49 protein-coding genes are annotated in these 53,111 nt (G+C 71.1%); 45 read left to right on the top strand and 4 right to left on the bottom strand.

Annotated elements, in window-relative coordinates; genetic code table 11:
- Positions 1-101: 101 nt before the first annotated feature.
- The 14 genes from H9X80_RS07020 (at position 102) to H9X80_RS07085 (ending at position 13,978) form a co-directional block, all read left to right on the top strand.
- Positions 102-422 carry a PadR family transcriptional regulator gene (locus H9X80_RS07020; RefSeq protein ID WP_204793638.1) on the top strand — a complete coding sequence of 107 codons (321 nt, stop codon included), beginning with the start codon at positions 102-104 and terminating at the stop codon, positions 420-422.
- Positions 419-970 carry a DUF2812 domain-containing protein gene (locus tag H9X80_RS07025; RefSeq protein ID WP_204793639.1) on the top strand — a complete coding sequence of 184 codons (552 nt, stop codon included), beginning with the start codon at positions 419-421 and terminating at the stop codon, positions 968-970. Before H9X80_RS07020 ends, H9X80_RS07025 begins: the two co-directional genes overlap by 4 nt.
- 106 nt (positions 971-1,076) lie before the next feature.
- Positions 1,077-1,457: a desulfoferrodoxin gene (locus H9X80_RS07030; RefSeq protein WP_204793640.1), complete on the top strand. Its 381-nt coding sequence runs from the start codon at positions 1,077-1,079 to the stop codon at positions 1,455-1,457.
- Between the two features lie 217 nt (positions 1,458-1,674).
- Positions 1,675-3,495 (top strand): nitrilase-related carbon-nitrogen hydrolase, encoded by a 1,821-nt coding sequence (locus tag H9X80_RS07035; protein ID WP_204793641.1) that lies wholly within the window; start codon positions 1,675-1,677, stop codon positions 3,493-3,495.
- Between the two features lie 133 nt (positions 3,496-3,628).
- Positions 3,629-4,135, top strand: a complete 507-nt coding sequence (ruvC, locus tag H9X80_RS07040; protein WP_204793642.1) for a crossover junction endodeoxyribonuclease RuvC — start codon at positions 3,629-3,631, stop codon at positions 4,133-4,135.
- Positions 4,132-4,770, top strand: coding sequence for a Holliday junction branch migration protein RuvA (gene ruvA, locus H9X80_RS07045; RefSeq protein WP_204793643.1), 639 nt, complete (start codon positions 4,132-4,134; stop codon positions 4,768-4,770). The genes ruvC and ruvA overlap by 4 nt, the downstream gene beginning before the upstream one ends.
- Positions 4,770-5,825 (top strand): Holliday junction branch migration DNA helicase RuvB, encoded by a 1,056-nt coding sequence (ruvB, locus tag H9X80_RS07050; RefSeq protein WP_204793681.1) that lies wholly within the window; start codon positions 4,770-4,772, stop codon positions 5,823-5,825. Before ruvA ends, ruvB begins: the two co-directional genes overlap by 1 nt.
- A gap of 157 nt (positions 5,826-5,982) precedes the next feature.
- Positions 5,983-6,441, top strand: coding sequence for a fructose PTS transporter subunit IIA (locus H9X80_RS07055; RefSeq protein WP_204793644.1), 459 nt, complete (start codon positions 5,983-5,985; stop codon positions 6,439-6,441).
- A gap of 67 nt (positions 6,442-6,508) precedes the next feature.
- Positions 6,509-7,090: a DJ-1 family glyoxalase III gene (locus tag H9X80_RS07060; protein WP_204793645.1), complete on the top strand. Its 582-nt coding sequence runs from the start codon at positions 6,509-6,511 to the stop codon at positions 7,088-7,090.
- A gap of 288 nt (positions 7,091-7,378) precedes the next feature.
- On the top strand, positions 7,379-8,455 hold the full coding sequence (gene argC, locus H9X80_RS07065) for an N-acetyl-gamma-glutamyl-phosphate reductase (protein WP_204793646.1): 1,077 nt from the start codon (positions 7,379-7,381) through the stop codon (positions 8,453-8,455).
- 48 nt (positions 8,456-8,503) lie between these two features.
- Positions 8,504-9,790, top strand: coding sequence for a bifunctional glutamate N-acetyltransferase/amino-acid acetyltransferase ArgJ (gene argJ / locus H9X80_RS07070; RefSeq protein WP_204793647.1), 1,287 nt, complete (start codon positions 8,504-8,506; stop codon positions 9,788-9,790).
- A 68-nt stretch (positions 9,791-9,858) separates the two neighbouring features.
- Positions 9,859-10,734 carry an acetylglutamate kinase gene (gene argB, locus H9X80_RS07075; RefSeq protein WP_204793648.1) on the top strand — a complete coding sequence of 292 codons (876 nt, stop codon included), beginning with the start codon at positions 9,859-9,861 and terminating at the stop codon, positions 10,732-10,734.
- A gap of 56 nt (positions 10,735-10,790) precedes the next feature.
- The gene (locus H9X80_RS07080) at positions 10,791-12,068 is read left to right on the top strand and encodes an aspartate aminotransferase family protein (protein ID WP_239471776.1); all 1,278 of its coding nucleotides are present in this window, start codon (positions 10,791-10,793) and stop codon (positions 12,066-12,068) included.
- Between the two features lie 803 nt (positions 12,069-12,871).
- Positions 12,872-13,978: a type IV toxin-antitoxin system AbiEi family antitoxin domain-containing protein gene (locus H9X80_RS07085; RefSeq protein WP_204793649.1), complete on the top strand. Its 1,107-nt coding sequence runs from the start codon at positions 12,872-12,874 to the stop codon at positions 13,976-13,978.
- Between the two features lie 421 nt (positions 13,979-14,399).
- Here the strand turns inward: H9X80_RS07085 and H9X80_RS07090 are convergent, their stop codons facing one another.
- Positions 14,400-15,629, bottom strand: coding sequence for an MFS transporter (locus H9X80_RS07090; RefSeq protein ID WP_204793650.1), 1,230 nt, complete (start codon positions 15,627-15,629; stop codon positions 14,400-14,402).
- Between the two features lie 293 nt (positions 15,630-15,922).
- Here H9X80_RS07090 and H9X80_RS07095 point away from each other — a divergent pair, with 293 nt between their 5' ends.
- The 30 genes from H9X80_RS07095 to H9X80_RS07240 all read left to right on the top strand — a co-directional run bounded on the left by H9X80_RS07095 (position 15,923) and on the right by H9X80_RS07240 (position 48,362).
- Positions 15,923-16,891 (top strand): hypothetical protein, encoded by a 969-nt coding sequence (locus H9X80_RS07095; protein WP_204793651.1) that lies wholly within the window; start codon positions 15,923-15,925, stop codon positions 16,889-16,891.
- The gene (locus H9X80_RS07100; protein WP_342590889.1) at positions 16,885-17,574 is read left to right on the top strand and encodes a very short patch repair endonuclease; all 690 of its coding nucleotides are present in this window, start codon (positions 16,885-16,887) and stop codon (positions 17,572-17,574) included. The genes H9X80_RS07095 and H9X80_RS07100 overlap by 7 nt, the downstream gene beginning before the upstream one ends.
- A gap of 141 nt (positions 17,575-17,715) precedes the next feature.
- Complete coding sequence (locus H9X80_RS07105; protein ID WP_204793652.1) at positions 17,716-18,489, top strand: metallophosphoesterase family protein; 774 nt, start codon at positions 17,716-17,718, stop codon at positions 18,487-18,489.
- 143 nt (positions 18,490-18,632) lie between these two features.
- Positions 18,633-20,459, top strand: a complete 1,827-nt coding sequence (locus H9X80_RS07110; RefSeq protein ID WP_204793653.1) for a GNAT family N-acetyltransferase — start codon at positions 18,633-18,635, stop codon at positions 20,457-20,459.
- 515 nt (positions 20,460-20,974) lie between these two features.
- Complete coding sequence (locus tag H9X80_RS07115; RefSeq protein WP_204793654.1) at positions 20,975-22,357, top strand: hypothetical protein; 1,383 nt, start codon at positions 20,975-20,977, stop codon at positions 22,355-22,357.
- A gap of 15 nt (positions 22,358-22,372) precedes the next feature.
- A complete protein-coding gene (locus H9X80_RS07120; RefSeq protein WP_204793655.1) occupies positions 22,373-23,626 on the top strand; it encodes a deoxyguanosinetriphosphate triphosphohydrolase family protein in 1,254 nt (417 codons plus the stop codon).
- A gap of 291 nt (positions 23,627-23,917) precedes the next feature.
- The gene (locus H9X80_RS07125; RefSeq protein ID WP_239471778.1) at positions 23,918-25,453 is read left to right on the top strand and encodes a replication-associated recombination protein A; all 1,536 of its coding nucleotides are present in this window, start codon (positions 23,918-23,920) and stop codon (positions 25,451-25,453) included.
- 54 nt (positions 25,454-25,507) lie between these two features.
- Complete coding sequence (locus H9X80_RS07130) at positions 25,508-26,086, top strand: hypothetical protein (RefSeq protein WP_204793656.1); 579 nt, start codon at positions 25,508-25,510, stop codon at positions 26,084-26,086.
- Positions 26,087-26,094: 8 nt separating this feature from the next.
- Complete coding sequence (locus tag H9X80_RS07135; RefSeq protein WP_204793657.1) at positions 26,095-26,460, top strand: ATP-binding protein; 366 nt, start codon at positions 26,095-26,097, stop codon at positions 26,458-26,460.
- On the top strand, positions 26,450-27,286 hold the full coding sequence (locus H9X80_RS07140) for a SigB/SigF/SigG family RNA polymerase sigma factor (RefSeq protein ID WP_204793658.1): 837 nt from the start codon (positions 26,450-26,452) through the stop codon (positions 27,284-27,286). The genes H9X80_RS07135 and H9X80_RS07140 overlap by 11 nt, the downstream gene beginning before the upstream one ends.
- 200 nt (positions 27,287-27,486) lie before the next feature.
- Complete coding sequence (locus H9X80_RS07145; RefSeq protein ID WP_204793659.1) at positions 27,487-28,905, top strand: AI-2E family transporter; 1,419 nt, start codon at positions 27,487-27,489, stop codon at positions 28,903-28,905.
- Positions 28,906-29,452: 547 nt separating this feature from the next.
- Positions 29,453-32,116 (top strand): alanine--tRNA ligase, encoded by a 2,664-nt coding sequence (alaS, locus tag H9X80_RS07150; protein WP_204793660.1) that lies wholly within the window; start codon positions 29,453-29,455, stop codon positions 32,114-32,116.
- 1 nt (position 32,117) lies between these two features.
- A complete protein-coding gene (gene ruvX, locus H9X80_RS07155; protein ID WP_204793661.1) occupies positions 32,118-32,531 on the top strand; it encodes a Holliday junction resolvase RuvX in 414 nt (137 codons plus the stop codon).
- Between the two features lie 9 nt (positions 32,532-32,540).
- Positions 32,541-33,839: an endolytic transglycosylase MltG gene (mltG, locus tag H9X80_RS07160; RefSeq protein ID WP_204793662.1), complete on the top strand. Its 1,299-nt coding sequence runs from the start codon at positions 32,541-32,543 to the stop codon at positions 33,837-33,839.
- A gap of 7 nt (positions 33,840-33,846) precedes the next feature.
- Positions 33,847-34,347, top strand: a complete 501-nt coding sequence (locus H9X80_RS07165) for a YqeG family HAD IIIA-type phosphatase (RefSeq protein ID WP_204793663.1) — start codon at positions 33,847-33,849, stop codon at positions 34,345-34,347.
- 493 nt (positions 34,348-34,840) lie between these two features.
- Positions 34,841-35,386 (top strand): shikimate kinase, encoded by a 546-nt coding sequence (locus H9X80_RS07170; protein ID WP_342590890.1) that lies wholly within the window; start codon positions 34,841-34,843, stop codon positions 35,384-35,386.
- Positions 35,383-36,681, top strand: coding sequence for a 3-dehydroquinate synthase (locus H9X80_RS07175; protein WP_204793665.1), 1,299 nt, complete (start codon positions 35,383-35,385; stop codon positions 36,679-36,681). The genes H9X80_RS07170 and H9X80_RS07175 overlap by 4 nt, the downstream gene beginning before the upstream one ends.
- 84 nt (positions 36,682-36,765) lie before the next feature.
- Positions 36,766-37,890 carry a M24 family metallopeptidase gene (locus tag H9X80_RS07180; RefSeq protein ID WP_204793666.1) on the top strand — a complete coding sequence of 375 codons (1,125 nt, stop codon included), beginning with the start codon at positions 36,766-36,768 and terminating at the stop codon, positions 37,888-37,890.
- 320 nt (positions 37,891-38,210) lie between these two features.
- Positions 38,211-39,215, top strand: a complete 1,005-nt coding sequence (locus H9X80_RS07185; RefSeq protein ID WP_204793667.1) for a PTS sugar transporter subunit IIB — start codon at positions 38,211-38,213, stop codon at positions 39,213-39,215.
- Between the two features lie 13 nt (positions 39,216-39,228).
- On the top strand, positions 39,229-40,041 hold the full coding sequence (locus H9X80_RS07190; RefSeq protein ID WP_204793668.1) for a PTS mannose/fructose/sorbose transporter subunit IIC: 813 nt from the start codon (positions 39,229-39,231) through the stop codon (positions 40,039-40,041).
- Positions 40,042-40,059: 18 nt separating this feature from the next.
- Positions 40,060-40,989: a PTS system mannose/fructose/sorbose family transporter subunit IID gene (locus tag H9X80_RS07195; protein ID WP_204793669.1), complete on the top strand. Its 930-nt coding sequence runs from the start codon at positions 40,060-40,062 to the stop codon at positions 40,987-40,989.
- 126 nt (positions 40,990-41,115) lie between these two features.
- The gene (locus H9X80_RS07200; RefSeq protein ID WP_204793670.1) at positions 41,116-41,502 is read left to right on the top strand and encodes a DUF956 family protein; all 387 of its coding nucleotides are present in this window, start codon (positions 41,116-41,118) and stop codon (positions 41,500-41,502) included.
- 91 nt (positions 41,503-41,593) lie between these two features.
- Complete coding sequence (efp, locus tag H9X80_RS07205) at positions 41,594-42,160, top strand: elongation factor P (RefSeq protein WP_204793671.1); 567 nt, start codon at positions 41,594-41,596, stop codon at positions 42,158-42,160.
- Between the two features lie 229 nt (positions 42,161-42,389).
- Positions 42,390-42,752 (top strand): Asp23/Gls24 family envelope stress response protein, encoded by a 363-nt coding sequence (locus H9X80_RS07210; protein ID WP_204793672.1) that lies wholly within the window; start codon positions 42,390-42,392, stop codon positions 42,750-42,752.
- Positions 42,753-42,758: 6 nt separating this feature from the next.
- A complete protein-coding gene (nusB, locus tag H9X80_RS07215) occupies positions 42,759-43,355 on the top strand; it encodes a transcription antitermination factor NusB (RefSeq protein ID WP_204793673.1) in 597 nt (198 codons plus the stop codon).
- Between the two features lie 2 nt (positions 43,356-43,357).
- Positions 43,358-43,714, top strand: a complete 357-nt coding sequence (locus H9X80_RS09135) for an exodeoxyribonuclease VII small subunit (protein ID WP_342590891.1) — start codon at positions 43,358-43,360, stop codon at positions 43,712-43,714.
- A 1-nt stretch (position 43,715) separates the two neighbouring features.
- Positions 43,716-44,477: a TlyA family rRNA (cytidine-2'-O)-methyltransferase gene (locus tag H9X80_RS07225; RefSeq protein WP_204793674.1), complete on the top strand. Its 762-nt coding sequence runs from the start codon at positions 43,716-43,718 to the stop codon at positions 44,475-44,477.
- Positions 44,478-44,504: 27 nt separating this feature from the next.
- Positions 44,505-45,362, top strand: a complete 858-nt coding sequence (locus H9X80_RS07230; RefSeq protein WP_204793675.1) for an NAD(+)/NADH kinase — start codon at positions 44,505-44,507, stop codon at positions 45,360-45,362.
- Between the two features lie 97 nt (positions 45,363-45,459).
- Positions 45,460-47,097, top strand: coding sequence for a DNA repair protein RecN (recN, locus tag H9X80_RS07235; protein ID WP_204793676.1), 1,638 nt, complete (start codon positions 45,460-45,462; stop codon positions 47,095-47,097).
- Positions 47,098-47,423: 326 nt separating this feature from the next.
- Complete coding sequence (locus H9X80_RS07240; protein ID WP_204793677.1) at positions 47,424-48,362, top strand: TIGR02452 family protein; 939 nt, start codon at positions 47,424-47,426, stop codon at positions 48,360-48,362.
- Positions 48,363-48,541: 179 nt separating this feature from the next.
- On the opposite strand, the gene H9X80_RS07245 is transcribed toward H9X80_RS07240, so the two are convergent.
- From H9X80_RS07245 to H9X80_RS07255, 3 genes are read right to left on the bottom strand one after another with little or no spacing between them, the layout of a single operon-like run.
- Positions 48,542-49,729 (bottom strand): ABC transporter permease, encoded by a 1,188-nt coding sequence (locus tag H9X80_RS07245; RefSeq protein WP_204793678.1) that lies wholly within the window; start codon positions 49,727-49,729, stop codon positions 48,542-48,544.
- Positions 49,716-50,906 (bottom strand): ABC transporter permease, encoded by a 1,191-nt coding sequence (locus tag H9X80_RS07250; RefSeq protein ID WP_204793679.1) that lies wholly within the window; start codon positions 50,904-50,906, stop codon positions 49,716-49,718. Before H9X80_RS07250 ends, H9X80_RS07245 begins: the two co-directional genes overlap by 14 nt.
- 3 nt (positions 50,907-50,909) lie before the next feature.
- Entirely contained in the window at positions 50,910-51,848 is a 939-nt protein-coding gene (locus tag H9X80_RS07255) for an ABC transporter ATP-binding protein (RefSeq protein WP_204793680.1), read from the bottom strand.
- Between the two features lie 250 nt (positions 51,849-52,098).
- Here H9X80_RS07255 and H9X80_RS07260 point away from each other — a divergent pair.
- Positions 52,099-53,111 (top strand): sensor histidine kinase (locus tag H9X80_RS07260; RefSeq protein ID WP_239471780.1); only part of this gene is annotated, 1,013 nt, incomplete at its 3' end.

Genomic DNA, 53,111 nt, shown 5'->3' on the forward strand with positions numbered 1-53,111 from the left:
CACCCCCTTACCGCCCCCTTACACAGTCCCCACGTTCTTCTCGCTATACTCGAATCACGATATATCGAATCTCGATATATTCCTTGAGAGGGGGCGATCGCATGGACGCCCACATCCGCCGGGCCTACGTGCCCATGACCGAGACGGGCTTCTACATCCTGCTCTGCCTTCGCCACGAGGCGCACGGCTACGGCATCGTCCAGCAGGTCAGGGCGCTCACGGACGGCGAGGTCAGCATCGCGCCGGGAACGCTCTACGGCACGCTCTCCAAGATGGAGAAGGACGCCCTCATCCGCTTTGTGCGCGAGGAGGACAAGCGAAAGATCTATCTGATCACGGACCTGGGACAAGAGGTGCTGGGGCTGGAGATGCACCGCATCGAGCGGCTCTGGCGGACCATGAGGGAGGCGCAGCAGTCATGAGGAGCAGGGACAAAAAGACCACGTTCAAGTGCTTCACCATCGCCGCCTGGGACAGGGAGCAGGAGTACCTGCGCCGGGAGCACCGCGCGGGGTGGGAGCTCGAGCGCATCGACTTCGCCAACCTGTACCGGTTTCGTCGCTGCGAGCCGGCCGACGTGGTCTACCAGCTCGACTACAACCCCGAGGGCCTCGCGCACGCGGACGAGTACGTGCAGATGTTCGCCGACCTGGGCTGGGAGCACGTGCTGGACTACGCGGGCTACAGCTACTTCCGCAAGCCGGTGGCCCAGATGTGCGCGGCCGACGAGGAGATCTTCTGCGACGACGCCTCGCGCCTGGAGCTCTTGCGGCGGGTCTTCGTGGGCCGGATGGTGCCGGCGCTCGTGATCGTGGTCGCGCTGGAGGTGCCCCTCGTCGTGCAGGCGGCGGTCGAGCGCTCGACGGACCTGGTGGCCCTGGGCGTGGCGCTCGTGCTGATGCTCGTGGTCTATGCCGTGGTCTTTGTGCAGTTCGCGGTGCGCTACCTGCGGCTGCGGGGAGCGGCGTAGCGGCGCGCCCCGGCGCCCGCGTGCCGCGGTTTAGGAGGGGGCCCGTCGGGGTACGAGAAGGACAACGGGCGCGGAGGTGCCGTGCCGACGGGAGAGAGGAACGCCCATGGCCGAGGTCAAGTTCTATCGCTGCAACCACTGCGGCAACATCGTCGCCATTGTGAAGGACGGGGGCGTCACGCCGAGCTGCTGCGGGGAGCCGATGGAGCTGCTTGTGGCCGGCTCCACCGACGCCGCCACGGAGAAGCACGTGCCCGTGGTGACGCGCGACGGCAACCACCTGCGCGTCAGCGTGGGCTCGGTGGCCCACCCCATGACCGAGGAGCACTACATCGAGTGGATCGCGCTGGCCACGGACGGCAAGCTCTGCCTCAAGCACCTCAAGCCGGGTGACGAGCCGGCCACGACCTTCGGCGCGTGCTGCGCGGAGGGCGGCACCATCTACGCCTACTGCAACCTGCACGGTCTCTGGAAGGCCGACGTGTAGGGCTTGCCAGCACACGGGCGTGACGCGGGCCTCGGGCAGCCGGGGCCCGCCTTCGTTTTGCGCGTCAAAAGGGCGGCGAGAAGAACCCGGCGAGAAGGACGGGCGAGGGGCCGGCAGCAGGACGGGCGAAAGGGGCCGGCCGCGTGTCCGTCGCCGCCCCGTCCTTCTCGCCCTATGGCACAATTGAGCGAGCTGAGAGACTGTTGGGGAGGGACCCATGAGAATCGCGATCGCGCAGATGGAGACCCGTGCGGGGGACTTCGAGGAGACGGCGCGCCGGATGGTCGAGCGCTCCCGCCGCGCGGCCGAGCAGGGCGTGGATCTGCTCGTGTTCCCGGCGGCCACGCTCTGCGGCGTCACGCCGGTGTCGCGCTCTGACCGCGAGGGCTTCCTGCTTGACCTCGCGGGCTGCGTCATGGGGCTCGCCGAGGAGCTCGTGTGCCCGTGCCTGGTGCCCGTCCTCACCGAGACGGATGGCGCGGCGTTGCCGGATGCCCTGCTCGTCGACGGCGAGGACATCCGGCCCGTGGGCCTTGCCGCGCGCCTGGAGGCGCTGGCAGCCGGCGACAAGGACGACGACTCGCCCACGGGTCTGCCCGAGCTGGAGTTTGCCGGTGCGCGCCTGGGCGTGGCCTTCACCTACGAGGACCTCGACACCTATGACGAGTACGACTACGATGTCGACGTGATCGTGTTCCTCTCCGGCTACGGCTTTGCCGTGGACGACCCGTCGAGCGCCATGGGCTCCTCGCTCACCGAGGGCCGCTTTCCGGCGGACGCCGAGGCCACGGGCGCCTGGATCGTGGGCGCGGCGTCGCTCGGCTGCTACGACGGGCAGGTCTTCACGGGCTCGAGCTTCGTGCTGGCGCCGTGGGGGGAGCTCGCGGCGCAGGCGCCGGCCTTCGAGGAGGCGCTGCTTGTCTGCGACGTCGACCCGTCGGCGGAGGGCCCGCTTGCCGCGCCGCTCACCCCCGAGGTCTATGACGCCCCGCTCACGGCCTGGGGCGCGCTCACGACGGGCCTTGCCGCGGCCGTGCGCCGCGCGGGCGCCGAGGGGGCGTGCGTCGCGCTTGACGGGAGCCTGAACGCGCTGCTCGTGGCGACGCTCGCCGTGGACGCGCTCGGGCCGGCCCGGGTGCGCGCGCTCGTGCTTCTGACCGGCGACCCCACGCGTGACGCCGCCTCGGAGGTGCTCGTGCGCGCCCTGCGCCTGGCGGAGGGCAGCGTGGAGCGCCTCGACCTCTCCGGCGAGAAGGACCTCGTGCTGGCCCGCGGCCTCGCCGAGGCCCACCTCGCGGCGCTCGCCGCGCGTGAGGGCTGCCTGCCGCTCGGCTCGCTCGACAAGACCGGTCGCGCCCTCGAGCCCGCGCCTCCCGTGAGCGCCGCACGCCTGCAGCCGCTCGGCGACGTCTACCGCTCCGACGTGGCCGCCCTCGCGCGGCTGCGCAACACCATCTCCCCGGTCATGCCGACGCTGGCGTCCCTGGAGCTGCCCGTGCCGGAGGTCGTCGGGCTGGACGAGCTGTCCGGAGCGGAGGCGCGCGTGGAGTTCTGCGACCTCGTGCTCTCCGGCTACCTCGAGTGGGACCTGAGCGTCTCCGACATCGCGGCAGAGCGCGGGCACGACGGGCTCGTGGCTGCGGTCGTCTCCTCGCTGCGTGCGCACGAGCCCGCGCGCGCCGGGCAGACCGCGGGCTCGATCACGCTCTCGTCGCGCACCCTCGAGGAGGCGCGCGGGCCGCTGGGCCTGGCCTGGGACGACCGCGTGCGCCCCGCGTCCGAGCGGCTGTCCGGCCGGCTTGCGTCGCTGGCGAGCGAGGTCGCCGAGTCCTCCTCCGACGAGCCGGAGGAGGGGGCCGACCCCGCCGACTCTGGCGAGAACCGCGAGCGCGACGTACGTGACCTGCTCGGCTACCTGCGGGACTTCTCCCTGGGCGGCGGCTTTGCCCCGCTCGGCGGGACGGACCAGGGCGGCCGTGGCGGCGAGGGCCCGCTTTCGGGCGGGTCGTTCTGGGAGAGCCCGTTCTCCGAGAACTGAGAAAGGCCCGCGCCGCGGCCCTGCCTCGCCCCGTCGTCACGCGCCCTCCGCGAAACCCCCCCAACGCCACTTGCCCCCTCGTCCCCGTGTGCTATGATAGAACGAACGTTCGTATTCGCGTGGAGGGAGGCACATGGTCATCCTCGGCATAGACCCGGGGCTCGCTCATACGGGCTGGGGCGTCGTGGAGACGCGTGGGTCCGTGTGCCGCGCCCGCGCGTACGGCTGCGTGGCCACCTCCGCCCGCGAGCCCATCGACCTGCGGCTCGGCCGGATCTACCGCGAGCTGCGTGACGTCATAGAGCGCTACGGCCCCACGGAGCTCGCCATAGAGAGCATCTACTTCGGCGAGAACACCAAGTCCGCCATCGCCACCGCCCAGGCGCGCGGCGCGGCCATCGTGGCGTGCTCGACGGCGGGCCTCACGGTTGGGGAGTACACTCCCATGCAGATCAAGCAGGCGGTGGTGGGCACGGGCGCCGCGGACAAGCGCCAGGTGATCTACATGGTGCGCACCATCCTGGCGCTGGACCACGAGCCACGCCCGGACCACGCCGCGGACGCCCTGGCCGCCGCCGTCTGCCACGCCAACGTCACCAGAACCAAGAGCCTCGGGGAGGCAAGGAGGGTCCTCACGTGATAGTCCAGCTGACCGGCACGCTCGTGGAGGTGACGCCCTCCCGCGTGGTCCTTGACGTGGGGGGCGTCGGCTACGAGCTTGGCGTCTCCTCCACCACCGCGGCCTCGCTGCCGCACGCGGGGGAGGCCGGCGTCACCATCCTCACGCGCATGGTCGTGCGGGAGGACGCCATGGAGCTCTATGGCTTCTCCTCCCGCGAGGAGCGAGCCCTCTTCGACCAGCTGCGCGCCATCTCGGGCGTGGGCGCCCGCCTTGCCCTGGCCGTGCTCTCGACCTTCTCGCCGGCAGCGCTCGCCCAGGTGGTCATCGCCCAGGACGCCGCGCGCATGGCGCAGGTGCCCGGCATCGGCCGCAAGAAGGCGAGCCGCCTCATCGTGGAGCTCTCCGACGTCTTCTCCAAGAACGCGGAGCTGCGCGGGCTGGTGGGGCTCACCGAGCCGGGGGAGCCGTCGCTGCCGCTCTCCGCGCCCAGCGCGTCCGGCACCGCGGAGGCCGACGCCACCGAGGCGCTGCTCTCCATGGGCTTCACCTCGCAGGAGGCAGAGCTCGCGCTGGAGGGCCACGCGGAGGCCGGCGCCGTGAGCGTGGAGCAGGTGCTCGCCTACGCGCTGCGCCGCCTGGGGAGTGGTAGATGATGTGGGAGGCAGACGAGAAGGACCTCTTTGCGGACCGCGCGCCCGTGCGCAACGCGGGCCCGCGCAGCGTCTCCGGCGAGCTCACCGCAGACGACCTAGACCAGGACCGGACGCTGCGCCCGCGCACGCTCGACGACTACATCGGCCAGGAGCGCGTGCGCGAGAACCTGCGCGTGCTCATCCAGGCCGCGCGCGACCGCGGCGAGGCGCTCGACCACGTGATCTTCTCGGGCCCCCCGGGCCTGGGCAAGACCACGCTCGCCGGTATCGTCGCCAACGAGATGGGCGCCAAGATGCACACCACCTCCGGCCCCGCCATCGAGCGCGCCGGCGACCTCGCGGCCATCCTCACCAACCTCGAGGAGGGTGACGTCCTCTTTGTGGACGAGATTCACCGTCTCAACCACCAGATCGAGGAGATTCTCTACCCGGCGATGGAGGACTTCTTCCTGGACATCGTCATCGGCAAGGGGCCGGCGGCGCGCTCCATCCGGATCGACGTGCCGCACTTCACGCTCGTGGGCGCCACCACGCGCACGGGGCTGCTCACCGGCCCCCTGCGTGACCGCTTTGGCATCTCGTACCGCCTGGACTACTACACCACCGAGGAGCTCGCCGTCATCGTGACCCGCTCGGCGGGGATCCTGGGCGTCGACATTGACGCCCAGGGCGCCGCCGAGATCGCCTCGCGCTCGCGCGGCACGCCGCGCCTGGCCAACCGCCTGCTCAAGCGCGTGCGCGACTATGCCCAGGTCAAGCGCGAGGGCAAGATCACCTGGGAGGTGGCGGCCGAGGCGCTCGAGTTCTTCGAGATTGACGCGATGGGCCTCGACACCATGGACGTGCGCATCCTGACGGCGCTCTGCAAGACCTTCCGTGGCCGCCCGGTGGGGCTCACCACCATAGCGAGCGCGGTCTCGGAGGACCCCTCCACGCTGGAGGACGTCTACGAGCCGTACCTGCTGCAGCGCGGGCTCATCGTGCGCACGCCGCAGGGCCGCCAGGCCACGCTCGCGGCCTTCGACCACCTGGGGATCGAGCCGCCGTCGCGCTGAGGCACCCGGCGGCCGGTCCGCCCGCGCCGCCCGCGGCGCGCCGTCGTCGGCGGGGCCGCGGCCGCAAGGTTCTTCTCGCCAACGAGGGCACGGGCGGGGGCGCGATACCGCTATGATGGGGGCGTACGAGCTCGCCCAAGCAGCAAAGGAGACCCACGTGAGCGACTTCGTCAAGGTAGAGAACGTCTTCGTCAACCAGAGCATCCAGTCACGCGAGGAGGCCCTGCGCTTCATCTGCGAGAAGGGCGCCGAGCTCGGCGTCGTCACCGACGTCGAGGCCGCCTACGACGCCTTCGTCGCGCGCGAGGAGATGGGCGAGACCGGCATGACCGACGGCTTCGCCGTGCCGCACGCCAAGTCCGCCGCCATCAGCGAGGCGGCCGTCATCGTGATCAAGAACGACCATCCCCTCGAGTGGCCGAGCTTCGATGACAAGCCCGTCGACGTCATGATCGCGCTGCTCGTACCGGACAGCGAGGCGGGCACCACCCACATCCGCCTGCTCTCCAAGACCGCCGTGCTGCTTATGCGCGACGAGTTCAAAAACCTCGTGCGCGGCACGGACGACCCGCAGGCCATCGCCGACGCCGTCAACGCCGGCATCGCCGAGGAGTAGTCTCGGCACGCTGTCAGAGCGGCCCCGTCGGCCCAGGCCGGCGGGGCCTCGTCATAGGGGAGGCATCATGTTCAAGCAGACTACCGACAAGCGCGTCGCCGTCTTCGTGGCCTCCGGCCTCGAGGAGATCGAGGGGCTCACGGTGGTGGACGTGCTCTTTCGCGCGGGCGTGCCGTGTGACACCGTGGCCATCACGCCCGACCACATGGTCACCTCGTCCCATGAGGTGACCATCGTCTGCGACCGCTCGATCGCCGACGAGGACTTCTCCTTTGGGGACTACGACCTGCTCGTGCTGCCCGGCGGCATCCCCGGCACGCCGAACCTGCGCGCCTGCGAGCCGCTCTGTAACGCGCTCGTGGCGCAGGCCGAGAAGGGCGGCGCGCTTGCGGCCATCTGCGCGGCGCCGTCGATCCTGGCCGAGCTCGGGCTGCTCAAGGGGCGTCGCGCGACGTCCAACCCCGGCTTCCAGCACGTCCTTGCCGAGCACGGCGCCGAGCTTTTGCCCGACGAGCCGGTCGTGGTGGACGGCAACGTCATCACGAGCCAGGGCGCGGGCACGGCGATGCTCTTCGGCCTGGAGATCGTCCGCCTCATCCTGGGCGACGAGGCCGTCGAGCGCGTCCGCGAGGGCGTCGTCCTGCGCTAGCCTTTCTGTGGCAGGTCCTTCTCGACCTTTCGCTGCGCGGATGTGCGTAGTCGGGCGTGCGGGCGTGCGTGGTCTGGCCTGCGAACGTGCGCGGCCCGGGGCTGCCCGGCTCCGGGCCGCAGCCCCCATCTGGGCCGCTCCGGCGCGGGCAAGAAGTGTGTCCAGCGCGTGACCGAACGCGCCGCCTGGTTGACTTGCCGTACCCGGATGCTTATCTTCTCCGTATCAAAACACGGTATTTTTGCATATTTTGCTGTGAATATGCAATAAAAGAAAGGATTTGTACCAATGGAGCACATACGGGCGTGCGTGGTGGGAGCCACGGGCTACGCGGGGATCGAGGCGTGCCGTCTGGTGCTTGCCCACCCCACCCTCGAGCTCACGATGGTCACGGACCGCAAACAGGCCGGGGAGCGCCTCGACGCCGTCTACCCGCAGCTTGCCGGGGCCTGCGACCTCGAGTTCTCGCTGCCCGAGCCCGACGCCATCGCCGCCGCGGCCGACGTGGCGTTTCTCGCCGTGCCGCACACCGCGAGCCTTGCGCTCACGCCCGCCCTTCTGGAGCGCGGCGTCACTGTGCTCGACCTCTCGGCTGACTACCGCCTGCACGACCCGGCGGTCTACGAGGCCTGGTACAACACCCCGCACACGAGTCCCGAGCTCCTCTCCCGCACCGTCTACGGCCTGCCGGAGCTCTTCCGGGACGGTCTGGCGGCCCTCGCCAAGCGCCGCGCCGCCGGCGAGGCCGTGCTCGTGGCCGTGCCGGGCTGCTACCCCACGGCCACGGCACTTGCCGCGGCCCCCGCGCTCAGGGCGGGGCTTGCCACCGGCGACCTCGTGATCGCCGACGCCATCTCTGGCGTCTCCGGCGCCGGCCGCTCCTGCACCGCCCGCACCCACTTCTGCCACGCCAACGAGTCCGTTGAGGCCTACGGCGTGGGTCACCACCGCCACACACCGGAGATCGAGCAGACACTGACCGAGCTCGCCGGCCATGAGATGTCGGTCGTCTTCACGCCGCACCTCGCCCCGCTCACGCGCGGGCTGCTCTCCACGGTCTACCTCGAGGCAGCCGAGGGGGTCACGGCCGAGGACGTCCAGGCCGCCTACGAGCGCGCCTATGCTAACGAGCCGCTGGTCACCACGCTCCCGGCCGGCACCATGCCCGCCACGGCGTCGGTCGCCGCCACCGCGCGCGCCCAGGTGGGCGTGGCCCTCGACGACCGACGACGACGCACGATCGTCGCCTCCTGCGCGATCGACAACCTCGGGAAGGGCGCGGCCGCCCAGGCCGTCCAGTGCGCCAACGTGGTGCTTGGCCTCCCCGAGACCGCCGGGCTTCTCGCCGCGGCGCCCCTCATCTGACCTGTCCGCGCGCCTGAGCGGCGCGCCCCGTCATCGGAGAGTCACCACATGGATACGATAGAGCCCCTCTGCGTGCCGACCACCGCCGACGCGCCCGCCGCCTTTGGCTTCGAGCCGTGCGACGGGGGCGTGTGCGCCGCCGACGGCATGCGTGCCGCCGGCGTCTCGGCCGGATTTCGCAAGAACCCCAACCGCCTCGACCTCGCGCTCGTCGTCGCCGACGAGTCGTGCGTGGTCGCGGGCACCTTCACCACCAACCGCTTCTGCGCCGCCCCGGTGACGCTGAGCCGCGAGCGCGCCGCCCGCGGCCGGGCCCGCGCCGTGGTGCTCAACTCCGGCAACGCCAACGCCGCGACCGGCGAGCCGGGCCTTGAGGTGGCCCGCCGCTCGGCCGAGATCGTGGCCGCCGAGCTGGGCTGCGCGCCCGAGGACGTGCTCGTGGCCTCCACCGGCGTGATCGGCGCCCAGCTGCCGATTGCGCCCTTCGAGACCGGCGTGCCCGCCGCCGCCCGCGCGCTCGCGCCCACCGCGGCCGCGGCCCACGACGCCGCCTGCGCCGTCATGACCACCGACACCCACCCCAAGGAGGTCGCCTTCTGCGGCGCCGTGCCGGACGGGCGCGGCGGCGAGGTCACGGTACACGTGGGTGGCTTCGTCAAGGGCTCGGGCATGATCCAGCCCAACATGGCCACGATGCTCGCCGTGCTCTCCACCGACGCGCCGCTCACGGCCGAGGCCGCCCACCAGGCCCTGCTCGACGCCGTACGCGTGAGCTTCAACAAGGTCACCGTGGACTCCGACACCTCCACCAACGACACGGCCCTGCTCTTTGCCACCGGCGCGGCCGGCGGCGAGAAGATCGGGCCCGACTCGCCGGCCTACCCGGCCGTGGCCGCGGCGGTGCGGGGCGCCTGCACCGAGCTCGCGCGGCAGATCGCGGCCGACGGCGAGGGCGCCACCAAACTGGTGACGGTCAACGTCCTGGGCGCGGCGAGCGACGCCGACGCCGACACCGTGGCGCGTGCGATCGCCAACTCGCCGCTCGTCAAGACCGCGATCTTCGGCCATGACGCCAACTGGGGACGCGTGGCGGCCGCCGCTGGCAAGTGCGGCGTGCCCTTCGACCAGCGTCTCGTTGACATCGACCTTCTGGGCGTGCCCGTCTGCCGCGCCGGCCTCACGGTGCCGATGGACGAGGACGACATGCTGCGCCGCTTCGACGCGCCCGAGGTGGAGATTACCGTGAGCCTGAACGCCGGCACCTCCTGCACGCGCATCTGGACCTGCGACCTCACGCACGACTACGTCACCATCAACGGGGACTACCGCACGTAGCCGGCCATGCACCGGGCCCTTCCGTCCCGGCCCCAGGTACTTCTCGCCAGATCATCAAGGAGGAACACATGCAGAAGCGCGACCGGCTCGAGCGTGACCGCGCGGTGTCCAAGGTCGAGGTGCTCACCGAGGCGCTGCCGTGGATCAACCGCATGCGCGGCAAGACCTTCGTCATCAAGTACGGCGGCTCGGCGATGGAGGATGCCGAGCTCTGCCGCCAGGTGGTGGCCGACATCGAGCTGCTCAAGCTCATGGGCATCCGCGTGGTGCTGGTCCACGGCGGCGGCAAGGCGATCAACGCCCAGCTCAAGGCCCTGAACATCCCCGTCAGCTTCAAGGGCGGCCTGCGCGTGACCGACGAGGCCACTATGCGCGCGGTCCAGCAGGTGCTCGTGGGCCAGGTCAACCAGGACCTGGTCTGGGCCCTGAACGAGTACGGCCACAACGCCGTGGGCATCTCCGGCGCGGACGGCAAGACCCTGAAGGCCGCGCCGATGGACCCCGAGCTCGGGCGCGTCGGCCGCATCCGCGAGGTTGACCCGAGCCTCATCGAGACGATCCTCGAGGACGGCTACATCCCCGTGATCGCAAGCGTCGGCTGCGGCCCGGACGGCTTCTACAACATCAACGCCGACGTCGCGGCCGGCAAGGTCGCCGAGGCGATGGGCGCCGACAAGCTCATCTACCTCACCGACGTCGACGGCCTCTACGGTGACATCAACGACGAGGACAGCCTCATCCAGACCCTCACCCGCACCGAGACCCACGTGCTGCTTGACTCCGGGGAGCTCGACGGGGGCATGCTGCCCAAGATCCGCTCGATCGCCGAGGCGCTCGACGCGGGCGTCTCCGAGGTCGTCATCCTCAACGGCACCTTCCCGCACTCGCTGCTCCTCGAGATCTTTACGGACGCGGGCTGCGGTACCATGTTCACGCAGGACTAGCCTGCCCGCGCCCCGTCCGGCCCGCAGGCAGGAACCAGCCATCCGAAGGGAGCACCATGTCCGCCGTCGACAAGAACCCCGCGCCCGCCACCGTCGCCGTCTCCGAGGAGGCCCTGCGCCTCGACGAGCGCTTCGTCATGCACACCTACGGCCGCCTGCCGGTGGAGTTTGTCTCCGGCCACGGCGCCACGCTCGTGGACGCCGCCGGCAAGGAGTACATCGACCTGCTCGGCGGGATCGGCTGCTCGAGTCTGGGCCACGCCAACCCCACCGTGGCCGCCGCCCTGCACGAGCAGATCGACCGCGTGTGGCAGGTGAGCAACTACTTCCATTCCACGGCTCGCGGCGAGCTTGCTGCGGCGCTCTCCGCGCTGCTCTCCACCGCCACCGACGAGGGCGGCCACGAGGTCGGCTCCACCGGCACGCACTGGAAGACCTTCTTCGCCAACTCCGGCGCCGAGGCCAACGAGGGCGCCATCAAGGTGGCCCGCCGCTGGGGCGAGAAGCACCTCGACGGCGCGAGCGTCATCGTGACCGCGCGCCAGAGCTTTCACGGTCGTACGCTGGCCACGCTGGCGGCCACCGGCCAGGACCACTTCCACGAGAGCTTCCGCCCGATGCCGGCCGGCTTCGTCTCCGTGCCGCTCAACGACATCTATGCCCTGCGTGAGGCCGTGGGCCGCACCGGCCGCGACGCCGTGTGCGCCGTCATGCTGGAGTGCGTGCAGGGCGAGGGCGGCGTCTGGAACGCCAACTACGACTACCTGCGCGACGTCCGCGAGCTCTGTACCGAGAAGAACGTCCTGCTGATCTGCGACGAGGTCCAGACCGGCTTCTTCCGCTGCGGCTCGCCGTTCTGCTACCAGCGCTCCGGGATCGAGCCGGACGTGGTCTCGATGGCCAAGGGCATCGCCGACGGCTTCCCGATGGGCGCCGTGGCGGCTCGCGCCGAGGTGGCCGACCTCATGGTCCCGGGCGACCACGGCTCGACCTTCGGCGGCAACGCGCTGGCGTGCGCGGCCGGCCTCGCCACGGTGCGGACCCTGGTCGACGAGGAGATGGGCGAGCACGTGCTCTCCGTCGGGCACCACCTGCGCCACCGCCTGGCCGCCATGGGCCACGTGAGCGAGGTCCGCGGCCACGGCCTCATGCGCGGCGCCCAGCTCGACGCTCCGGTGGCCACGCAGGCCGTGGAGGAGGGCCTGGCCGAGGGCCTCGTCCTGAACCACATCGGCGACTCGATCCTGCGCTTCCTGCCGCCGCTCGTGATCACCCGCGACGAGGTCGACGAGGCCTGCGACCGCCTCGAGGCCCTGCTCGACCGCCTGGTGTAGGCGCGGCGGCCGGTGGCTGGGCTGCCGGGCTCAGCTGTCGGGCCGAGTGTGGGGCCGGATTTACTAGCCCGGATCTGCCAGCCCAGCAGGGTTTACTAGCCCGGCAGGGTTTACTAGCCCGGCAGGGTTTACTAGCCCGGCACTGTCTGCGGACGGTTCTGACCTCCAAACCGTCCGGTGGCGGTGCGCCTGCAGAGGCGCGCACCGCTGCCGGACGGTTTTTCTCGGCAGTTCGACCGAAAACGGTGCGGCTGTGTGTGGGACTGTACGGGCTCCGCGGGCCCCGCGCCACTCCGCACCCTGCGCACCCCTTCCACAACCCCCCGCACTGCTTTCGGACGATTTCATGGGTAGAACCGTCCTCAGACAGTGCGGCCGAGAAGGACGTACCGTTTTTGGACGGTCTGACTGTCCGAACCGTCCGGAAACGGTGTCGCCAAGCGGCACGATACCGTTTTCGGACGATTTGAGCCTGCGGACCGTCCGGCAACGGTGCGCGGTTGGGTGCGCCGGAGATCCCCGCCCGGGCGCCGCCCCGGGCCACCACAAAACCGGATCTGTGGCCTCAGGTTCTTCTCGCCAGCCGTTCCCCGGCAAGAATAGACCGCTTACGAATCTGTCAGATGTCTGACGCTCATTGACAGTTAACTGCGCATGTCGTCTGCCAGCAGAAACGCTTCTCACAGGTGTAGAAATGACACCAATAACACAACTGATTAGCAATTTATCCAATCACGGTCCATGATTCTGTGGACAATCCTCCTTCACCGGGCAGGGCCGCCCGGTGGGGAAGGGGGACTGTCATGAGTCGTGTCGTTGACGTGAGAATCGCCGGGCTGCTGGAGCGCTCGGAGGAGGCAGGGACGTGCCTTGTCCTGACGGAGCCTGCGGAACCTGACGCCGAGGCGCTTCGGCGCGCGCTTTCCCGGCGCGTCGCCAACGGCGCGGTCGTCTCGCCGGCGCGCGGGCTGTTTGCCGACGCGGACACGTGGTCGGGCCTCGGGCCGTCCGAGCGCGCCCTCTGGCTTGCGCGCGGGCTGCAGGCGCGCCACCCCGGCTGGGTGTTCTGCGGCCCGACGGCCGCGCTCGCCTATGGCCTCGACGTCTCCGAGACGCTGCTCGGGAGCACGCACGTGGCGCGCACGCCCGGTCACTGCGGGACGGGGTCCGCAGGCGTGACGCGGCACCCGGTACTCGGCGCGTGCCGGGGCTCGGCGGCTGGCGGCATCGAGGAGGGCGACACCGACGTGGCTGGCGTCGAGGTCGTCGGCGGCCTGCGGGTAACCCCGCCGCTGCAGACGGTGTTCGACTGCCTGAGGTGGACGGACTTCCCGCGGGGGCTCGGCGTCGTCGACTCCGCGCTGAGGTGCGCCCTCGTGGGCCGCGACGAGCTCGCGGGGTATGCGGAGTCGGCCGGTGCGCGCCGCCCGCGCGACGCCGGGCGCGTTCTGGGGACGCTCTCCTGGGCCGACCCACGAAGCGAGAACGGCGGGGAGTCGGTCGCGCGCGGACGGATGCTGCTGCTTGGCTACGCGCGACCCGAGCTGCAGGTGGAGGTGCCGCGCGTCATCGAGGGCGGCCAGCCGTGGCGCGCCGACTTCTGCTGGGTGCGCGCGGACGGGCGCGTCGTCCTTGGGGAGCTCGACGGGCGGGGAAAGTACGTCGAGCGGGAGCTCATGGGCGGCCGGAGCATCGACGAGGTGCTGTCCGACGAGAACATCCGCGGGTCGCGCTTCAGCCTGTACGACGTCGCGCTGATGCGCTTCCGCTTTGGCGTCACGGAGCGGCCCGCGGAGTTTGCGAGGCTGCTCGACGAGTACGGCGTGCCGCTGCGGGGCTCGGAGCTGGCGCTGCCCGAGGGGGCCGCGATGGTCCCGGACTGGGAGGTGCTGCGTCGCCGTGGGAACTAGGGGCGTGGCCCGGGGTTCTTCTCGGCGGATCGTCGGTGGTCGACAAGGCGTCGGTGGGCGGACGCCGTTGCGGGCGCACCGTTTCCGGACGGTTGGGGGGGTGAGAATCGTCTGGAAACAGTGCGCCGTCGGGGGTGCGTACCGTCATCGGACGGTCTGGAACCAAAAACCGTCCGGAAACGGTGCCACGTATCGCGTTACGAGGGGGCTATCGCGTTACGAGGGGACGCACCACTACCGGACGGTTTTTCTCGGCGGTTCGACCGAAAACGGTGCGGCCAGGGGGATGCGTACCGTTTTCGGACGTTTCTGCGGACAAGAACGTCCGAAAACGGTGCGGCCAAGGTGGACGGTCGTGCCATCCGCACCGCCCGCGGCGAGAAGAACCTGCGGCCGAGAAGAGCCCGCCGCCCGTGACCCGCTACGCGCGCTCGCCGGCGGGCACGCGCAGCATCACGCAGAAGCCCACCACGAAGAGCACCGAGATCGAGAGGACGCCCACGCTGGAGTTGCCGGTGAGCGCGGTGAACGTGCCCACCAGGAACGTCCCGAGCACCGCTGCGTACTTGCCGAAGATGTCGAAGAAGCCGAAGTACTCGTTGGCGCGCTCCTTCGGGCAGAGCTTGCCGAACTCGCTGCGGCTGAGCGCCTGGATGCCTCCCTGGAACATGCCCACCAGGATTGCCAGGAACCAGAACTCGGTGGCCGAGCGCAGGAAGAACGCCGCAAAGAGCGTGATGCCGAAGTACGCCGCGATGGCGATCAGCAGCATCCGCCGCGTGCCGAAGCGGCTGGACAGCCGCCCGTAGGCGATCGCGCTCGGAAACGCCACGATCTGCGTCACCAGAAGCGCCAGCACCAGCTGCGTGGAGTCGATGCCGAGGTCGGTGCCGTAGCTCGTCGAGAGCTTGATGATCGTGTGCACGCCGTCGATGTAGAAGAAGTACGCGATCATGTAGTAGCGGATCGCCCGGTTGGCCCAGATCTCGCGCAGCGTCCCGGCAAGGCCCCGCACCGCGCGGGAGACGGCGCGCGGCTCGCGCGGCTTGAAGTGCACCTGACGCACGTTCCTGAGCAGCGGAATCGTGAAGAGCGCCCACCACGCGCCCGTGATCACAAAGGCGATCTGCATGGCCGTCTGCAGCGTGATCCCGAGCGCCTCGTAGCCGAGCACCACGCCGAGGCAGGCGATGAACGGCACGCAGCTGCCCAGGTAGCCCCAGGCGTAGCCCTGGGAGGAGATCTCGTCCATGCGCTCGTCGGTGGTGGTGTCCACCAGGAGCGCGTCGTAGAAGACCATCGACGAGTTGAGCGCCACCGACGACACCACGTAGATCACGAGGAACGCGAGCGCCGTGGTGACAAAGCCGAGCGCCACCGTGGCCACCACGCCGGTGCCCACGCACCCCACGATGAAGCGCTTCTTCATGCCCTGCATGTCCGCGATGGAGCCCAAAACCGGCATGAGCAGCGCGATGATCAGCGACGCCACGGTCTCGGCGTAGCTCCACGCCACCACGACGCCGCCCTCGGGCGCAAGCGAGGAGAAGTAGATGGGGATGACGCTCGTGGCAAGCAGCACGAGCGCGGAGTTGCCCACGTCGTAGGCGATCCAGCTCTTCTCGGCGCGGGTCATCTTCTGGTTGGCCATGTGGCTCCCCTCCGGTGAGTCTGCACAACACTCCCATGGTAGGCAAATGTCTGACCGGAAGGCGTAAGAACTGCGTAAATGTCCCCGGCCGGCGTCCGGCGAGAAGAGCGGTAGCGCCCGGCGAGAAGAGCGGCGGCGCGGCCCTGAGCGGCCGCCTCGTGCCCCGCGTCGCCCGCCCGCGGCCCGCCCGTCCTTCTCGCCGGGCGCCACCCGCACGCGGATGCGGCATAATCGAAGGCGGCGCCGCACGCCGCAGACGGCCGCTGCGCCCACACCCGTCGAAAGGCCATGCCATGCCCGCCATCATCACGCACGACTTCTTCGGCCGCGGCCTCGCCGAGGACGCCCGCGACCTGCTCGGCCTGCGCTCGACGGCCGAGCGCGACGCCTTCCTCCTGGGCAACCAGGGGCCCGACCCCCTCTTCTACCTGGTCGTGGACCCGCTGATGCACAAGTGGTCGCCGCTCGGGGACGCCATGCACGACGGCAGCCCCGCCGAGCTGCTGCTGGCCATGCGCGAGGCCGCTGCGCGTCTCGAGGGGCACGAGCGCCAGGTGGCGCGCGCCTACGTGGCCGGGTTTGCCTGCCACTGGCTGCTCGACTCGACGATGCACCCCTTCGTCTACTTCTGGCAGAGCGGCCTCACCACGGCCGGCGTCCCGGGCCTGGACGAGGAGGCCGCCTCCAAGGTCCACGCGGAGGTCGAGCGCGACCTCGACGAGATGGTGCTCTACACGTTCACCGGCAAGACCGTCCGGCAGTGGCGCCCGCACGAGCGCGTGCTGATCGCCTCGCGCGCCACGCTCGCCGCGATCGACAAGCTCTACTTCTACGTGGCGCTCTGGGTGTTCGGGCGCCCCATCGACCCGCGGACCTTCTCCACGGCGGTCCACGAGTTCCGCCTGGTCCAGCGCGTCTTCGACTCCCCGTCGGGCAGGAAGCGGGCGGCCCTGGGCACGGTGGAGCGCCTCGTGACGCGCTCGCCCTTCTCGCTGGTCAACGCGATGTCACACCGTGCGCGGGCCGAGGAGACCTCGGTCTTTGACAACCGCGACCACCGCCCGTGGGAAAACCCCTTCACCGGCGCGGTCGACACCATGGGCTTCTGGGACCTCTTCGAGGGCGCCCGCTCCCGCGCACTGCCCGCCCTGGACGAGCTGCTGCTCTCCGAGGAGTTCGACCTTGCCGCCGCGCGCGAGCTCACGCACGACCTCAACTTCGAGGGCAGGCCGACGGAGCCCGGCGAGAAGGTTGCGTGGTAGCTCCCGGCGGCGCTCCCGGCAAAGGGGACGCGACGCCCGGCGAGAAGGACGCCGAGAAGGAGGCCTCGCCCGGCGAGAAGGACGCCGGGAAGGACGCCGCACCCGGCGAGAAGGACGCGTCGCCCGAGCCCGTCTCCCGGCCGCGGGTCCGCGCTCGCCGCGTCCCGCCCGCGCCCGCGGCGAGCTCTGAGGCCACGCGCCACGTCATGCAGGCCAACCGCAGCAAGGACACCTCGCCCGAGCTCACGGTCCGCGCCGCCCTGCGCGCGGCCGGCCTCACGGGCTACCGCCTGCACTGGAAGAAGGCGCCTGGCAAACCCGACGTCTGCTTTCCCGGCAGACGGCTCGCGATCTTCGTCCACGGGTGCTTCTGGCACCGCTGCCCGCACTGCTCGCCGAGCCGCCCGAAGACCCACTCGGCGTTCTGGCAGGCCAAGTTCGCCCGCAACCGCGAGCGCGACGCGCGCGACTGCGCCGAGCTCGTGGGGATGGGCTGGACCGTCGTGGTGGTCTGGGAGTGCCAGCTGCGCCGGCAGCGCATCGAGCGGACGGTCGCGCGGCTCGTGGAGGTCGTGCGCGCGGCGGGGGAGGCCCCGCTGACCCCGCACGTGATCGAGATCGGCTCGGCGCCCGCGTGGCGGCTGCGCGCCGCCCGCGCCCGCCTGCGGGCCCGTCGCAGGTAGCAGACGGTCTGCTGCGCCCGGTGAGCGGCGCTCCGACCCCGCCTCCGACCGCTCGCCAGAGCGTGCTCGTCCCTGCTGGGGCCGGGGTGCTAGGCTGAAGGCGTCCAGATACGGCGCCGCGTCGTGAGGGAGGGTCCCGACATGTCCACCTACGTCTTCTCAGACGTGCACGGCCACCGGGCCACCCTCGAGCGCGTCCTCGACCGCCTGTCCCCCACCTCAGACGATCGCTTCTTCTGCCTGGGGGACATGATCGACCGCGGGCCCGACCCGGTGGGCGTGCTGCGCGTGGTGCGGGCGCTCCCGGGCGCCACCGTCCTGATGGGCAACCACGAGGACCTCATGGTCTCGTGCCTCTCCTCGCCCGACGACATGATCGCGGCCATGAACTGGGCCATCAACGGCGGGGCGGCGACCTCGGGCGGCCTGGCGGAGCTGGGCCCCGACGAGGCCAACGAGCTCGTGGACTGGGTGCGCGGCCTTCCGCGCTGGGCCCAGACGGTGGTGGGGGAGCGTCGCTACCTGCTCGTCCACGCCGGCGTGCGGCTCACCGCGCCCGTGCCCGCCGCCTGGGACGACGAGACCGCCGCCGCCTACCTCTCCGCCCAGGACCAGGAGGACCTCTCCTGGATCCGCGAGGACTTCTGGGGCGCCCCGGCGGGACTTTCCAGCGAGGACGGCTCCGGGCCCGTCGTGGTGGCCGGTCACACGCCGACGCCCTACCTCGAGCGCATGGCGGACAGCCTCGACCGCCCCGCCATCGGCGAGGACGGCCTCGCCCGCATGGTGCGCGTGGGGCCCGACCGCTGGGACGTGGACTGCTGCGCGGCTGGCGGCGCGGGTCTGGGGCAGGTGCTCGTGCTGCGCCTGGACGACGGCGAGGAGTTCTACGAACCGGTCCGCGAGGGGGAGTAGCCTGCCTCGCAGGTCCTTCTCGCCGCGGTGACGCCTTGGGGCCGAGGTGCCCCTGCCCTGCCGACATGCGGGCGGCACGCGGCCCCTTGTGCGACAATGGGCTCGCCAGAAACGAAGTTCAGACGCAGGCAAGGTGGCAATCCATGACCCTCTCACTCACCGTCCGCGCGGCAGACCTGCTGCACGGCGCCCTCGACAGCGTTGCCGAGAAGGACGGCTGGGTCCGTCCGGTGCGCTTCACGCCGGCGCAGCTGCGCGCCCTCGGCAGCGTGCGCGCCTGGCACCCGGGCGTGTTCAAGCAGATGGCGGCCTGCACGGCCGGCGTGACGCTGGAGTTTGACACCGACGCCACGCGCGTGGAGCTCGAGGTGCGCATGGACGAGTTCCCGCGCCCCACCCGCGGCGTCCTTGACGACGTCGCCGGCCACGACCACGCGCCCGCGGCCCCCTTCGACGGCGTCTCCGCGGACGTGGACGGCCGCCACCTCCCCCTCATGGTCCCGGGCCCGGACGGCCTCCTGGAGCTCGTCCTGGACGACCCGGCCGCTGCCCCCGAGCCCGGCCTGCAGCGCCTGCCGCTCGCGGGGATGGGCGAGCCGCACCGCGTGCGCGTGTGGCTGCCGTGCCTGACCACCTGCGCGGTGCGCGACGTGCGCGCCGACGGCACCTACCTCACGCCGGTGCCCGCGCGCGAGCGGCTCGTGGTGCTGGGCGACTCGATCGCCCAGGGCTTCGTGGCGTGCGACCCCGCGCGGACCTGGCCGGCGCTGCTTGCCGACCACCTGGGCCTCGACCTGCTCAACCAGGGCGTGGGCGCGCAGGTCTTCCAGCCCGGCTCCCTTGCGGGGCTCGCGCAGGCGGCGGGCGAGGTCGCGGCGGTGGTCGTGGAGTTCGGCGAGAACTACCGCTTCGAGCCGTGCCAGGCGTCGCGTGTGGAGCGCGAGGTCCGCACCTACCTCTACGAGGTGGCCGAGGCCTTCCCCGAGGCGCCCACCTGGGTCCTCACGAGCCCCTGCCGGCTCGAGGAGCTCTATCCCACGCACCCGAGGAGCTGCGCTGGGGACGTCGACGCGATGATCGCCTCCGCGGCCGCCGCGCACCCGCAGATGCGCGTCGTGGACGCCCGCGCGCTGCTCGACGAGGGGCGCCTGCCGGAGCTCCTTGCCGACGGCTCCGACCACCCGGACCCGGAGGGCCAGCGCATGATGGCCGAGCGGCTCGGCTTTGTGGCGGACGTCACGCGCGACGCCCCGGAGGTGCGCCGCGAGCGCGCGCTCGGGCTTGTCGAGGCGGCCGGGAAGGACGCCTTCCCGCTAGCCGAGTGCCTGCGCCGCGGCCTCGGCGAGGTGCTCCTTGCCGAGAAGAGCGCGGTGCTGGTGGCGCTCTCGGACGGCGCGCGGATGGTCTGGGGGACGAGCCGGCGCCTGGTGCGGCGCGCGCTCACCTGCTTTGGGCCGGGCGGCTCCGTGGCCCTCGTCTGCGGGGAGCGCTCTCTCGCGCGCGAGGTGGGGCGCGCCACGGGCGGCAGGCCCAAGGCCTGCCACGTGGCCGTGTGGGGAGAGGGGGCGGAGGTGAGCGCGCCGCGGGGCTCCGCGCGCGACCTGCGCACGCTCACGCCCGCCTACGAGGGGGCCATCCGCACCAACTACTCGCACGCGGAGTACCTGGCGCCCGGCCAGCTGGAGGCGGCGCTCGTCGAGGGAGCGTTTCTCGGCGGCTTTGAGCAGGGGCGGCTCGTGGGCTTTGTCGGCGAGAACCCCGAGGGCGCGCTCGGTGCGCTCGAGGTGCTCGAGGACCACCGGCGCGCGGGGTGGGGGGCCGCGCTCGTCGCGGCGCAGGTCGCCCGCGAGCTCGGGCGTGGCTGGCGGCCGTGGGCCGAGGTCTGGCCGGACAACAAGGCGTCGCTTGCGCTCCTGCGCTCGACGGGCTTCGAGGTGCGACCGGCCGAACGCTTCTGGGTCGTGGCGTAGGGGAGGCGGGTTTCCGCCGGGTGCCTCCCGCGCCCCGTCCGAGGGTACGTACACCCCTCCGCGCATCCGCCTGAGGGTACGTACACCCCTCGGCGCATCCGCCTGAGGGTACGTACACTATTGCAGCGTTGACGTTCTTCTCGCCACCTCAACTACCTGCGGAAACGTCGGGCAGCCCGGCGAGAAGAACGCTGGGGGGGTGTACGTACCCTGCCGGGGGCCGCGGCCGGGGTGTACGTACCCTGCCGGGGGCCGCGGCCGGGGTGTACGTACCCTCCGTGCGCGCCGGCCGTCCGTCGGTCCCGCCGCCCTCCACGAGCCCATGCACATCGCGCGTACTTCTCGCCGGAGAATCAGACTAACTTCATTGAAGGTTCACAATCGGGCCTCCCAAAGTGACCTCCTTTTGCGCAATCTGCTGGTAACACGTACAATTCCACCGCACAACGAACAGAAGCGGCCGCTCGCCGATGCGTAGGCGGCTTCAAGAGACTTTTGAGAACGGGAGCTAGAGCATGGGCAACCTGCGTGGGCGCGTCCTCGAGGAGGAGTTCTGCAACATCGCGGTGGAGCTGGGGGGCGACGCCGAGGGCAAGGCCCGCGGGGACGCGTACCTCTCCGCCGCGCACCCGGTGGCCAACCGCGACGGCTCGTCGACCTGGGCCCTCACGCCCAAGGTGTTCGGCACCGCCGAGGTTGAGATCTTGAAGGACGCCGCCGAGACGATGGGCCGCATCGTTGAGAAGGTGACCGAGCGCTACCTGAAGGACGCCGACCTGCGCGCCCTCTTCGGCCTCCCGGCCGACCAGGAGGAGCTCGCCCTCATGCCGACCGGCTACGAGCAGCTCATCCCGTTTGCCCGCTTCGACGTGCTCTTTGACCAGCAGACCGGCGACTTCACCTTTGCGGGCGTCGCCACCACCACGGCCGGCATGACCGCCGCCGTGGACGTGACGCGTGCCGTGCAGCTCACCGAGGCCTACCGTCGCTTCGCCGAGCGCCACCACGGCATCGAGACCTTCGACATCACCGGCGAGGTCGTCCGCGACCTGCGCGAGACCTACGCCTCCTGGGCCAACGCCGACGCCGGCACCCACCACCCCGAGCGCCCGGTCGTGGGCATCGTGGACTTCCCGGAGTCGAGCAACGCCGGCGAGTTCGCCGACCTCATCGAGCGCCTCTCCGACGAGGGCGTCTTCGCGCGCTTCGTCAACATCCGCGACCTGCGCATCGAGGAGGCCGGCGGCGTGCGTCGCCTCGTGGACGGCGTGGGCCCGATCACCTGCGTCTACCGCCGTGCCCCGCTCGCCGAGATGCTCGACAAGCGCTGCGAGGGCTCCGACGCCCTCATCGAGGCGGCCCGCCGCGGCCTGGCCTGCATCATCGGCGGCTTCCGCGCCTGGCCGGTGGCGACCAACGCCATCTTCTCTGTGCTCCACTCCGAGGCCATGGAGTCCATCCTCGACCCGCAGGAGCTCGCCTTCGTGCGTGCCCACGTCCCCGAGGCCCACGTCCTCGAGCACGGCGCGGACGTGACCCGCTACCTCGCCGAGCAGAACGACTGGCTCGTGCGCCCGGCCGGCGGCTACCGCGTCTCCGAGGCCGTGGCCGGCGTTGACCGCATGGACCGCGACGAGTGGTGGCGCGTGCTGCTGGCCTGCAGCGAGGAGCACGGCGTGGTCGAGCGCTGCCTGCCCGCCTACCGCTCCGAGGTGGTCGTGGGCGGCGCCGAGGCCAAGGGCGCCAACCCCGCCGAGCCCGTCGAGGTCAACAACCTGCTGGGCCTCTTCCTGTGCCGCGGCAAGTTCAGCGGCATCTACGCGCGCTGCGGCTACGAGAGCGTCATGGGCAGCTGGGGCCACCGTCTGGACATGGGCTGCCTCGTCGTGAGCGACTAGGCGGGCGAGGGGCGCATGGCCGAGGGCGAGAGGGTCAACGCGCTGGCGCCGGGGCTCACCGGGCGCCTCTCCGAGCGCGCGGCGGGCCTGGTGGCCGAGCGGGCGTGCTCGGGCAGGCTCGCGCCGTTTGCCTGCCACGACGCCGCGGCCATCCGTCGCGACCCGTGCGACCGCGACCGTGACACCACGCTGCGCCCGGCCTTCGTGCGCGACGCCGAGAAGATCGTCCACCTGCCGGCCTACAACCGCCTGGCGGGCAAGACGCAGGTCTTCTCCTTCCGTGCCAACGACGACCTCTCCCGGCGCGGGCTGCACGTGCAGCTCGTGGCGCGGGTGGCGCGCGACATCGGGCGCGCCCTCGGTCTCAACCTGGACCTCATCGAGGCCATAGCGCTCGGCCACGACCTCGGCCACACGCCCTTCGGCCACGCCGGCGAGCGCTTCTTAAACGACGTCTTCCACGAGCGTACGGGCCGCTGGTTCTTCCACAACGTGCAGAGCGCCCGCGTGCTCGACACGCTCTCCGGCCGCAACGTCAGCCTGCAGACCCTTGACGGCGCGCTCTGCCACAACGGCGAGTTCGAGCAGCAGGTCTTCGAGACGAGCGGCCTGGCCGAGTTCGGCACCTTCGAGCGCGTGGTCGCCTCCTGCTGGGAGCAGGGCAACGCCGCGATCTCCCACCTGCGCCCGATGACGCTCGAGGGCTGCGTGGTGCGCGTCTCCGACATCATCGCCTACGTGGGCAAGGACCGTCAGGACGCCATCTGCGCCGGGCTCTGCACCGAGGACTCCTTCGACGACGGCCTCGGCGGCGCCTACAACGCCTGGGCGCTCTCCGCCTTCACGGCCGATGTGGTGGAGGCGAGCGTGGGGCGCGACCGCATCGAGATGAGCGAGGAGGGCTTTGCCGAGCTCAGGCGCGCCAAGCGCGAGAACTACGAGAAGATCTACGGCGCCGGCGAGGTCAACGGCGACTTCTCCGCCGACGTGCGCGAGCTCTTCTCGGCGCTCTACGAGCACGAGCTGGCGGCGCTGGCCGCAGGCGACGAGTCCGCGGCGATCTTCGCCCACCACGTGCGCCCGCTGGAGCGGCGGCTCGCCTTCTATGGGCGGGGCTACGACTGGGAGAGCGACCCGGACCAGACCGTGGTGGACTTCATCTCCTCGATGACCGACGACTACTTCGTGGCCACCTGCGAGGCCGCCTTCCCGGGCGCGGCGCGGCTGTTCCCGCGGCGCGGCTACTTCCCGGAGGGCGTGCGGGCGTAAGGCTGGGATCGGCGGGAGGTTCTTCTCGCCGGGCGGTGAGCTGTGCCGGCCGGCTGGCTTGCTGGTTGGGTACCGTTTCCGGTCGGAATCCGGCGGCAGACCGTCCGATAACGGTGCGGCCCTCCGGTCGCGCACCGTCTCCGGACGAAATCGGGTCCCAGACCGTCCGAAAACAGTGCGGCCCGCCTGTGCCTGGCGAGAAGAACCCCGTGGCAGAAGCTCGACGGGTCCCGCGCCCGGCGAGAAGAACCTCCCGCCGCAGCGCACGCGCGATAGCGTACAATCGTTCCCATGGATACCTTGTTCACGCGCGTCGAGACCGCGCGCAGAAACCAGAACGCCCCGCTCGCGGTGCGCATGCGGCCCACCACGCTGGAGGGCTTCGTCGGCCAGGCCAAGGCCGTGGGCCCCGGCTCCTGGCTCAGGCGCGCGATCGAGCACGACACGCTCTCGTCGGTCATCCTCTACGGGCCGGCCGGCACCGGCAAGACCACGCTCGCGCGCATCATCGCCAACACCACGCACGCCGAGTTCGTCGAGGTCTCCGCCGTCACGGGCACCGTCAAGGACCTCCGCCGGGAGATCGACGCCGCAGAGAGCCGCCTCATCTCCTTCGGGCGTCGGACGATCCTCTTTGTGGACGAGATCCACCGATTTAACCGCAGCCAGCAGGACGCCCTGCTGCACGCGGTGGAGGACCGCACGGTGGTGCTCGTGGGCGCCACCACGGAGAACCCCTACTTCGAGGTCAATTCCGCGCTCATCTCCCGCAGCCGCGTGGTGGAGCTCCAGCCCCTGGACGACGACTCGATCCGCGAGCTCATCACGCGCGCCGTCGCCTCGCCGGAGGGGCTGGCCGGCGCCTTCGAGCTCACGCCCAAGGCGGCCGACGAGATCGTGACCCTGGCGGGCGGCGACGGTCGCGCGGCGCTCACCTCCCTTGAGCTCGCGAGCCAGATGGTCGACCCCGACCCGGACGCGCCCGAGGGCGCCCCGGCGAAGATCCTCCCGGAGCACGTCATAGAGGCCAACCCGCGTCGCGGCCTCACCTACGACAAGGCCGGGGACATGCACTACGACGTGATCTCCGCCTTCATCAAGTCCATGCGCGGCTCAGACCCCGACGCCGTGCTCTACTGGCTCGCCCGCATGCTCGACTCCGGCGAGGACCCCAAGTTCATCGCCCGCCGCATTATGATCTGCGCCTCCGAGGACGTGGGCAACGCCGACCCTCAGGCCCTGCTCGTGGCGCACGCGGCCTTCTATGCCACCGAGGTCATCGGCATGCCGGAGTGCCGCATCAACCTGGCCCAGGCCGCCACCTACGTGGCGCTGGCGCCCAAGTCGAACGCCGCCGAGGCCGGTATCGACGCGGCCCTGGAGGAGGTGCGCCGCGGCCCGCGCCGCGAGGTGCCGAGCTACCTGCGCGACCGCCACCGCCCCGGCTCGGACGAGTACGGCCCCTACCTCTACCCGCACAACTACCCGGGCGGCTGGGTAGAGCAGCGCTACCTGCCCGAGGGCCTCGAGCGCGGCTGCTTCTACCACCCGAGCCCGCGCGGCTGGGAGGCCTGGCGCCAGGAGGCCATCGGCCGCGACGTCGCCGACGCCCTCGGTGCCGCGGCGGGGCGGGGGAGCGCCGCCGGGGGAGGGCGCCCGTCAGGCGAGAAGGGCCGCGCGGTTGGCGAGAAGGGCCGCGGAACAGGCGAGAAGGACCCGGCGGCCGGAAAGACGGTCCCGGCCTCCCCGAAGGATCCGGCGTCTGCCCCGGAGAACCCCGCGGCGGCCGGGCCCACGAACGGAAACGACCCCGCCCCGGTTGGGTAGAATGGGGGTTCAGGGACAGGCGCCCGCCGCGGCGGGCCGCTCTGAGGAGGGACCATGGATTACCTGCAAATCGCTCTGATCGTGCTTGTCGTCGCGGGCGTCTGGGCCGTCGTGGAGGTCGCGCTCACCATGCGCGCCGCCCGCCGCGACGTCGAGCGCCTCACCTCCTCGGCCACCGAGGTCATCGAGCAGGCGCAGCCCGTCGTGGCCAAGCTCGACGGCATGGTCGACGAGCTCGAGCCCGCCGTCAAGCAGGTCGCGCCGCTGCTCGAGAAGACCGAGAGCGCCGTCGACGCGGCCAACGTCTCGCTCGAGCGCCTGAACGGCATCCTCGAGGACGTCTCCTCGGTCTCCGGCACCGCCTCCACGGTCACCGGCGCCGTGAATCGCGTGGCGGAGAGCGCCGCATCGGGCGTCGCGAGCGTTGTCTCACGCCTGCGCGGCCAGGCGGGCGCCGAGCACGCGGCCCGTCTCGACGCCTCGTCCGAGCGCGCCATCGAGGAGCGCGCCGCGGCCGCCGCTGCCGACGAGGCCCACGCGCCCGCGCCCGAGCGCGAGGAGCCTCAGGCGCCGACGCGCTACGTTGACTACGGGGAGGTCGCCGCCGCGGCAGCCTCCGAGGACGCCGAGTAGGAGAGACGATGGACACCAAGAACGTGCAGCTGACCACCCCCGCCGAGGCCTCCTTCGCCCGCAGCGTCCGCATGACGGCGGCCTCTCTCGCCGTCTGCTGCGACATGAGCGTCGAGGACGTCGAGGACGTGCGCATGATTGCGGAGGAGGGCTTCGTCTACACCTGCGCGACCGACCCCTCCGAGGTCAGCGTGACCTTCTCGCTCTCCGAGGGCGCCATGTCGATGGACTTTGCGCTCGGCGCCTCCGAGCCCCAGGGGGAGTCCATCGAGCTCACCCACGTTCTTCTCGCCGCGGTGTGCGACGAGTTCTCCGTCCTCGACGACGGCACCCTGCGCCTGGTCAAGCGAGCGGACGGCGCCCATGACGAGTAGGGAAGACATCGACGTCGCCGAGCGTGCCTCCGAGCGGACCGTCCGCAGGCCCCGGAGCGGCAGGGCGGCCTGGGACAAGGAGCGCACGCGCGAGCTCTTCCGCCTCTACAAGGAGAAGGGCGACGCCCAGGCGCGCGAGCAGCTCATCGTGAGCCACCTCAACCTCGTGCGCTTCCTTGCCTCCAAGTTCAAGAACCGCGGCGAGTCGCTCGACGACCTCGTCCAGGTGGGCACGATCGGCCTCATCAAGGCCATCGACCGCTTCGACCCGGACCGCGGGCTGGAGTTCACCACCTACGCCACGCCCACCATCATGGGCGAGATCAAGCGCCACTTCCGCGACAAGGGCTGGTCGGTGCGCGTGCCGCGCCGCCTCCAGGAGCTCTCCTCCAAGGTCACGCAGGCCGCCGACGATCTCACCACGCAGCTCCAGCGCAGCCCCTCCGTCGAGGAGATCGCCGAGCGCCTGGGCGTCTCGGTCGACGAGGTTCTCGAGGCCATGGAGTCCTCGAGCGCCTACAGCTCGGTGCCGCTCGAGGGCGGCGGCTCGGGGGACGACGAGGAGGCCCCCTCGGTGATCGACCATTACGCCACCGAGGACGCCGACCTCGCCGCCTCTGACGACCGCATGATCTTGGAGGACGCCATCGAGGACTTCTCCCCGCGCGAGCAGGACGTGATCCGCATGCGCTTCGTCGACGGCCTCACGCAGGTGGAGATCGCCGAGCGCCTCGGCGTCTCGCAGGTGCAGGTGTCCCGCCTGCTCCGCCGCACCCTGCGCCGCATCCAGGACAAGATCGACCCCGAGGGGCTCATGCACTCGTGACGGGAGGCCCCGGGGGCCGGGCGCGCTGCCTGAGCTGAGCCTGAGCGCCCGCGCCCGGGGCTGCGCCTGGGAGCCCGCACCCGAAGCCAAACCTGGGCGCTCGCACCCGAGCCCCGTTCCAGGACAAGGACCTGGCGGCAGGCCCGCCCCCGCACCGCCCCCGCACCCGAACCGCCCGCGCACCGTTAAAGGAGAGGCACATGGCGGACAGGCAGAGACAGCACGCTTTTGAGAAGTGGCGCCTGCGCGCGACGGTCGCGTGGGCCCTCGTGGGCGCCATCGTGCTCTTCGTGCTGGCCGTGCGCGGCCTGGGCATCGTGGGGCAGGCCGTGGAGCTGCTGCTCGTGGGCGTGATCGTGGGGTTCGTCTGCAGCCCCGTCACCAACTGGCTTGAGGACCGGCACGTGCCCCGCAGCCTGGCGGCGCTTCTCGCCCTCCTCCTGGTGGTGGCCGCCATCGTGGTGGTTCTCGCGCTCTTCGTGGGGCCGTTCCTGCGCGAGCTCACGGTGCTCCTGCGCAACGTCCCCGGCTACGTGACGCAGCTGCAGGACGCCCTCGCCACCTTCTGGGACACCTTCGGCTCCTCGGGCAGCTCGAACGTGCAGAACACCGTCAACGCGCTGGTGGGCGTGCTCACCGACGCGGGCACCTCGATCGCCTCCGACCTCGCGCGCCAGCTCTCCACCGGGCTCGTGGCCAACATCGCCGGGCTGGCGGGTCACCTCGTGACCTTCTTCCTCGGCCTCATCCTGGCCTACTGGTTCGCGCTCGACTACCCCAAGATCATGCGCGAGCTTGCCGTCATCGCCGGCCCCGACCACGACGAGGACATGGTCCTCACCTTCGCGGTGCTCTCGCGCTCGATGGGCGGCTACATGCGCGGCACGCTCATCACCTCGCTCGCCAACGGCGTCATGGTGGCGGCGGGGCTGGCCCTGCTCGGCCACCCCTACGCGGGCCTGCTCGGCATCTTCACGTTCGTGATGCACTTCATCCCGGTGGTCGGCCCCTTCCTCTCGTCGGTCTCCTCGGTCCTTCTCGGCCTCTTCACGAGCCTGCCCGTGGCGTTCTGGACGCTCGTGATCACCGTGGTGGCCCAAAACGTCACCGACAACGTCCTCTCGCCGATCGTCATGCGCTCGGCGGTGAAGATCCACCCGGCACTCTCGCTTCTGGGCATCATCATCGGCGGCTGCCTCGGCGGGGCCGTGGGGATGCTCTTTGCCGTGCCGCTCACGGCCGCCATCAAGGGCTTCTTCGTCTACTACTTCGAGACGCACACGGGCCGCCAGCTCGTCTCCCGCGAGGGCGCCTTCTTCGGCTCCACCCCGTTCGCGGACCCCGACGGCCGTCCGCAACCCACCTTCGACGCCCTCGACGACGACGCCTTCATCGAGCGCTCCCGGCTCCTCGCCGGCCTCGCCCGCCTCCACGGCGAGAAGGACCCTGGTGCTGGCGGCCCCGGTACCGGCTCAGGCGAGAAGGACCGTGGCGCGTGCGGCCCCGACGCCGGCTCAGGCGAGAAGGACCCGCGGCCCGACGCCCCTGCCGCCGAAGGGTCCGATGACCGCACTGCAGGTTCTTCTCGCCCCGCAGACTCCTCTAGCCCGGAGGTGTAGCGTAGGGGCCAGACGACGCCCTTCTCGCCGAACGCGTCGCTGGGCTGCCACGGCCTTGGGATGCGGGAGCCAGGCGACGTTTCTAGGGCTGAGGCTGTCGCGTGGCTCCTACGAAGCCGTGGCGCGCGTTGCCGGGCGTATCGTGTCGCGTTAGAAATCCTGGCATGTTAGTACGATTCCCACCGTTTTGGTTAGGAATCCCAGCATGTTATGCCCTCCGGACGCTAAGATGTCGGGATTTCTAACGTGCGCGGCGAGAAGGACACTAAGGTGCCGGGATTTCTAACATGCGCCGCCGACGGGGGCGCTAAGGTGCCGGGGTTTCTAACGTGCACCGGCGAGAAGGACACGCGCACACCGAGAAGGACGCTAAGGTGCCGGGATTCCTAACGCGCACTGCCGCCCGCGTGCCGCCGACCGTGCGCCGTCGGCCGCGCCCCCGCCCCTCCACGCGACGTGCATCAACCGCGGCTACGCTGCAGCTCAGCCCGCGGCGCGCTATACTGCAAAGGTTGCAACCGCAGAGAACCCGACCGCAGGGAGCGATATGAGCACCGCCGACTACAAGACCATGACCACCGCCGAGATTCGCGAGGACTTCCTCCGGTTCTTCGAGGAGAAGGGCTGCAAGCTCTGCCCGTCCTCCTCGCTTGTCCCGGACGACCCGTCGCTGCTGCTCACCAACGCGGGCATGAACCAGTTCAAGGAGTACTACCAAGGCAAGAAGACCATGGCGGAGATCGGCGCCACGTCCTGCCAGAAGTGCCTGCGCACCAACGACATCGACAACATCGGCGACGCCACGCACCTCTCCTTCTTCGAGATGCTCGGCAACTTCTCCTTCGGCGGCTACACCAAGGCCGACGCCATCGCCTGGGCCTACGACTTCATCACCAGCCCGGAGCACCTGGGGCTGCCCAAGGAGCGCCTCTACATGACCGTCTTCGAGGACGACGACGAGGCCATCGAGCTCTGGCACGCCCAGGGCGTCCCGTACGACCACATCTCCCGCCTCGGCGCCGACGACAACTTCTGGGCGGCTGGCCCCACCGGCCCCTGCGGCCCGTGCTCCGAGATCTACTTCGACCAGGGCGAGGAGTTCGGCTGCGGCAAGCCCACCTGCGGCCCCGGCTGCGACGACTGCAACCGCTTCCTCGAGTTCTGGAACCTCGTCTTCACGCAGTACGACCGCCAGGAGGACGGCTCCATGCCGGACCTCCCGCACAAGAACATCGACACCGGCATGGGCCTCGAGCGCATCGCGGCCATCATGCAGCACAAGTCCACCAACTACGACGGCGACCTGCTCCAGAGCCTCATCGCCGTCGGCGCGCGCCTCTCGGGCCGCTCCTACGGCGAGGACGAGTCCGCCGACCGCAGCCTGCGCATCGTGGCCGACCACTCCCGCGCCGTCACCTTCATGATCGGCGACGGCATCCTGCCGGGCAACGAGGGCCGCGGCTACGTGCTGCGCCGCCTGCTGCGCCGCGCGGTCTACCACGGCCGCCTGCTCGGCATCGAGGGGCCGTTCCTCTCCGCCTACGTGGACGAGGTCTGCCGCCTCATGGGTGACGTCTACCCGGCCATCGTCGAGAACCGCGCGCTCATCGAGGGCATCGTCGCCGCCGAAGAGGAGCGCTTCGGCGCCACGCTCGCGGCCGGCGAGGAGAGCCTGAACTCCGAGCTCGAGAGCCTGGCCGAGGGCGCCGTGCTGCCCGGCGAGGTGGCCTTCAAGCTGCACGACACCTACGGCTTCCCCATTGACCTCACGCGCGAGATCTGCGCCGCCGCCGGCTACGAGGTCGACATGGACGCCTTCGACGCCTGCATGACCGAGCAGCGCGAGCGCGCCCGCGCCTCGGCCAACCGCGACGCCTGGGGCACCTTCAACGACGTCTGGACCGAGCTCTCCGACACGCTCGCAGCCACCGAGTTCTGCGGCTACGACGCCAACGAGGCCACGGCCCGCGTCCTCGCGATTGTCGCGGGCGGCGCCTCCGTCGAGCGCGCCGCGGCAGGCGACGAGGTCGAGGTGGTCCTCGACCGCACGCCGTTCTACGCCGAGATGGGCGGCCAGGTGGGCGACACCGGCACGCTGGCCACGGCGGCTGGCGCGCGCCTGCGCGTGAGCGACACGACGTCCCGCGGCAGCCTCTACGCGCACGTGGCGCAGGTGGAGGAGGGCACGCTCGCCGTGGGCGACGAGGTCACGGCCGCGATTGACGCTGGCCGCCGCGAGCTCATCCGCCGCAACCACACGGCCACCCACCTGCTGGACGCCGCACTCAAGAAGGTTCTCGGCGAGCACGTGAGCCAGGCAGGCTCCCTCGTGGCCCCCGACCGCCTGCGCTTCGACTTCACCCACTTCGAGGCCGTCACCGCCGACGAGCTCGCCCGGATCGAGGGCATGGTCAACGCGGAGATCTTCGCCGCCGAGCCCATCGTGACCCGCGTCATGGGCCTCGAGGAGGCCAAGGCCTCCGGCGCTGTCGCCCTCTTTGGCGAGAAGTACGGCGACGTCGTCCGCGTGGTCTCCACCGGCGAGTCCGACGAGCCGTTCAGCCGCGAGCTCTGCGGCGGCACCCACGCCCGCAACACCGCCGACCTCGGCCTCTTCAAGATCGTCTCCGAGAGCTCGGTGGGCTCCAACGCCCGCCGCATCGAGGCCGTGACCTCGATGGGCGCGATCGAGTACCTCGACGAGCGCCTGCTCGTGCTCGACGAGGCGGCCCACGAGCTCAAGTGCCGCCCGACTGAGGTGGCCGAGCGCATCGGCGACCTGCGCGCGCAGGTCAAGGAGCTCGACCACAAGCTCAAGGACGCGCTGCTCGGCGCCTCCTCGGACAAGATCGGCCAGGCCATGGACGCCGCGGTGGACGCGGGCGCCTACAAGGCCGTGATCGCGCGCGTCGACGGCCTGGAGGCCAAGGAGCTGCGCGGCGCCTGGGACACCATCCGCGAGAAGTCCGACGGCCCGGTGGCGTGCCTGCTGGTAACCGTCACCCCCGAGGGCAAGGTCGCCCTGCTCGCCGGCGCCACCGACGCCGCCGTGGCGGCCGGCTTCTCCTCCGGTGACCTCATCCGCAAGGTGGCCGGCTGCGTGGGCGGCCGCGGCGGCGGGCGCCCCAATATGGCGCAGGCCGGCGGCACCGACCCCTCCGGCATCGAGGCTGCGCTCGACGCGGCCCGCGAGGCGCTCGGGCTCGCGTAGCGTGAGGGTCCTCGCGCTTGACATAGGCGAGAAGCGTACGGGCGTGGCCGTGAGCGACCCGACGGGCCGCGTGGCCTCGCCCGTGTGCGTGCTGCCCTCCGCCGAGGTGCTCGCTCACGCCGCAAGCTTCCGCCGCGTGCTGGAGGACTGGGAGCCCGAGGTTCTTCTCGCCGGGCGACCCATGACGCTGGCGGGGGAGGACGGCCCCCAGGCCGAGCGTATCAAGTCCCAGGCCGAATCGATAGCCGCACGCTGCGGACTTCCTCTGGAGTTTGCCGACGAGCGGCTGTCCTCGGCCGAGGCGAAGCGTATCCTGAGGGAGCAGGGCCTCTCTGAGCGAGCCATGCGCGGCAAGGTCGACATGGTCGCGGCCTCCCTGTTCCTGCAGTCCTGGCTCGACGCCAGGCAGATCTGAAAGAGCACGATGGCTACATCTGACGGCAACGCCCCCAAGCACGGTGCCTCCCACTTCGGCGGCGGCGCCCCTCGCGCAAACTCGTCGGCCCGCGCGCCGCGCCCCGTGGTGGGCGCGCCCTCCGCGCAGCGGCCCGGCTCCGTCACGTCCCACTCCGCCCTCACCACCGGCCGGGTCTCCAGCCGCACCGCGGCGGCCACCCGTCGCGCGGGCAGCCACAACGTCCGGCGCGCCCCGCGTCGCCCCGGTGGCGGGCGGACGGTTGGGATCGTCGCGGGCGTAGTGGCGGCCGTTGCCGTGGTGGCCCTTCTGGCGTTTGTGGTGGTGCCCTCCTTTCTCGCGCCGTCCGATGACTCCGCGCAGGCCCCGCAGGTCGCGGCCGGCACGCAGGTGACCGTCACCATCCCGGACGGCTCCGGCGCCACCCAGGTGGCCCAGATCCTCTACGACAACGGCGTCATCTCCGACCAGGGCGAGTTCCTCGGCCAGGCCCGCCGCACCGAGGCGGAGTCCCAGATGAAGAGCGGCACCTACCTCTTCACCGCCGGCGCTGATCTCGGCTCGGTGATCGACCTTCTGGTTGCGGGCCCCAACGCCGGTACCACGCTCACGATCCCCGAGGGCTACACCCTCGCGCAGATCGCGCAGGCCGTGGAGCAGGCCTGCGGCATCCCCGCCGCCGACTTCACCGCCCAGGCAACGGTCGCCAACTACGCGGCCGACTACGACTTCCTCTCCGGCGTGAGCCAGGAGTCGCTCGAGGGTTTCCTTTTCCCGATGACCTACACCTTCAACGAGGACGCCGTGAGCGCCGACCAGGTCATCCGCGCCATGCTCGACCAGATGGGCACCGAGCTCTCCGCCCTTGACATGAGCTTCCCCCAGAGCCGCGGCCTCAGCGTGGCCGAGGTGGTCAACCTCGCCTCCATCGTGGAGAAGGAGGCCACGCCCGACACGCGCGCCCAGGTCGCCGGCGTCATGTACAACCGCCTCGACACGCCGGGCGCCCCCACCTACGGGCTGCTCCAGTCCGACGCCACCACGGCCTACTCCGTGGGGCACGAGCCCTCGCCCGAGGAGCTCAACAACGCGTCGGACCCCTACAGCACTTACGTCAACCAGGGGCTCCCGCCCACGCCGATCTGCAGCCCGAGCCGCGACTCGCTCCAGGCGGTCTGCTCCCCGGACCAGACGATGATCTCCGACGGGTACTTCTACTTCTACTACTGGACCAACGACGCCGGCGAGACCGAGTGCGCCTTCTCGCGTACGCTCGACGAGCACAACGCCGCGATCAGCAACTCCTAGGGGGACTATGGCGCTCCTGCGCGCCACGCGCTACGTGGCCTCCCTGCCGCAGGTCGACATCGGCTGGCTCCTGTCCGAGGGCGTGGAGCTGGTGCTTCTGGACCGCGACAACACCTGCGTCCCGCGCGACGCCCGCACGGCCCCGGCCGCGGTGGCGGCCTGGCTCGACGCGGCGCGCGCGGCGGGGCTCGAGCTCTGCCTGGTATCCAACAACTTCCACACCTCCCAGGTGAGCCGCTCGGCGCGGGAGCTGGGGGTGGACTTCGTGGACCACGCGATGAAGCCGCTGCCGCTGGCGCTGCGCCGCGCGATGCGCCTCCATGGCGCAACTGCCGAGAAGACCGTGATGATCGGCGACCAGGTCTTCACCGACGTGGCGGCCGGCAACCTCGCCGGCGTGCGCACGGTGCTGGTGCGCCCGCAGTCCCGAAGCGACCTCTGGTACACGCACGTCTTCCGCGTCTTCGAGCGCCTCGCGCTCGCCGGCGTCACCTTCGACGGCGAGTAGCGCGCGGCTGCGGCTGCCCGGGTGCCAGGGTGCGCTGTCCCGGTGCCGTTGCCGCTGCGCCGTTGCCCCCCCTGTGCCGTTGCCGCTGCGCCGTGCGTTAGGAATCGCGGCATCTTTGGTTCTCCGGGGCGGTTTGGTTAGGAATTGCTGCATCTCTGGTTCCTGGCGGGCGATTTGGTTAGAAACCGCCGCGCTTTCTGCCCGTCGGAGCAAAAGATGCGTTGATTCCTAACGGCCCGGAGGCGCACGGGCAAAAGGTGCGCCGGTTCCTAACACCCGGCGCATGGGGCGAGAAGAACCGCGAGAAGGAACGGCGAGAAGAACCGCGAGAAGAGCCCTCGGCCCGGGAGCGCCTAGCGGCGCGGCCGATATCACCAGAATTTGTGATTTGCCCCGCATGAAGACCGTACCGAGAGGCCCTGGTTTTCCACCCGTCGCGGGCACTGGTAGAATCGTGCCCGGATTATTGGTTTGTCGAAGGAAGAGGGGCGCGGTGCCGCAGGGTTCGGGATACGTCGTCCACGAGGGGTGCGACCACATCTTCTTCGTGGGGTTTCTCGGCGCGGGGAAGTCGACTCTCGCCCGCAACCTCGGTGCGCTCTTCCACCGCCCGCACGTGGACACCGACCGCCTTGTGGAGCGCCGCCTTGGCAAGAGCGTGGCGGAGATCTTCGCCGACGAGGGCGAGGACGCCTTCCGCGATGCCGAGACGCGCGAGCTCTCCCGGCTCTCGGGCCGCAAGTCGCTGCTCGTGAGCTGCGGCGGGGGCATCGTGGAGCGCCCGGAGAACTGCGAGCTCATGCACGAGATGGGCGTGGTGGTCTACCTGGACGGGGACCTCGAGGACTCCCTGCGGCAGATTCGCCGCCCGGAGCGCCGGCCCGACCTCGGCTCGGCCGAGCACGCGCGTGAGGTCTACCGTCACCGTCGGCCGCTCTACCAGGGCGCGGCGGACCTCACCATCGACATCCGCGACAAGACGTTCGAGCAGGTGGCCCTTGAGTCGGGCCAGCTGCTCTGGGAGAGGGGCCTGCTATGAGCGAGAACACGCCCGAGGAGAGGGAGCCGCAGGAGGACGCGCCGGCGGCGGCCGCACCTGAGCCGGAGGCCGCGTCGGCGTCCGAGTCGGCGGCGGCCGCACCTGAGTCCACGGCGGCCGAGCCGGGGACGGAGTCCGCGTCAGCCGCACCGGAGCCGGCCCCCGCACCCGCACCGACCCCCGAGCCCGCCAAGCCCGCGCCGGCGAGAAGGGCCACGCGCCAGTGGGTCACCCTGCGCAACGGCTCGATGGACCTGCGCGTGGGCACCGGCACCCTGTCGGATCTGCCCCACGCGCTGCGCTCGGCGGTGGGCCGCCCGCACGGCTGCCTGCTCGTCCACGAGCCGGAGGCGCCCGAGAGCGCCGTCGACGCCCTGCGACGCAACCTCTCCGACCAGGGCTTCGAGCTCTCGGTAGCGCAGACGCCCTTCGCCGGGTGCGACCTCGCGGCGGTCGGCTCCCTAGGCGAGCTCCTCGCCGAGCGGGGCGTGACCGCTGACGACCTCGTCGTGGCCGTCGGCGGCTACCGGACGCTCTCCGTGGCGTCGTTTGCCTGCGCGTCGTGGTGCGGCGGAGTGTCGCTCGCCGAGGTGCCGCTCGACCCGTCCGCCGCCCTGCTCGCCGGCCCCACGCCGCGCGCCCTCGACCTGCCGGGCCTGCCGCGGATGGTCGCGCAGAACGGCTCGGCGCGCTTCTACGCCATCGACACCGAGGTTGCGTGCTGCCCGGTGGGCACCGAGGAGATGGCCTGCGCCTTCGCGCTCATGGTGCAGACCGCCATGTGCGACTCTGACCGCGCCTTCGGCCGGCTCTGGGACGCGGCCGATGACCTCGTGGCCGGAGACGTCGACGCCCTCCAGACGCAGCTGCAGGACAGCGTCAAGACCCGCGGCAAGGTGGTCGCGTCCACCTCGGCGGCAGTGCGCCAGTCCATCGAGTACGGCACGACCTTCGCCCGCGCGCTCGGCTCGCTGGTGGGGGAGCGCGTCGGCGCCTCGGTCCTTCTCGCCGACGGCCTGCGCTTCGCGGCGCGTCTGGGCGTGGCCACCGAGTCGCTCTCCATCGACGACATGCTCGCCCAGGACGAGCTGCTCGAGCGCCTCGGTGTGGGCACCACGCCCGCGCCCGTGGACGCCGACGCCCTCGTGGACGCCCTGCACGCCGAGCGCTACCGCCGCTCGCGCCGCTTCATGCTGGCGGTCCCGCGTGCGCTCGGCCGCGTGCGGCTCTCCGCCGTCGCCGACGAGACGCTCGCCGAGCACGTGGGCGCCTGGTGCGCTACCCGCCCCGCCTAGCGACCAACCCCGGCGCGTCCGCGCCGGGCCACCCATTTTTCTGTTGAGACCGTCACGAGAGAACCAAGGAGAATCGAGAAGAACATGGCTGACCAGAAGACCATCGACGGACGCGTCGCGCGCCTGCGCACGCTCATGGCGGAGCGCGGCTACGACGCCGTCATCCTGCGCAACAACCCCGACCTGCGCTGGCTCACCGGCGCCGAGCGCACCTTCGACCTCGAGGTCGCGCACACCGCGGTGGTGAGCGCCGAGCGCCTGTGGCTCCACACCGACTCGCGCTACTACAACACCTTCGTCGAGCGCATCGGCACGGACGGCCCCTGGGAGCTCGACATGGAGGTCACCTCGCCGGCCGAGTGGGCCGCACGGCGCGTGGCCGAGGCCCGCGCCCGCGTGGTGGCCGTGGAGGACACCTGCGACCTCGCCTTCTTCGACGCCTTCGGTACCGCCTGCGCGGCGGCCAGCATCGCCTGCCTCACCCCGCGCCTGCACGGCGACATCTGCGACCTGCGCATGGTCAAGGACGCCGAGGAGATCGAGCTCATGGGCCGCGCCCAGCAGGTGACCGACGCCGCCTTCGACCACATCTGCGGCTTCATCCACGCCGGCCAGACCGAGCAGGAGATCCGCGTGGAGCTCGAGAACTACATGCTCTCCCACGGCGCCGACTCCCTCTCCTTCGGCACGATCATCGCCGCCGGCCCCAACGGCGCCAACCCGCACGCCCAGCCGGGCCCCTACGTGGTCCAGGAGGGCGACCTCATCGTCATGGACTACGGCGCCGGCTACCACGACTACCACTCCGACATGACCCGCACCGTCTGCGTGGGCGAGCCGAGCGACGAGCAGCGCGCCGTCTACGACGTGGTGCGCCGCGCCCACGAGGCCTGCGCCGCCGCCATCCACGCCGGCGTCATCGGGCGTGACATCCACAACACCGCGGTGAGGGTCATCTCCGAGGCCGGCTACGGCGACTACTTCGGCCACGGCCTCGGCCACGGCGTCGGCCTCGAGATCCACGAGCGCCCCAACTTCAACCGCAGCTGGGACCGTCCCGTGCCCGCCGGCTCGGTGGTCACCGTGGAGCCCGGCATCTACCTGCCCGGCCGCTTCGGCATCCGCCTTGAGGACTTCGGCGTGGTCACCGAGGACGGCTATAAGCCCTTCACCCGCTCTACCCACGACCTCGTGGTGGTCGGTCGCTAGGCGAGAAGGACCCGCGGGTCCGCTGCGGGCCTCCCCAGCCTTCGCTTCGTGCCCCGTGCGCAGATACCCTCTGCGCACGGGGCACGTTCTTTCTGCCGTGCGTTCTTCTCGCCGAGCGGGGTTCGCGGCTTGGCGAGCGGTACCTCTTTTGCGGGTGAGCGGCAGCAAAAGTCGGATCTGTTTGCTTCACGGGGTGTACACAAGTTGCTAGAATATGGACGGCACGTGGAGCAACGGGGGAGAAGTTGTGCAGGGGGAACCTGTTTCTGCGCGTGCATGTAGGTAGGTAAGAGTCCGCGTTTTGTAGAAGGAGGTAAGCGGTGGTTAGCATTGTTCTAGCCAGTCACGGCACGTTCGCCGAGGGCATCAAGATGTCCGGCCAGATGATCTTTGGCCCGCAGGAGAACGTCGCTGCCGTGACGCTCATGCCCGAGATGGGGCCTGACGACCTCAGGGCAAAGCTGCTCGAGGCCGTCTCAGGCTTCGAGGACCAGGACCAGGTCCTGTTCCTGGTTGACCTCCAGGGCGGCACGCCCTGGAACCAGGTCTCGCTGCTGCTCAGTGAGGAGGGGCACGAGAACTGGGTGGCCGTCGGCGGCATGAACCTGCCGATGCTCATCTCGGCCTACGGCGCCCGCATGGGTGCCGAGACTGCCGCTGACGTGGCCAAGGAGATTTATCCCGAGGCCAAGGCCGGCGTCTGCATCAAGCCCGAGGAGCTCGCTCCCGCGGAGGCAGCCCCTGCCGCTCCCGCGCCTGCGGCTGCCCCGGTCGGCGCCATCCCACCGGGCACGGTCCTCGGTGACGGTCACATCAAGATCGCCCACTGCCGCGTTGACACCCGTCTGCTCCACGGCCAGGTGGCGACCACCTGGACCAAGCAGGTCAACCCCGACCGCATCATCGTGGTCTCCGACGGCGTCTCGCACGACGAGCTCCGCAAGACCATGATCGTCCAGGCGGCGCCTCCGGGAGTCAAGGTCCACGTCGTCCCGATCTCCAAGATGATCGAGGTCTCCAAGGACCCGCGCTTCGGCGCCACCAAGGTCATGCTGCTCTTCGAGACGCCGCAGGACGTGCTCAAGTGCGTCGAGGCGGGCGTGGACATCAAGAACGTCAACCTCGGCTCCATGGCCCACTCGGTGGGCAAGGTCGTCGCCACCAACGCGATCGCGCTTGACCAGGCGGACATCGACTGCCTCGAGAAGCTCCGTTCCGAGGGCGTCGAGTTCGACATCCGCAAGGTCCCGGCCGACTCGCCGGAGAACTACGACGCGATGATCAAGAAGGCCGAGTCCGAGCTGGCGGCCCAGGCCCAGGCATAAGAAGGAGGGAAACATGTCGGTACTTACAATCATCCTGATTGTCCTCGTTGCCTTCCTCGCCGGCATGGAGGGCATCCTCGACGAGTTCGAGTTCCACCAGCCGCTGGTGGCCTGCACGCTCATCGGTCTGGTGAGCGGCCACCTCGAGGCCGGCATCATTCTCGGCGGCACCCTGCAGATGATGGCCCTCGGCTGGGCCAACATCGGCGCCGCCGTCGCCCCTGACGCGGCCCTGGCCTCCACGGCTTCGGCCATCCTCATGGTCATTGCCCTCAACGGTGGCACCGAGCAGTCCGAGGCCATCTCCACGGCCATCGCCGTGGCCGTGCCGCTGTCCGTGGCAGGCCTGTTCCTGACCATGATCGTCCGTACGCTGGCCATCCCCATCGTCCACGGCATGGACGCCGCCGCTGCCAAGGGTAACTTCGGCACCATCGACGCGCTCCAGATCGTGGCCATCTGCATGCAGGGCGTCCGCATTGCCATCCCGGCCGCCGCGCTTTGCTTCATCCCGCAGGAGGCCGTCACGGCCGCCCTCAACGCCATGCCCGCCTGGCTCACCGACGGCATGAGCATCGGTGGCGGCATGGTCGCCGCCGTCGGCTACGCGATGGTCATCAACATGATGGCGACTCGCGAGGTCTGGCCGTTCTTCGTGCTCGGCTTCGTGCTCGCCGCCATCTCCGAGCTCACCCTGATCGCCCTGGGTGCCATCGGCATCTGCCTGGCCCTCATCTACCTGGGCCTCAAGGAGCTTGCTAAGTCCGGTGCCGGCGCCGCCGGCTCGGGCGACCCGCTCGGCGACATCCTGGACGACTACGAGTAGGAAGGGAGGTAGAGACACATGGCAGACAAGATCACCCTTACCAAGCAGGACCGAATCAAGGTCTGGTGGCGCCACCAGTTCCTGCAGGGCTCCTGGAACTACGAGCGTATGCAGAACGGCGGCTGGTGCTACTCCATCATCCCGGCCATCAAGAAGCTCTACACGAACAGGGATGACCAGATTGCGGCGCTCAAGCGTCACATGGAGTTCTACAACACGCACCCCTACGTCTCCTCGCCGGTCATGGGCGTCACGCTCGCCCTCGAGGAGGACCGCGCCAACGGCGCCCCGATCGACGACGCCGCCATCCAGGGCGTCAAGGTCGGCATGATGGGCCCGCTCGCCGGCGTCGGCGACCCGGTGTTCTGGTACACCGTCCGCCCGCTGCTCGGCGCGCTCGGCGCCTCCCTCGCCATGGGTGGCTCCATCGCCGGCCCGATCATCTTCTTCGTGGCCTGGAACGTCATCCGCATGGTCTTCGAGTGGTACACGCAGGAGTTCGGCTACAAGCTGGGCACCTCCATCACCAACGACCTCTCCGGCGGCCTGCTCGGCAAGATCACCGAGGGCGCCTCGATCCTCGGCATGTTCGTCATCGGCTCGCTGGTCGAGCGCTGGGTGTCCATCACCTTCGCGCCCGTGGTCTCCTCGGTGCCGCTTGACACCGGCGCCTACATCGACCCGGCCGCCCTTGACGCGGTGGCCCAGGAGAGCGGCGTGGGCTCCGCGATTCTGCAGGCCCTCTCCGACCAGGCGTCCGGCCTCGCCCTCTCGGCGACCAAAGTCACCACGCTCCAGCAGAACCTCGACAGCCTGATCCCGGGCCTCGCGGCCGTGGGCGTCACGCTGCTGTGCTGCTGGCTGCTCAAGAAGAAGGTCTCGCCGATCGTCATCATCATCGGCATGTTCGTCGTGGGCATCGTCGGCCACCTCATCGGCCTGCTCTAGTCCCGCAGCGCACGACCTCTCGGGGCCGCGTCGCCGCCTGAAGTGTCACAATGACCTTCGGCGGGGCGCGGCCCCGCACTTTGTGCGCCCGTTCTTCGCACCCGTCACGAGAGGAGGGGGCAGGGCATGGCCCAGTCCCAGAACACCCAGGTCGACCTCACCGTGCGAGCCACCTCGTTCATGGGGCTCGCCGAGTACGGCAACATGATGATCGGCGACCGCGCGCTCGAGTTCTACAACGAGCGCAACGTCGAGGACTATATCCAGATCCCCTGGGACCAGATCGACCACGTCTCGGCAAGCGTCATGTTCGGCGGGAGGGTCATCGCGCGCTGGGCCGTCTTCACCGTGGGCGGCGCCAGCTACTCGTTCTCCACGCGCGACAACCGCGCCGCGCTCAGGGCCATCCGCGCGCACATCGGCGGCGAGAAGCTCCTGCGCTCGGCTACCTTCTTCGGGGTGATCCGCGCCGGCCTCGTTGGCATCTGGCACCGCATCACGCGCCGGGGGTAGCACGCGCGGCCCTGACACATGCCTCCGCCCCTCGCTCACGTGCTAAACTAGGTGGCTGTACGTATGCACGCAAGGGGTAGAAAGGCGTTTCATGGCAACCATCAGCACCGCAGACTTCAAGAACGGCATGGGCCTCAGGATTAACGGCAAGTACTACACGATCGTCGAGTTCCAGCACGTCAAGCCCGGCAAGGGCGGCGCCTTCGTGCGCTACAAGATCCGTGACCTCAAGAGCGGCCGCGTGATCGACCAGACCTGCAATGCCGGTACCAAGTTCGAGAACGTGCAGCTCATCACCAAGGAGATGCAGTACCTCTACAACGACGGCGACTCCTACTACTTCATGGACAACGAGACCTACGAGCAGATCGCCGTTCCCGCCGACTTCATCGGCGACAACGCCAAGTGGTTCAAGGAGAACGACAACGCCAGCCTCCTCTACGCCGACACCGAGCTCCTGGGCGTCGAGCCGCCGATGTTCATCGAGGTCGAGATTACCCAGACCGACCCGGGCTTCAAGGGCGACACCGTCCAGGGCGGCACCAAGCCGGCCACCATCGAGACCGGCGCCGTGCTCCAGGTCCCGATGTACCTCAACCAGGGCGAGGTCATCAAGGTCGACACCCGCGACGGCGGCAAGTTCGTCAGCCGCGTCTAGGAGCCGGGCCACAGCGACTCAGAGATCGCATCCCCCGGGGCGTCCGGGGTCCTGCCCGCGGCCGCGTGCGGCCGCGGGCGTTTTGTCGACGGCGCACGCCGCCTGCCCGCAGCGGGGCTGGCTGTCGTGTCCGGCTGACTCGTCCGTCCGCCTGTCCGTCCGCAGCCGGCCCGCCCGCCAACGGGTATACTGTCTAGGATACGGGTGCATCAACCAAGGGAGGTCCTCCATGGCCGAAAGCGAGCTTCACGTCTCCGGCATCGGCATCTCCAGGGATGTCGTCTCCACGATCGTCTCCATCGCCGCGCGCCGCGTCGAGGGCGTGGCCTCGGTCGGCGGCAACGACATCGCCTCGAGCCTCATCTCGGTCTTCACGAGCAGGAGCCTCTCCCCGGAGAAGGCCGTCGAGTCCTTCGTCGAGAACGACGAGCTCCACCTCACGGTGCACCTCGCCGTGTTCTACGGCTACCCCTTCACCAAGCTCGCGGCCGACGTCCGCGAGGAGGTCGCCCGCGCGGTGGCCGAGCAGATCGGCGTGGGGGTCTCCGCCGTCGACGTGTGCATTGACAGTCTCGTCTTCCCCAAGGAGTAAGCGTACGTGAGCACTCACTTCGGCGGGCGCACCCTCGCCCGCAGCCAGGCCCTGCAGCTGCTGTTCCAGTCCGAGGCCAACGGCCGCTCGGTCATCGAGACCCTTGACGGGGACTACGCCCTCTCGCAGGGCCCGCTCGACGACTACGCGCGCCAGCTCGCCCTTGGCTGCGACGAGACGCGTCCGGACCTCGACGCCGTCATCTCCATGCGCTCGGCCACGTGGTCGCTCTCGCGCATGAACGCCGTGGACCGCAACCTCCTGCGGCTCGCGCTCTACGAGATGCTCCACGTTCCCGAGGTCGACGTTGCCGTCACCATCGACGAGTGCGTGGAGCTCGCCAAGGCCTACGGCACCGACGAGTCCTCGCGCTTCGTGAACGGCGTGCTCGGCCGCGTGGCCGACGACCTGGAGGCCGGCGTGGACGTGGTGGCCGTGGCCCGCGAGGACGCCCGCCGCAGGGCAGAGGAGAGGCGCGCTGCCGAGGAGAGGGCGGCCGCTGAGGCCGCGGCGGCCGAGGAGGACGTTGCGACCGAGTCCGCCGACTCCGCCGACTCCGACGGCCCCTCCGAGCCCACGGACAGCCCGGAAGGGAACGACTAGCCGTGGCCCGCGTCGACGTCTCGCGCTACCAGACCTTCGGCGAGATCACCGAGCGCCTGGACGACATCGTGGCCCAGGTGCGCGACAAGGGCGTCTCGCTGGAGCGCTCGCTCGACCTCTTCGACGAGGCCATTGCGCTCGGCTCCAAGGCCGTGAGCCTCGTCGACGCCACGGACTTCTCGCCCGAGGAGGAGGCCCGCCTGGCCGAGGCCCCCTCGGAGCCTGCCGGGCAGGCCGCGGTCCCGGACCAATCCGGCGAGAAGGACGGTGACGCCGCGGGTGCGGCCGACGAGCCTGCCGACGAGCGCACCGACGCCGAGCCGGCCGCCGACGCGCCCGCCCCGGCAGACGGGCGCTAGGGTGCCCCGCCGCCGACGGCTCGACGCCGAGCTCGTCGAGCAGGGGTTCTTCTCGACAAGGGACGAGGCGCTGCGCGCCGTGATGGCCGGTGAGGTCTCCACCACCGACCGTCGCCTCACCTCGCCCGGGGAGCAGGTCCTCCCCGGCATCCCCCTGCACGTGAGGGGCCGCTCGCGCTACGTGAGCCGCGGCGGCCTCAAGCTGGAGCGCGGGCTCGACGCCTTTGGCGTGGACCCCTCCGGGCTCGACTGCCTCGACGTGGGCTGCTCCACCGGCGGCTTCACCGACTGCCTGCTCAAGCGCGGCGCCGCCTCGGTCACCGCCGTCGACGTGGGCTACGCGCAGTTCTCCTGGGAGCTGCGCGGCGACGCGCGCGTGCGCCTGCTCGAGCGCACCAACGCGGTCGACCTGCCGGCGCTTGTCGGCACCGACGTCGTCGACCTGGCTGTCTGCGACGTCTCCTTCACCTCCGTCCTCACCGTGCTGCCCGCGGTGCTGGCGCTACTGCGCCCGGGCGGGACCTTCCTCACGCTCGTGAAGCCGCAGTTCGAGGCCGCGCGCGACGAGGTGGGGGAGGGCGGCGTGGTGCGCGACCCCGCGGTGCGCGCCTCCGTGCTCGACCGGGTGCGCGCCGCCTTTGAGGAGGCGGGCCTCTCCGTGCGCGGGACCTGCGAGAGCCCGATCACCGGCCACAAGGGCAACGTCGAGTATCTGCTCTGCGCGGACGCGCCGGGGTATACTGGGCAGGACGAACCCCGCTGACCAAGACCAAGAGAAAGGCCGCCAACCGTGAAGGTCCTCATCGTCCCCAACTACGCGCGCGAGGACGCCATGGAGAGCGCCCGCCGGCTCGAGTCGTGGCTTGACGACGAGGGCATCGACGTCGCGTGGGCGCACGACAAGAAGCGCTTCCCCGACGCGGAGGACTCCGCCGACGACTGCGCGCTCGTGGTCTCGCTCGGCGGCGACGGGACGCTGCTGCGCGCGGCGCGGATCGTGGGCTACGCGGGCGTGCCCATCGTGGGCATCTCCTACGGCCACCTGGGCTTTCTCACCGCGGCCGGCCCGGAGGACCTGCTCGCCACCGTGCGCGACGCCCTCGCCGGCGAGCTTCACGTCTCCCGGCGCGCCACCCTGGACATCGAGTGCGAGTTCGAGCGCGAGGACGGCGGCTCCTACACGCGCCACAGCTTCGCCCTGAACGACTTCGCGCTCTCGCGCGGCGGCGCGGGCGACATGGTGGAGTTCGACGTCTCCGTCTCCGGCAAGCACATCGACCGCCTGCGCGGGGACGGCTTCGTGGTCTCCACGGCCACCGGCTCCACCGGATACGCGCTCGCGGCCGGCGGCCCCATCGTGACGCCGGAGTTCACCGGCATGGTCTGCGTGCCCATCGCGCCGCACACCATCATGGCCCGCGCGTTTCTGACCTCGCCGTCTGATGTGGTGGAAATCGAGATGAGCCCCGAGCGCCCGGCCATGCGCCACTTCTTCGCGGACGGCCAGCCCGTGCACCGCGAGAAGGGCAGCGTGGGCGTGCGCGCCTGCGTGCGCCGCGGCCCCGGTGACGTGATCTTGCTGGACCGCAGCAGCCAGAGCTTCTACGACTCGGTCTCCCGCGTGTTCTACGGCCAGGTGGGCAAGTAGTGGCGGCGGGCGAGAAGGACGGCGTGACCGTGGCACACTGCGGCCGGGCGCTCCCGCGTCCCGCCACCCCTGACGGCGAGAAGGACGGTGCGGTCGCATGATCGACGAGCTGCACGCGCGCGACGTCGCGCTCATCCATGATGCAACCATCGAGCCGGCCGCGGGCCTTACGGTGCTCACGGGCGAGACGGGCGCCGGCAAGTCCGCGCTGCTCTCCTCCGTGAAGCTTCTGGTGGGGGAGCGTGCCGACGCGGGCATGGTCCGCGAGGGCGCCTCCTCGCTCGAGGTGGAGGGTCGGCTCTTCCTGCGCGGGGACGACGAGGACGGCACCGTGGTGCGCCGCCGCGTCTCCGCCGACGGCCGCGGCCGCGTTGAGCTCGACGGCCACATGGCGAGCGTCCGCGAGCTCGCGGCGCGCGTGGGGGCCTCGGTCGACCTCTGCGGCCAGCACGAGCACCAGCGGCTCCTCTCCCAGCAGACGCACGTGGAGCTGCTCGACGCGTGGGTCGGCGTCCCCGCGGCCGACGCCCTGGCCACCTACCGCGATGCCCTGGCGGCCGCCTGCGACGCCGCCGCTGAGCTGGAGCGCGTCCGCGAGCTGGGGCGCTCCACCGGCGAGAAGCTCGACGAGGCCGCCTTCGTCCTGCGGCGCATCGACGAGGTGGACCCGCGCGAGGGCGAGCTCGAGGAGATCGAGGCGCAGCTGCCGCGCGTGGAGCACGGCGAGGCGCTCATGGCCGCGGCCGCCGGCGCGCGCGAGGCGCTCTCCGGCGACGGCGGGGCCTGCGACGCGCTCTCCGATGCGGTCCGCGCGCTCGAGGAGGCCGCGGGCTACGACGCTGCGCTCGGCAGGTGGGCCTCCGCGCTGAGAAGCGCGCTCATCGACGTGGAGGACGTGTCCTCCGAGCTGCGCGACTACGCCGACGAGGTGGACTTTGACCCGGAGGAGCTCGAGCGGCTTCAGACGCGCCTCGCGAGCCTCGAGGGCCTCAGGCGTGCCTACGGGCCGACGATGGCCGACGTGCTCGCCCGGCGCGAGGAGGCCCGGCAGGTCGTGGCGGCCGCGAGCGACGGCGGCGAGCTCGAGCGGCAGGCGGCCGCGGAAGTGGCGCGCCGCGAGGACGCGCTCGCAAGGGCGGCCGACGCGCTCGACGCGGTGCGCGCGGAGGCGGCCCCGCGCCTGGCGGCGGCGGTCACCGAGCAGATGGCCTCGCTGGAGATGGGGTCGGCCTCGCTCGAGGTGGCGCAGGAGCGCCTGTCCCGCGCGGAGTGGGGGAGCCACGGTCCTTCTCGCGTGGAGTTCCTCTACCGCCCGGGCGCCGGCCTCACGGCACGGCCGCTGCGCAAGATCGCCTCGGGCGGCGAGGTCAGCCGCGTGATGCTGGCGGTGAAGGTGGTGCTCGGCGAGGCGGACGACTGCGAGACGCTCGTCTTTGACGAGGTCGACGCCGGCGTGGGCGGCGCCACGGCGGTGGCGCTCGCGGGCGTGCTCGCGCGGCTGGCAAGGACCCACCAGGTGATCGTGGTCACGCACCTCGCGCAGGTGGCCGTGGTGGCCGAGAAGCACTACCTGGTGCGCAAGTCCGAGGGCGCCTCCGGCGTGCCCGAGACCACGCTCACGGAGATCTCCGGCGAGGAGCGCGTGGCCGAGGTGGCCCGCATGCTCTCCGGCGACACCGGCGAGACGAGCCGCGAGCTCGCGCGCGAGATGCTGGCCGCCCGCGGGAGGGCGTAGGCGCGTGGCGCCTTTTGGCGGGCTGACGGTTTGCGTGTTCGTGTTGCCATCACCGCCCTTGGCCCGCCGCCGCAGGAGGCCGCCTCGCCGTCGCCTCAGCTCGCCGATCTGCAAAAGATTTATCATCCCCGTCTCAGGTCTATGAAGGCGGTCCAAGAACCAAGGTTCTTCTCGCCACCTGCGGATCCGTAGAAAATTTAGTAATTTACTATCCTGAGATGAGGGTGACAACGCCAGCGGGCGGGGGCTTTGAGCCCGGCGCGCCTGCGGGCTTGCGGTGCGGCGCGGTTGTGCGAGAATGACGGCAGACGTCGAGAGGAGCGCACATGGCTGAGAGAGACGCACGTCGCAGGACCAACGGCGGCCGCACGGGTCGGGAGGGGCGCGGGCCGAGCCGCGCGGCGCAGGCAAGGCGCCACGTCGAGGAGATGGCGCGCTCGCTTCCGGAGGAGATCTCCCGCGCCGTGGCCGGGACGCGCTCCTTTGACGGCGCGCCGGCCCCGCAGGTCGCCGAGCCGTGCATGCCCTCGGTTTCCGTGACCGACGAGGACAGCGTCGCGGCCGTGCTGCGCCTGGGCCGCGGCATCGCCTCGGCGTGCGACCTGGCGGTCCTTGACTTCGCCTCGTTCACGCAGCCGGGCGGCGGCTACGAGCGCGGCGCCTGGGGCCAGGAGCAGGCGCTCTGCGCGGACAGCTTCCTCTACAACGTGCTCGCCGAGAAGGCGAGCTGGTATGCCGAGAACCGTCGGCGCAACATCAACTGCCAGCTCTTCCGCAACCGCGCGCTCGTGGTGCCGCGCGTCCGCTTTGAGCGCGACGGCTACCACTCCTACGCCGACGTCATCGTGGCTGCGGCCCCGGACGCGCGGCGCGCCCGCGAGGAGTACCGCGTGGGGGAGGACGCCCTCGCGGCGGCGCTTGCGGACCGCGTGCGGATGGTGATGGCGATCGCCGACGAGCTCGGGCACAAGAAGCTCGTGCTCGGGGCCTTTGGGTGCGGCGTCTTCGGCTGGGACGCGGCGCAGGTGGCCGAGGCCTTCCGCGTCGAGCTCGCGAGCGGGACGCACGCGGCGTCCGAGGTGACCTTTGCCGTGCCGCGCGGGCGCGCAGACGAGCACCTCGAGGTCTTTGAGCACGCGTTTGTGACGTTTCCCGAGGTCAACGCCGCGCCGTACGTGAGCCGTGCCGCGCGGGCCGCCGCGGAGGCCGCGCGTGCCGACGAGGCCGCGGCCGAGGAGGAGGACGACTGGCGCCAGTACCTGTAGGGTGGCGCCGGGGGCGCACTGTCTCCGGACGTTCTGCAGCCCAGAACCGTCCAGAAACGGTGCGCGCCATTGAGGAGGCACTGTTTCCGGACGAAATGGAACGTCAGACCGTCCGAAAACGGTGCGCGCACCGTCGCCGCGTGCAGCCGTCCCGCCCCGCTGCGGCCCCACCGCCCCCGCTACCCGCGCCGCCGCGCGCGGCCGAGTGCCATCCCTGCGGCGGCGAGCGCCACGGCGAAGAGCGCCGTGAGCCCCGTCTGCGCCGCCACCGACGCCACGAGCCCGCCCGTCGTCCCCGTGGCGGCGTACACCTCGCCGAGCGCGTGGACGACCCACCAGACGGGTGTGAGGCGCGCCACGGCCGTGACCGCCGCGCCCATGCTGGCCTGCTGAACCCACGTCCCGCCGAGGAAGGTCAGCACCATCGAGCCGATGTTGCCGGCCGCGTGCGCCAGGTCCCCGGTGGCCCCGAGGCTCCAGAGCAGGTACCCGAAGGCGGCCCCCACGCAGGCCAGCGCGAGCAGCGGGGCCTGCGCCAGCAGCACCAGCCGCGCGTCGGCCGCGGCAAGCGAGCCCGCGCACCACAGCGCCCCGAGCGCCTCGACCGCCGCCCAGACCGCAAGTCCCACGCCCAGGCACGCAAGCGCGAGCTGCGCCCCGCGCGCCGTCTCGGTGAGCGGGGCGGCCAGGAGCCGCTGCGTGACCGGCTGGTCGCGCCCGAGCGAGCGCAGCCCGCAGGCAACCAGTATCGCCGTCCCGCCAAAGAGCGCGTAGGTCGAGAACTGCATGTAGACGAGGTAGTCGCTCGGCAGTCCGGCCTCCTCGGCCTCGATGACGCCCACCTCGAGCCGCGTCTCGGCCTCCCCGCGCGCCTGCCGCGCCACGCCCACGGCCTCCTCCGCGGTAAGGTCCGTCTCGGCGAGCAGTGCGTAGAGCTGCTGCGCCCCGGCGCGCACCCGCTCGTCGGCAAGGGACCCGCGCGCGTCGCTGTAGCTCACCACGCACTCCAACGCGGGCGGCTCGGCGCCGGCGCGCGCGGCGGCCTCGAGGCCCTCCCCGTAGCCCTCCGGGATCACGAGCACGTAGTTGGCGAGGTCCTTGGCCGCGGCGTCCTGCAGCGCGTAGGTGGTGTCGGGCAGCTCCACGAGCTCGCCTTCCTCGGCCGCCCACGCGGCGAGCGCCCCCGACACCGCCGAGCCGTCCCGGTCGATCACGGCCACGGTGGGCCGGACGGCCTCGTAGGGGCCGGACCCCGTGCCCACGTAGGAGGCCATGAGCCACCCGAACGCCGCGAGCGCGACCACGTAGATGGCCAGAAGCCCGCGATGCCGCAGGACCACCCGTCCGGCGAGCCTAAAGAGCTGCATAGCGCTGCCTCCTCATGAAGAGTGCCGACACGGCGAGAAGAACGGCGGAGATGGCCAGGAGCGCGCCCACCGACTGGGCGAAGGGCGCGAGCGAGTCGTAGTACGCGAGGCGATAGAATGTCTCGCCGACCTGCACCGCGGGGTTTGCCGCCTGGACGAGCGGCGCGTTCGCGGAGAGCCAGTCGGCCAGGCGCTGCGACGGCTCTCCGAAGAGCCCGGCCGGCAGCGACAGGCCCATCGTGGCGACGGTGCAGACGACGTCCTTGGCGCTCGTGGAGACGCGCGGCAGCGAGCCGATGAGGGCGCCCACGGCGCAGCTCACGAGCGCGCACGCCGCGCAGGCCGCCACGGCGAGCCCCTCCCGCCCGCCGAAGGAGACCCCCACGACGAGGCGCATGTAGAGCAGCGCCACCACCAGGCACGCAAAGACCACGACCCACGCGGCGAGCAGGGAGCTGGCGAGCTGAGCCACCGGGCCCACCGCGCCGAGCTGGCGCCTGGCGCCCGCGGGCGTGCCGTCCGCGCGCTTGGAGACCACGAGCAAAAGCGCCACCTGCGCGCCCATGAGGCTCGAGAAGCCGAGCATTGCGTAGTAGTAGCGCGCGAACTCGCTCGACTCGGTGCGCAGGACGGAGAGGCGCTCGGTGGTCGCGTCGTCGCCGGCGAGCGCCGAAGCCAGCCGCACGGCCGCACCGGGGGAGGAGAGCGCCTCGGGCGCGACCTCGGCCACGGTCGCAAGCGTCGCCGAGACCTGCAGGGAGCGCTCCAGCACGAGCTGCACCACCGCCTGGTCCACGGTGCCGGACTCGCGCGCGGGGACCTCCATGCGCGGCGCGGCCCCCGCCGCGGCCACGACGTAGGCGCAGACCTCCCCGGACCGTGCGGCCTCGGCGGCCGCCGCCTCGTCGGGGTAGCGCACGGCGTTGATTGGCGCGTCGTCGCCGGAGGAGAGTTCCTCGAGCGCGCCCGCGAGCGCCTCGGTGCCCTCGGACCCGTCGGAGACCACGCCCACCGCCGCGGCCTGCGTGCCGCCAGCCGGCACGCCGTCGAACATGAACATGAAGACCGTGGCCAGAAGCAGCGGGAACAGGAGCACCCAGATGACCACGCCACGGTTGCGCAGCGCCTGCAGGAGGTCGAAGCGCATGAGCGAGAAGACCGAGCGCACGGCATCCACCCCCTAGTCCCTGAGCTCGCGGCCGCAGAGCTCGAGGAAGACGTCGTTCAGGGTGGGCGGCTCGCTCCAGACGCGCCCCACCTCGACGCCCGCGGCCGCGAGCGCCTCGAGGACGTCCACGAGGCCGTGGGCCGAGGGCGCGCAGTCCACCTTGAGCTCGCCCGCGTCGTAGGCGGCGCGCGCCACGCACGGCAGCCCCTCGAGCCCCACCATCACCTCCGGCGCCGGCGGCGCGCACTCCACCACGATCTTCTCGCCCACGTCCACGAGGCGCTTGAGCTCGTCGCAGGTGCCCTCGGCGATGGCGCGCCCGGCGTCCATGATCATGACGCGCCCGCAGATCTGCTCGACCTCCTCCATGTAGTGGCTCGTGTAGACCACGGTGGCGCCCGCGTCGCGCAGGTGGCAGATCCCGTCCAGGATGGCCCCGCGGCTCTGCGGGTCGACCGCCACGGTGGGCTCGTCGAGGAAGAGCAGCTCGGGGCCGTGCGCGATGCCGCAGGCTATGTTGAGGCGCCGCGCCAGGCCGCCTGAGAGCTGGCGCGGCCGCTGCCGGGCGTGGCCGGAGAGCCCCACGAAGTCCAGCGCCTCGTCCACGAGGCGGGCGCGCTCGCGGCGGTCGCGCACGTAGAGGGCGCAGAAGGCGTCCACGTTCTCCCGCACGGTGAGCTCGTCGAGCACCGCCACCTGCTGCGGCACCACGCCCACGCGTCGCTTGAGGTCGCGGCGGTCGGGCGCCATCTCCTCGCCGAAGAGGCGGATGGTCCCGCGGTCGTAGGAGAGCAGCTGCAGGACGCAGTTGATGGCCGTGGTCTTGCCGCAGCCGTTTGGCCCCAGAAGGCCGAAGATCTCCCCCCGGCCGATGTGCAGGTCAAAGTGGTCGAGCGCGACCCGCGACCCGTAGCGCTTCACGAGCCCCTCCACGCTGACGATCTCCTCCATGGCGCCTCCTTCGCGCGTCCGACGCGAGCTTCCGTGCCGGCGTACCCTCTGGCCCCGCGTTGGCGTACCTCGCCGACCCAGCGTCGCCGTACCCCACCGTGCCCAGTGTCGGCGCACCCCGCCCCGCGCGGAAGTGACTTCTGTCACGAGTCGGCGGGAGGGCGGCCGCTCGGCCGTGACATTTGTCACGACGTGCTCCCCATCACCCCAGCCACGGCGAGAAGAACCTCGCGGCTGCTAGAATCGGCCCATGGAGAGGATCGCAGACAAGCTCGTGGTGCTTGCGTGCTGCGCGGGGACGCTCGCGCTCACGGGGACGGGGCCGGCCGTGGCGGCGTCGCTGCTCGTGGCGGTGACGTGCGCGTTTCTTGCCGAGGCCGTGCCCGGGCGCGCGGGGCTCGTGCTGACGGTCGCGCCCTGCGCGCTTGCACTGGCGGTCCCGGCCGCCGCGGCCTTCGTGGCGCCCGCTGCCTACGACCTCGCGCGCCGCCGGCCCTGGCTCGCCGCCGTGGCCGCGGCGGCGCCGCTCGCGGTCGCCTGGTCGGGGGCACTGCCCGCGCCGGCCGCCGCCACGGCGCTTCTGGCCTGCGGGTGCGCCGTCCTTCTCGCCCGCCGGACCGACCGTGCGCTCGCGCAACGCGCCGAGAACCTGCGCGTGGCCGACGACCTGCGGGAGCGCTCGCTGGTCCTGGAGGGCAAGGTGCGCGAGACGCTCGACGCGCAGGACTACGAGGTGCGCCTGGCCACGCTCTCCGAGCGCTCCCGCATTGCCCGGGAGATTCACGACAGCGTGGGGCACCTGCTCACGCGTGCCGTCGTGCAGGTGGAGGCGCAGCGGGTGGTCCATGCGGGCGAGCCCTGCGAGCAGGATTTCGCCGCCGTGGCGGGGACGCTGCGCGAGGCGCTCGACGAGGTACGCGCGAGCGTGCACGACCTGCGCGACGACGCCTGCGACCTCTCTGTGCAGGTGCGCGCGGCCGTCGAGGCGGCCTGCGCGGGGACGCGGGTGGCGCCGACCTGCCGAGTGGAGGCCGGCGAGGCCCCGCCGACGGTCGCGAGCTGCCTGCTGGCGGTGGTGCGCGAGGCGCTCTCCAACGTGCTGCGCCACTCGGACGCGCGGCACGTGAGCGTGGAGCTCGCCGAGCACCCGGGGCTCTGGCGGCTGCGGGTGGCGGATGACGGGTCGGCCCCGGCGGTCCCGGCTGTCTCGGTGACCCCGACAGCTCCGGCCATCCCGTCCGTCCCGGCGGCCCCCTCCGCCCC

It is taken from the genome of Olsenella profusa (genome assembly GCF_016900315.1).
Lineage (GTDB): Bacteria > Actinomycetota > Coriobacteriia > Coriobacteriales > Atopobiaceae > Thermophilibacter > Thermophilibacter profusus_A.

Excerpts from the sequence above, each read along its gene's own strand:
- H9X80_RS07020 (WP_204793638.1), top strand. The coding sequence starts at position 102 with ATGGACGCCCACATCCGCCGGGCCTACGTGCCCATGACCGAGACGGGC.
- H9X80_RS07025 (WP_204793639.1), top strand. The coding sequence starts at position 419 with ATGAGGAGCAGGGACAAAAAGACCACGTTCAAGTGCTTCACCATCGCC.
- H9X80_RS07030 (WP_204793640.1), top strand. The coding sequence starts at position 1,077 with ATGGCCGAGGTCAAGTTCTATCGCTGCAACCACTGCGGCAACATCGTC.
- H9X80_RS07035 (WP_204793641.1), top strand. The coding sequence starts at position 1,675 with ATGAGAATCGCGATCGCGCAGATGGAGACCCGTGCGGGGGACTTCGAG.
- ruvC (WP_204793642.1), top strand. The coding sequence starts at position 3,629 with ATGGTCATCCTCGGCATAGACCCGGGGCTCGCTCATACGGGCTGGGGC.
- ruvB (WP_204793681.1), top strand. The coding sequence starts at position 4,770 with ATGTGGGAGGCAGACGAGAAGGACCTCTTTGCGGACCGCGCGCCCGTG.
- H9X80_RS07060 (WP_204793645.1), top strand. The coding sequence starts at position 6,509 with ATGTTCAAGCAGACTACCGACAAGCGCGTCGCCGTCTTCGTGGCCTCC.
- argC (WP_204793646.1), top strand. The coding sequence starts at position 7,379 with ATGGAGCACATACGGGCGTGCGTGGTGGGAGCCACGGGCTACGCGGGG.
- argJ (WP_204793647.1), top strand. The coding sequence starts at position 8,504 with ATGGATACGATAGAGCCCCTCTGCGTGCCGACCACCGCCGACGCGCCC.
- argB (WP_204793648.1), top strand. The coding sequence starts at position 9,859 with ATGCAGAAGCGCGACCGGCTCGAGCGTGACCGCGCGGTGTCCAAGGTC.
- H9X80_RS07080 (WP_239471776.1), top strand. The coding sequence starts at position 10,791 with ATGTCCGCCGTCGACAAGAACCCCGCGCCCGCCACCGTCGCCGTCTCC.
- H9X80_RS07085 (WP_204793649.1), top strand. The coding sequence starts at position 12,872 with ATGAGTCGTGTCGTTGACGTGAGAATCGCCGGGCTGCTGGAGCGCTCG.
- H9X80_RS07090 (WP_204793650.1), bottom strand. The coding sequence starts at position 15,629 with ATGGCCAACCAGAAGATGACCCGCGCCGAGAAGAGCTGGATCGCCTAC.
- H9X80_RS07095 (WP_204793651.1), top strand. The coding sequence starts at position 15,923 with ATGCCCGCCATCATCACGCACGACTTCTTCGGCCGCGGCCTCGCCGAG.
- H9X80_RS07105 (WP_204793652.1), top strand. The coding sequence starts at position 17,716 with ATGTCCACCTACGTCTTCTCAGACGTGCACGGCCACCGGGCCACCCTC.
- H9X80_RS07110 (WP_204793653.1), top strand. The coding sequence starts at position 18,633 with ATGACCCTCTCACTCACCGTCCGCGCGGCAGACCTGCTGCACGGCGCC.
- H9X80_RS07115 (WP_204793654.1), top strand. The coding sequence starts at position 20,975 with ATGGGCAACCTGCGTGGGCGCGTCCTCGAGGAGGAGTTCTGCAACATC.
- H9X80_RS07120 (WP_204793655.1), top strand. The coding sequence starts at position 22,373 with ATGGCCGAGGGCGAGAGGGTCAACGCGCTGGCGCCGGGGCTCACCGGG.
- H9X80_RS07125 (WP_239471778.1), top strand. The coding sequence starts at position 23,918 with ATGGATACCTTGTTCACGCGCGTCGAGACCGCGCGCAGAAACCAGAAC.
- H9X80_RS07130 (WP_204793656.1), top strand. The coding sequence starts at position 25,508 with ATGGATTACCTGCAAATCGCTCTGATCGTGCTTGTCGTCGCGGGCGTC.
- H9X80_RS07135 (WP_204793657.1), top strand. The coding sequence starts at position 26,095 with ATGGACACCAAGAACGTGCAGCTGACCACCCCCGCCGAGGCCTCCTTC.
- H9X80_RS07140 (WP_204793658.1), top strand. The coding sequence starts at position 26,450 with ATGACGAGTAGGGAAGACATCGACGTCGCCGAGCGTGCCTCCGAGCGG.
- H9X80_RS07145 (WP_204793659.1), top strand. The coding sequence starts at position 27,487 with ATGGCGGACAGGCAGAGACAGCACGCTTTTGAGAAGTGGCGCCTGCGC.
- alaS (WP_204793660.1), top strand. The coding sequence starts at position 29,453 with ATGAGCACCGCCGACTACAAGACCATGACCACCGCCGAGATTCGCGAG.
- mltG (WP_204793662.1), top strand. The coding sequence starts at position 32,541 with ATGGCTACATCTGACGGCAACGCCCCCAAGCACGGTGCCTCCCACTTC.
- H9X80_RS07165 (WP_204793663.1), top strand. The coding sequence starts at position 33,847 with ATGGCGCTCCTGCGCGCCACGCGCTACGTGGCCTCCCTGCCGCAGGTC.
- H9X80_RS07175 (WP_204793665.1), top strand. The coding sequence starts at position 35,383 with ATGAGCGAGAACACGCCCGAGGAGAGGGAGCCGCAGGAGGACGCGCCG.
- H9X80_RS07180 (WP_204793666.1), top strand. The coding sequence starts at position 36,766 with ATGGCTGACCAGAAGACCATCGACGGACGCGTCGCGCGCCTGCGCACG.
- H9X80_RS07190 (WP_204793668.1), top strand. The coding sequence starts at position 39,229 with ATGTCGGTACTTACAATCATCCTGATTGTCCTCGTTGCCTTCCTCGCC.
- H9X80_RS07195 (WP_204793669.1), top strand. The coding sequence starts at position 40,060 with ATGGCAGACAAGATCACCCTTACCAAGCAGGACCGAATCAAGGTCTGG.
- H9X80_RS07200 (WP_204793670.1), top strand. The coding sequence starts at position 41,116 with ATGGCCCAGTCCCAGAACACCCAGGTCGACCTCACCGTGCGAGCCACC.
- efp (WP_204793671.1), top strand. The coding sequence starts at position 41,594 with ATGGCAACCATCAGCACCGCAGACTTCAAGAACGGCATGGGCCTCAGG.
- H9X80_RS07210 (WP_204793672.1), top strand. The coding sequence starts at position 42,390 with ATGGCCGAAAGCGAGCTTCACGTCTCCGGCATCGGCATCTCCAGGGAT.
- recN (WP_204793676.1), top strand. The coding sequence starts at position 45,460 with ATGATCGACGAGCTGCACGCGCGCGACGTCGCGCTCATCCATGATGCA.
- H9X80_RS07240 (WP_204793677.1), top strand. The coding sequence starts at position 47,424 with ATGGCTGAGAGAGACGCACGTCGCAGGACCAACGGCGGCCGCACGGGT.
- H9X80_RS07245 (WP_204793678.1), bottom strand. The coding sequence starts at position 49,729 with ATGCAGCTCTTTAGGCTCGCCGGACGGGTGGTCCTGCGGCATCGCGGG.
- H9X80_RS07255 (WP_204793680.1), bottom strand. The coding sequence starts at position 51,848 with ATGGAGGAGATCGTCAGCGTGGAGGGGCTCGTGAAGCGCTACGGGTCG.